The organism is Microbispora sp. CL1-1 (assembly GCF_012034195.1).
In the GTDB taxonomy this organism is placed as follows: Bacteria; Actinomycetota; Actinomycetes; order Streptosporangiales; family Streptosporangiaceae; genus Microbispora.
This window is the reverse complement of sequence record NZ_JAATEK010000005.1, coordinates 288070-332707: the sequence shown is the minus strand read 5'-3', so window position 1 is coordinate 332707 and position 44638 is coordinate 288070. Positions and strand designations below refer to the sequence as shown.

At 69.6% G+C, this 44638-nt stretch carries 51 protein-coding genes (1 of these 51 cut by a window edge); 45 read left to right on the top strand and 6 right to left on the bottom strand.

Annotated features, from left to right (window positions below; translation table 11 throughout):
• Positions 1 to 26 precede the first annotated feature (26 nt).
• The 38 genes from HCK04_RS09235 to truA all read left to right on the top strand — a co-directional run bounded on the left by HCK04_RS09235 (position 27) and on the right by truA (position 27679).
• Positions 27 to 3902, top strand: a complete 3876-nt coding sequence (locus HCK04_RS09235) for a DNA-directed RNA polymerase subunit beta' (protein ID WP_142646734.1) — start codon at positions 27 to 29, stop codon at positions 3900 to 3902.
• Positions 3903 to 4464: 562 nt separating this feature from the next.
• On the top strand, positions 4465 to 4839 hold the full coding sequence (gene rpsL / locus HCK04_RS09230) for a 30S ribosomal protein S12 (RefSeq protein WP_030508316.1): 375 nt from the start codon (positions 4465 to 4467) through the stop codon (positions 4837 to 4839).
• 1 nt (position 4840) lies between these two features.
• Positions 4841 to 5311 carry a 30S ribosomal protein S7 gene (gene rpsG, locus HCK04_RS09225; protein WP_142616379.1) on the top strand — a complete coding sequence of 157 codons (471 nt, stop codon included), beginning with the start codon at positions 4841 to 4843 and terminating at the stop codon, positions 5309 to 5311.
• 33 nt (positions 5312 to 5344) lie between these two features.
• A complete protein-coding gene (fusA, locus tag HCK04_RS09220) occupies positions 5345 to 7444 on the top strand; it encodes an elongation factor G (protein WP_142646733.1) in 2100 nt (699 codons plus the stop codon).
• A gap of 101 nt (positions 7445 to 7545) precedes the next feature.
• Positions 7546 to 8739: an elongation factor Tu gene (gene tuf / locus HCK04_RS09215; protein WP_142646732.1), complete on the top strand. Its 1194-nt coding sequence runs from the start codon at positions 7546 to 7548 to the stop codon at positions 8737 to 8739.
• A gap of 245 nt (positions 8740 to 8984) precedes the next feature.
• Positions 8985 to 9293, top strand: a complete 309-nt coding sequence (gene rpsJ / locus HCK04_RS09210) for a 30S ribosomal protein S10 (RefSeq protein ID WP_012887830.1) — start codon at positions 8985 to 8987, stop codon at positions 9291 to 9293.
• A 13-nt stretch (positions 9294 to 9306) separates the two neighbouring features.
• Complete coding sequence (gene rplC, locus HCK04_RS09205) at positions 9307 to 9963, top strand: 50S ribosomal protein L3 (RefSeq protein ID WP_142646731.1); 657 nt, start codon at positions 9307 to 9309, stop codon at positions 9961 to 9963.
• A complete protein-coding gene (gene rplD / locus HCK04_RS09200) occupies positions 9960 to 10610 on the top strand; it encodes a 50S ribosomal protein L4 (protein WP_142646730.1) in 651 nt (216 codons plus the stop codon). The genes rplC and rplD overlap by 4 nt, the downstream gene beginning before the upstream one ends.
• On the top strand, positions 10610 to 10912 hold the full coding sequence (gene rplW, locus HCK04_RS09195; RefSeq protein ID WP_142646729.1) for a 50S ribosomal protein L23: 303 nt from the start codon (positions 10610 to 10612) through the stop codon (positions 10910 to 10912). The genes rplD and rplW overlap by 1 nt, the downstream gene beginning before the upstream one ends.
• Positions 10913 to 11041: 129 nt before the next feature.
• Positions 11042 to 11878, top strand: coding sequence for a 50S ribosomal protein L2 (rplB, locus tag HCK04_RS09190; RefSeq protein WP_142646728.1), 837 nt, complete (start codon positions 11042 to 11044; stop codon positions 11876 to 11878).
• An 11-nt stretch (positions 11879 to 11889) separates the two neighbouring features.
• Complete coding sequence (gene rpsS / locus HCK04_RS09185) at positions 11890 to 12168, top strand: 30S ribosomal protein S19 (protein ID WP_079319865.1); 279 nt, start codon at positions 11890 to 11892, stop codon at positions 12166 to 12168.
• A 33-nt stretch (positions 12169 to 12201) separates the two neighbouring features.
• The gene (gene rplV / locus HCK04_RS09180; protein ID WP_079319864.1) at positions 12202 to 12555 is read left to right on the top strand and encodes a 50S ribosomal protein L22; all 354 of its coding nucleotides are present in this window, start codon (positions 12202 to 12204) and stop codon (positions 12553 to 12555) included.
• Positions 12555 to 13400 carry a 30S ribosomal protein S3 gene (gene rpsC / locus HCK04_RS09175; RefSeq protein WP_142646727.1) on the top strand — a complete coding sequence of 282 codons (846 nt, stop codon included), beginning with the start codon at positions 12555 to 12557 and terminating at the stop codon, positions 13398 to 13400. Before rplV ends, rpsC begins: the two co-directional genes overlap by 1 nt.
• 2 nt (positions 13401 to 13402) lie before the next feature.
• Positions 13403 to 13822: a 50S ribosomal protein L16 gene (rplP, locus tag HCK04_RS09170; protein ID WP_030508327.1), complete on the top strand. Its 420-nt coding sequence runs from the start codon at positions 13403 to 13405 to the stop codon at positions 13820 to 13822.
• Complete coding sequence (gene rpmC / locus HCK04_RS09165) at positions 13822 to 14058, top strand: 50S ribosomal protein L29 (RefSeq protein WP_079319874.1); 237 nt, start codon at positions 13822 to 13824, stop codon at positions 14056 to 14058. The genes rplP and rpmC overlap by 1 nt, the downstream gene beginning before the upstream one ends.
• On the top strand, positions 14051 to 14350 hold the full coding sequence (gene rpsQ, locus HCK04_RS09160; protein WP_142646726.1) for a 30S ribosomal protein S17: 300 nt from the start codon (positions 14051 to 14053) through the stop codon (positions 14348 to 14350). The genes rpmC and rpsQ overlap by 8 nt, the downstream gene beginning before the upstream one ends.
• Before the next feature lie 190 nt (positions 14351 to 14540).
• A complete protein-coding gene (rplN, locus tag HCK04_RS09155) occupies positions 14541 to 14909 on the top strand; it encodes a 50S ribosomal protein L14 (RefSeq protein ID WP_142646725.1) in 369 nt (122 codons plus the stop codon).
• 8 nt (positions 14910 to 14917) lie between these two features.
• A complete protein-coding gene (gene rplX, locus HCK04_RS09150; protein ID WP_205830048.1) occupies positions 14918 to 15217 on the top strand; it encodes a 50S ribosomal protein L24 in 300 nt (99 codons plus the stop codon).
• Complete coding sequence (rplE, locus tag HCK04_RS09145; RefSeq protein ID WP_142646723.1) at positions 15217 to 15786, top strand: 50S ribosomal protein L5; 570 nt, start codon at positions 15217 to 15219, stop codon at positions 15784 to 15786. Before rplX ends, rplE begins: the two co-directional genes overlap by 1 nt.
• A gap of 2 nt (positions 15787 to 15788) precedes the next feature.
• A complete protein-coding gene (locus tag HCK04_RS09140) occupies positions 15789 to 15974 on the top strand; it encodes a type Z 30S ribosomal protein S14 (protein ID WP_030451489.1) in 186 nt (61 codons plus the stop codon).
• Positions 15975 to 16086: 112 nt separating this feature from the next.
• Entirely contained in the window at positions 16087 to 16485 is a 399-nt protein-coding gene (gene rpsH / locus HCK04_RS09135) for a 30S ribosomal protein S8 (RefSeq protein WP_030508333.1), read from the top strand.
• Between the two features lie 18 nt (positions 16486 to 16503).
• Positions 16504 to 17046 (top strand): 50S ribosomal protein L6, encoded by a 543-nt coding sequence (rplF, locus tag HCK04_RS09130; RefSeq protein ID WP_142646722.1) that lies wholly within the window; start codon positions 16504 to 16506, stop codon positions 17044 to 17046.
• Between the two features lie 2 nt (positions 17047 to 17048).
• Positions 17049 to 17432 (top strand): 50S ribosomal protein L18, encoded by a 384-nt coding sequence (gene rplR / locus HCK04_RS09125; protein ID WP_142646721.1) that lies wholly within the window; start codon positions 17049 to 17051, stop codon positions 17430 to 17432.
• A 64-nt stretch (positions 17433 to 17496) separates the two neighbouring features.
• A complete protein-coding gene (gene rpsE / locus HCK04_RS09120) occupies positions 17497 to 18129 on the top strand; it encodes a 30S ribosomal protein S5 (RefSeq protein WP_079319859.1) in 633 nt (210 codons plus the stop codon).
• Between the two features lie 2 nt (positions 18130 to 18131).
• Positions 18132 to 18314, top strand: coding sequence for a 50S ribosomal protein L30 (gene rpmD / locus HCK04_RS09115; RefSeq protein ID WP_079319858.1), 183 nt, complete (start codon positions 18132 to 18134; stop codon positions 18312 to 18314).
• Positions 18315 to 18316: 2 nt separating this feature from the next.
• Entirely contained in the window at positions 18317 to 18772 is a 456-nt protein-coding gene (gene rplO, locus HCK04_RS09110) for a 50S ribosomal protein L15 (RefSeq protein WP_139573656.1), read from the top strand.
• Positions 18773 to 18953: 181 nt separating this feature from the next.
• Complete coding sequence (gene secY, locus HCK04_RS09105) at positions 18954 to 20261, top strand: preprotein translocase subunit SecY (protein WP_142646720.1); 1308 nt, start codon at positions 18954 to 18956, stop codon at positions 20259 to 20261.
• The gene (locus HCK04_RS09100) at positions 20261 to 20914 is read left to right on the top strand and encodes an adenylate kinase (RefSeq protein WP_142646719.1); all 654 of its coding nucleotides are present in this window, start codon (positions 20261 to 20263) and stop codon (positions 20912 to 20914) included. The genes secY and HCK04_RS09100 overlap by 1 nt, the downstream gene beginning before the upstream one ends.
• A gap of 86 nt (positions 20915 to 21000) precedes the next feature.
• Complete coding sequence (gene map, locus HCK04_RS09095) at positions 21001 to 21831, top strand: type I methionyl aminopeptidase (protein WP_142646718.1); 831 nt, start codon at positions 21001 to 21003, stop codon at positions 21829 to 21831.
• 82 nt (positions 21832 to 21913) lie between these two features.
• Positions 21914 to 22360: a DUF1707 domain-containing protein gene (locus HCK04_RS09090; protein ID WP_142646717.1), complete on the top strand. Its 447-nt coding sequence runs from the start codon at positions 21914 to 21916 to the stop codon at positions 22358 to 22360.
• A gap of 419 nt (positions 22361 to 22779) precedes the next feature.
• Positions 22780 to 23001 (top strand): translation initiation factor IF-1, encoded by a 222-nt coding sequence (gene infA / locus HCK04_RS09085; RefSeq protein ID WP_030508344.1) that lies wholly within the window; start codon positions 22780 to 22782, stop codon positions 22999 to 23001.
• Between the two features lie 46 nt (positions 23002 to 23047).
• Positions 23048 to 23161 carry a 50S ribosomal protein L36 gene (rpmJ, locus tag HCK04_RS09080; protein ID WP_003956441.1) on the top strand — a complete coding sequence of 38 codons (114 nt, stop codon included), beginning with the start codon at positions 23048 to 23050 and terminating at the stop codon, positions 23159 to 23161.
• Between the two features lie 231 nt (positions 23162 to 23392).
• Positions 23393 to 23773, top strand: coding sequence for a 30S ribosomal protein S13 (gene rpsM / locus HCK04_RS09075; RefSeq protein WP_079319852.1), 381 nt, complete (start codon positions 23393 to 23395; stop codon positions 23771 to 23773).
• Between the two features lie 36 nt (positions 23774 to 23809).
• The gene (rpsK, locus tag HCK04_RS09070) at positions 23810 to 24214 is read left to right on the top strand and encodes a 30S ribosomal protein S11 (RefSeq protein WP_020542285.1); all 405 of its coding nucleotides are present in this window, start codon (positions 23810 to 23812) and stop codon (positions 24212 to 24214) included.
• A 20-nt stretch (positions 24215 to 24234) separates the two neighbouring features.
• Positions 24235 to 24861 (top strand): 30S ribosomal protein S4, encoded by a 627-nt coding sequence (gene rpsD, locus HCK04_RS09065; protein WP_142563118.1) that lies wholly within the window; start codon positions 24235 to 24237, stop codon positions 24859 to 24861.
• 155 nt (positions 24862 to 25016) lie between these two features.
• Positions 25017 to 26033, top strand: a complete 1017-nt coding sequence (locus tag HCK04_RS09060) for a DNA-directed RNA polymerase subunit alpha (RefSeq protein ID WP_030508347.1) — start codon at positions 25017 to 25019, stop codon at positions 26031 to 26033.
• Positions 26034 to 26178: 145 nt separating this feature from the next.
• Positions 26179 to 26700 (top strand): 50S ribosomal protein L17, encoded by a 522-nt coding sequence (gene rplQ, locus HCK04_RS09055; protein WP_142646716.1) that lies wholly within the window; start codon positions 26179 to 26181, stop codon positions 26698 to 26700.
• An 88-nt stretch (positions 26701 to 26788) separates the two neighbouring features.
• Entirely contained in the window at positions 26789 to 27679 is an 891-nt protein-coding gene (truA, locus tag HCK04_RS09050; protein ID WP_260617171.1) for a tRNA pseudouridine(38-40) synthase TruA, read from the top strand.
• A gap of 63 nt (positions 27680 to 27742) precedes the next feature.
• Here the strand turns inward: truA and HCK04_RS09045 are convergent, their stop codons facing one another.
• From HCK04_RS09045 to HCK04_RS09035, 3 genes are all read right to left on the bottom strand, one after another.
• On the bottom strand, positions 27743 to 31399 hold the full coding sequence (locus tag HCK04_RS09045) for a hypothetical protein (RefSeq protein WP_168065756.1): 3657 nt from the start codon (positions 31397 to 31399) through the stop codon (positions 27743 to 27745).
• Between the two features lie 520 nt (positions 31400 to 31919).
• The gene (locus HCK04_RS09040; protein ID WP_142646713.1) at positions 31920 to 33191 is read right to left on the bottom strand and encodes a hypothetical protein; all 1272 of its coding nucleotides are present in this window, start codon (positions 33189 to 33191) and stop codon (positions 31920 to 31922) included.
• A 41-nt stretch (positions 33192 to 33232) separates the two neighbouring features.
• The gene (locus HCK04_RS09035) at positions 33233 to 33961 is read right to left on the bottom strand and encodes a CAP domain-containing protein (RefSeq protein ID WP_168065753.1); all 729 of its coding nucleotides are present in this window, start codon (positions 33959 to 33961) and stop codon (positions 33233 to 33235) included.
• Positions 33962 to 34298: 337 nt separating this feature from the next.
• Here HCK04_RS09035 and rplM point away from each other — a divergent pair, with 337 nt between their 5' ends.
• The 5 genes from rplM to HCK04_RS09010 all read left to right on the top strand — a co-directional run bounded on the left by rplM (position 34299) and on the right by HCK04_RS09010 (position 40594).
• Entirely contained in the window at positions 34299 to 34742 is a 444-nt protein-coding gene (rplM, locus tag HCK04_RS09030) for a 50S ribosomal protein L13 (protein WP_079316251.1), read from the top strand.
• Positions 34743 to 34772: 30 nt separating this feature from the next.
• A complete protein-coding gene (gene rpsI / locus HCK04_RS09025) occupies positions 34773 to 35294 on the top strand; it encodes a 30S ribosomal protein S9 (RefSeq protein ID WP_142646711.1) in 522 nt (173 codons plus the stop codon).
• Positions 35294 to 36679, top strand: coding sequence for a phosphoglucosamine mutase (gene glmM, locus HCK04_RS09020; RefSeq protein ID WP_142646710.1), 1386 nt, complete (start codon positions 35294 to 35296; stop codon positions 36677 to 36679). Before rpsI ends, glmM begins: the two co-directional genes overlap by 1 nt.
• Positions 36680 to 36781: 102 nt before the next feature.
• On the top strand, positions 36782 to 39565 hold the full coding sequence (locus HCK04_RS09015) for a LuxR family transcriptional regulator (RefSeq protein WP_142646709.1): 2784 nt from the start codon (positions 36782 to 36784) through the stop codon (positions 39563 to 39565).
• A gap of 207 nt (positions 39566 to 39772) precedes the next feature.
• Positions 39773 to 40594 carry an alpha/beta hydrolase gene (locus HCK04_RS09010; protein ID WP_260617175.1) on the top strand — a complete coding sequence of 274 codons (822 nt, stop codon included), beginning with the start codon at positions 39773 to 39775 and terminating at the stop codon, positions 40592 to 40594.
• A gap of 74 nt (positions 40595 to 40668) precedes the next feature.
• Here the strand turns inward: HCK04_RS09010 and HCK04_RS09005 are convergent, their stop codons facing one another.
• Positions 40669 to 41574, bottom strand: a complete 906-nt coding sequence (locus HCK04_RS09005; RefSeq protein WP_142646707.1) for an AraC family transcriptional regulator — start codon at positions 41572 to 41574, stop codon at positions 40669 to 40671.
• A 147-nt stretch (positions 41575 to 41721) separates the two neighbouring features.
• Between HCK04_RS09005 and HCK04_RS09000 the strand changes: the two genes are divergently transcribed.
• A complete protein-coding gene (locus HCK04_RS09000; RefSeq protein WP_142646706.1) occupies positions 41722 to 42039 on the top strand; it encodes an antibiotic biosynthesis monooxygenase in 318 nt (105 codons plus the stop codon).
• 45 nt (positions 42040 to 42084) lie between these two features.
• Positions 42085 to 43044, top strand: a complete 960-nt coding sequence (locus tag HCK04_RS08995; RefSeq protein WP_142646705.1) for an alpha/beta hydrolase — start codon at positions 42085 to 42087, stop codon at positions 43042 to 43044.
• A gap of 89 nt (positions 43045 to 43133) precedes the next feature.
• Here HCK04_RS08995 and HCK04_RS08990 read toward each other — a convergent pair whose 3' ends face one another.
• Positions 43134 to 43850: an ABC transporter permease gene (locus HCK04_RS08990; RefSeq protein ID WP_142646704.1), complete on the bottom strand. Its 717-nt coding sequence runs from the start codon at positions 43848 to 43850 to the stop codon at positions 43134 to 43136.
• Positions 43847 to 44638, bottom strand: the 3' portion of a protein-coding gene (locus HCK04_RS08985; protein WP_260617170.1) for an ABC transporter ATP-binding protein. It continues 162 nt past the right edge of the window; only the last 792 of its 954 coding nucleotides appear in the window; its start codon lies beyond the right edge, outside the window; its stop codon occupies positions 43847 to 43849. The genes HCK04_RS08990 and HCK04_RS08985 overlap by 4 nt, the downstream gene beginning before the upstream one ends.

Below are 44638 nucleotides of genomic sequence, written 5' to 3'. Positions count from 1 at the left end.
GGTCTGATTCAAAAGGGGATTATCTAGTGCTCGACGTCAACTTCTTCGACGAGCTGCGCATCGGCCTCGCGACCGCCGACGACATCAGGCAGTGGTCGCACGGCGAGGTGAAGAAGCCCGAGACCATCAACTACCGGACCCTCAAGCCGGAGAAGGACGGGCTCTTCTGCGAGAAGATCTTCGGTCCGACCCGGGACTGGGAGTGCTACTGCGGCAAGTACAAGCGCGTCCGCTTCAAGGGCATCATCTGTGAGCGCTGTGGCGTCGAGGTCACGCGCGCCAAGGTGCGCCGCGAGCGGATGGGCCACATCGAGCTCGCCGCTCCGGTCACCCACATCTGGTACTTCAAGGGCGTCCCGTCGCGCCTCGGTTACCTGCTCGACCTCGCCCCGAAGGACCTGGAGAAGGTCATCTACTTCGCGGCGTACATGATCACGCATGTCGACACCGAGATGCGTGACCGCGACCTGCCGTCGCTGGAGGCGAAGATCTCCGTCGAGCGGCAGCACATCGAGCAGCGCCGTGACGCCGACATCGAGGCCCGCCAGAAGAAGCTCGAGGCCGACCTGGCCGAGCTGGAGGCCAGCGGCGCCAAGGGCGACGCCCGCCGCAAGGTGCGTGAGGGCGCCGACCGCGAGATGCGCCAGCTCCGCGACCGCGCCCAGCGTGAGCTGGACCGGCTGGAGGAGGTCTGGAGCCGCTTCAAGAACCTCAAGGTCCAGGACCTGGAGGGCGACGAGCTGCTCTACCGCGAGATGCGCGACCGGTTCGGCCGCTACTTCCGCGGCGGCATGGGCGCCCAGGCCATCCAGGAGCGGCTCGCCAGCTTCGACCTGGAGGCCGAGGCGGAGAACCTGCGCGAGACCATCCGCAGCGGCAAGGGCCAGAAGAAGGCCCGCGCCCTCAAGCGGCTCAAGGTCGTCGCGGCGTTCCTCAACACCCGCAACTCGCCGAGCGGCATGGTCCTCGACTGCATCCCGGTGATCCCGCCGGACCTGCGGCCGATGGTCCAGCTCGACGGTGGCCGCTTCGCCACCTCGGACCTGAACGACCTGTACCGCCGGGTCATCAACCGGAACAACCGCCTCAAGCGTCTGCTCGACCTCGGCGCGCCCGAGATCATCGTGAACAACGAGAAGCGGATGCTCCAGGAGGCCGTCGACGCCCTGTTCGACAACGGCCGCCGCGGCCGCCCGGTCACGGGCCCCGGCAACCGTCCGCTGAAGTCCCTCAGCGACATGCTGAAGGGTAAGCAGGGTCGTTTCCGGCAGAACCTGCTCGGCAAGCGCGTCGACTACTCCGGCCGTTCGGTCATCGTCGTCGGCCCGCAGCTCAAGCTCCACCAGTGCGGCCTGCCCAAGCAGATGGCGCTGGAGCTGTTCAAGCCGTTCGTGATGAAGCGCCTGGTCGATCTCAACCACGCGCAGAACATCAAGTCCGCCAAGCGGATGGTCGAGCGGTCCAAGCCGGTCGTGTGGGACGTGCTGGAAGAGGTCATCACCGAGCACCCGGTGCTGCTCAACCGCGCGCCCACCCTGCACCGCCTGGGCATCCAGGCCTTCGAGCCGCAGCTCGTCGAGGGCAAGGCCATCCAGATCCACCCGCTCGTCTGCACCGCGTTCAACGCGGACTTCGACGGCGACCAGATGGCGGTGCACCTGCCGCTGTCGGCCGAGGCCCAGGCCGAGGCCCGGATCCTGATGCTGTCCACCAACAACATCCTCAAGCCGGCGGACGGCAAGCCGGTGACGATGCCCACCCAGGACATGGTCATCGGTCTCTACTGGCTGACCACCCAGAAGGAGGGCGGCGTCGGCGAGGGCCGGGTGTTCGCGACGGTGTCGGAGGCTCTCATGGCCTTCGACCGCCACGAGCTGGACATCCAGGCCAAGGTCCAGGTGCGGCTCAAGGACGTCCCGCCGCCGCGCGGCTGGGAGGCCCCCGAGGGCTGGGAGCCCGGCGACCCGATCCGGCTGGAGACCACGCTGGGCCGATGCCTGTTCAACCAGACGCTGCCGGACAACTACCCCTTCGTGAACTACCAGGTCGGCAAGAAGCAGCTCTCGGCGATCGTCAACGAGCTGGCCGAGCGGTACCCGAAGGTGGAGGTGGCCAACGCGCTCGACTCGCTGAAGGACGCCGGCTTCTACTGGGCGACCCGCGCCGGTGTCACGATCTCCATCGAGGACGTCGTGGCGCCGCCGAACAAGGCCGAGATCATGGAGTCGTACGAGCGCCGGGCCGACAAGGTCCAGCGGGAGTACGACCGCGGTCTGATCACCGACGAGGAGCGCCGTCAGGAGCTCATCGAGATCTGGACCCACGCGACGGCGGACGTCGAGACCGACATGGTCAACGCGTTCCCGGCGACCAACCCGGTCTGGATGATGGTCAACTCCGGCGCCCGTGGTAACCGCATGCAGGTCCGGCAGATCGCCGGCATCCGCGGCCTGGTGTCCAACACCAAGGGTGAGACGATCCCGCGCCCGATCAAGTCCTCCTTCCGCGAGGGCCTGTCGGTGCTGGAGTACTTCATCTCCACCCACGGTCAGCGGAAGGGTCTGGCGGACACCGCTCTGCGGACCGCCGACTCCGGTTACCTGACCCGTCGTCTGGTCGACGTCGCGCAGGACGTCATCGTGCGCGAGATCGACTGCGGCACCGACCGGGCCGTCCCGCTGCACGTCGGCGAGCGCGACTCCCAGGGCAACCTGGTCAAGGCCGAGAACGCCGAGAGCAACGTGCACGGCCGCATCCTGGCCGAGGACGTCGAGGTGGACGGCAAGCTCATCGCGTCGGCGGGCGTCGACATCAACGACGACGTCGTGACGGCGCTGGTGAACGCCGGCATCGAGACGGTCAGGACCCGCAGCACGCTCGTCTGCGAGGCCAAGATCGGTGTCTGCGCGACCTGCTACGGCCGTTCGCTGGCCACCGGCAAGCTCGTGGACGTCGGCGAGGCCGTCGGCATCATCGCGGCCCAGTCGATCGGTGAGCCCGGCACCCAGCTGACCATGCGTACCTTCCACACCGGTGGTGTGGCGGGCGCGGACATCACCCACGGTCTGCCGCGTGTCCAGGAGCTGTTCGAGGCCCGCATCCCCAAGGGTGTGGCCCCGATCAGCGAGGTCGCCGGCCGGGTGCGGATCGACGAGACCGACAAGACCCGCAAGATCGTCATCACTCCGGACGACGGCTCCGACGAGGTCGCCTACCCGGTGTCGATGCGGTCGCGGCTGCTGGTCTCGGAGGGGCAGCACGTGGACGTCGGCCAGCTCCTGGTCGCCGGTGCGCGCAACCCCAACGAGGTGCTGCGCATCCTCGGCCCGCGCGCCGTCCAGCTCCACCTCGTGGACGAGGTGCAGCAGGTCTACCGCTCGCAGGGTGTGTCGATCCACGACAAGCACATCGAGGTCATCGTCCGGCAGATGCTCAAGCGCGTGAACGTGCTGGAGTCCGGCGACACCGAGCTGCTGCCCGGTGAGCTGGTCGAGCGGCCGCGCTTCGAGGCCATCAACCGTCAGACCGTGGCGGAGGGCGGCCAGCCGGCCTCCGGCCGTCCGGTCCTGATGGGTATCACCAAGGCCTCGCTGGCGACCGAGTCGTGGCTGTCGGCGGCGTCCTTCCAGGAGACGACGCGAGTCCTCACCGACGCGGCGATCCACGCCAAGTCCGACTCGCTGCTCGGCCTCAAGGAGAACGTCATCATCGGTAAGCTCATCCCGGCCGGTACGGGCATGCCCCAGTACCGCAACATCCGGGTGGAGCCGACCGAGGAGGCCAAGGCCGCGATGTACACGGTCGGCGGCTACGACGGCTCTGCCGCGGACTACACCTTCGGCTCCGGCAGCGGCGAGGCCGTCCCGCTGGAGGAGTACGACTTCGGCCAGTACGGCCGTTGACAGGTCGCCGCGGTGAGAGATCGCCGCGGCGGGCTACATACGGAAAAGCGGTCCGGGGCATCCCCCGGGCCGCTTTTCCGTTGTCCGCGCTCCGCGTACGCGCGCGACGCCGGGCGGGGACGGCGTGGAAACCGTGAGAAGCCCCTCGTGAGGGCGGTATGATGGGGGGCCGAGTCCTTCGACGGTCCGGCTTGGGCCGTCGGCGCAGCGGCACGTCAAGACAGCGGGGCACGTCCCTCCGGGGCGTCCTCCTCTGTTTTGACGTGTTGTACGGGGGAGGGTAGGCTTTACCCTCGTGCCCGTCTGTGGGCTCGCATGCGTGCGCTCAAATGCCGCTTCTCGAAGAGAGGGGCGTGCGGGGGGCGCCGTGTGACTCCTCCAGATCGACCGGATCTGCTCGGGTGTGCTGCGACAAGAGCGCGACACGCCCGACCGCGGGGGTCGAAGGGGATGGAAAACCAGCAGGTCATGACACCGGCAGTACCTGCAAGCCTGTGAGAGGCGGCCTCGCCACCTCGACCGGGTCCTACGTATCACCGGCTAGGCACGAAACGGAGACGCGGTGCCCACCATTCAGCAGTTGGTCCGTAAGGGCCGGCAGGACAAGGTCAGCAAGACCAAGACTCCTGCCCTCAAGGGGAGCCCGCAGCGGCGCGGCGTTTGCACCCGCGTTTACACGACGACCCCCAAGAAGCCCAACTCGGCGCTGCGCAAGGTGGCCCGTGTTCGGCTCACCAACGGCATCGAGGTCACGGCTTACATCCCCGGGGTGGGCCACAACCTCCAGGAGCACTCGATGGTGCTCGTGCGTGGTGGTCGTGTGAAGGACCTGCCGGGTGTTCGCTACAAGATCATCCGTGGTTCGCTGGACACTCAGGCCGTCCGCAACCGCAAGCAGGCCCGCAGCCGCTACGGCGCGAAGAAGGAGAAGAGCTGACATGCCGCGCAAGGGTTCCCCTGGCCGCCGCCAGCTGGTCGCTGACCCGGTGCACAACTCGCCGCTGGTCACCGCTCTGATCAACAAGGTTCTCCTGGACGGCAAGCGCTCCCTCGCGCAGTCGATCGTCTACGGCGCCCTCGAGGGCTGCAGGGAGAAGACCGGCAACGACCCGGTCGTCACCCTGAAGCGCGCTCTCGACAACGTCCGCCCGACGCTCGAGGTGAAGAGCCGCCGCGTCGGTGGCGCCACCTACCAGGTGCCGGTCGAGGTCAAGGCCTCGCGCAGCACCACGCTGGCGCTGCGGTGGATCGTCCAGTACTCCCGCGCGCGCCGCGAGAAGACCATGACCGAGCGGCTCATGAACGAGCTGCTCGACGCGAGCAACGGCCTCGGCGCCAGCGTCAAGCGGCGCGAGGACACGCACAAGATGGCCGAGTCCAACAAGGCCTTCGCCCACTACCGCTGGTAGTGAGCACCGACGACGAGTTAAGGACGCGAAGAAGTGGCCACCACGACCGCTCTTGACCTGGCCAGGGTCCGCAACATCGGGATCATGGCCCATATCGACGCGGGCAAGACCACGACGACTGAGCGCATCCTGTTCTACACCGGCATCAACTACAAGATCGGTGAGGTTCATGAGGGCGCTGCCACCATGGACTGGATGGAGCAGGAGCAGGAGCGCGGCATCACCATCACCTCCGCCGCGACCACCTGCAGCTGGCTTGATCACACGATCAACATCATCGACACGCCCGGACACGTGGACTTCACCATCGAGGTCGAGCGGTCGCTGCGTGTTCTGGACGGCGCGGTCGCGGTGTTCGATGGCGTCGCCGGCGTGGAGCCGCAGTCGGAGACGGTCTGGCGCCAGGCCGACCGGTACGGCGTGCCCCGCATCTGCTTCGTGAACAAGATGGACCGGGTCGGCGCGGAGTTCCACCGCTGTGTCGACATGATGATCAACCGGCTGGGTTCCACGCCGGCGGTCATCCAGCTTCCCTGGGGCGTCGAGGCCGACTTCAAGGGCGTCATCGACCTGGTGAAGATGAAGGGCCTGCTCTGGAGCGCCGAGGCGGCCAAGGGCGAGATGTACGACACCGTCGACATCCCGGCCGACCACGCCGACGCGGCCCGTGAGTGGCGCGACAAGCTCGTCGAGACCGTCGCCGAGAACGACGACGAGCTCATGGAGCTCTTCCTGGAGGGCGTCGAGCCGTCCGAGGAGCAGCTTGTCGCGGCGATCCGCCGGGCGACCATCAGCGGCGCGATCAACCCGGTCCTGTGCGGCACCGCGTTCAAGAACAAGGGCGTGCAGCCCCTGCTCGACGCGATCGTCGCCTACCTCCCGGCTCCCACCGACATCCCGGCCTTCAAGGGCCACGCGGTGGGCAACGAGGAGGAGATCATCGAGCGCCACGCGGACCCGAACGAGCCGTTCGCGGCGCTGGCGTTCAAGATCATGAGCGACCCGCACCTGGGCAAGCTCACCTACATCCGCGTCTACTCCGGGACGCTCGAGGCCGGCACCACCGTGGTGAACTCGGTCAAGGGCAAGAAGGAGCGGATCGGCAAGATCTACCAGATGCACGCGAACAAGCGCGAGGAGCGCCCCACCGCGACCGCTGGTCAGATCGTCGCCGTCATGGGTCTGAAGGACACCACCACTGGTGACACCCTCTCCGACCCGGTCAAGCAGGTCGTCCTCGAGTCGATGACGTTCCCGGCGCCGGTCATCAACGTGGCCATCGAGCCCAAGACCAAGGGCGACCAGGAGAAGCTGTCGACCGCGATCCAGCGGCTGGCCGAGGAGGACCCGTCCTTCCAGGTCCGCCGTGACGAGGAGACCGGCCAGACCGTCATCTGGGGTATGGGCGAGCTCCACCTGGAGATCCTCGTCGACCGGATGCGCCGCGAGTTCAAGGTCGAGGCGAACGTCGGCCGCCCGCAGGTCGCCTACCGCGAGACCATCCGCCGCAAGGTGGAGAAGGTCGAGTACACGCACAAGAAGCAGACCGGTGGTTCCGGCCAGTTCGCGCGCGTGATCATCGACCTGGAGCCGCTGGGCGAGGGCAACGACGGTTACGAGTTCGAGAACAAGGTCACCGGTGGCCGCATCCCGCGGGAGTACATCCCGTCGGTGGACGCGGGCGCGCAGGAGGCGGCCGAGTTCGGCGTGCTCGCCGGCTACCCGATGGTCGGCGTCAAGGTCACGCTTCAGGACGGTGCCTTCCACGAGGTCGACTCGTCGGAAATGGCCTTCAAGATTGCCGGCTCGATGGCCTTCAAGGAGGCCGCGCGCAAGGCAGACGCCGTACTCCTCGAGCCGATGATGGCCGTCGAGGTCACCACGCCCGAGGACTACATGGGAGACGTCATCGGCGACCTCAACGGTCGTCGCGGACAGATCCAGGCAATGGACGAACGGTCCGGCGCCCGTGTGATCAGGGCGCTCGTTCCGCTCTCCGAGATGTTCGGCTACGTGGGCGACCTTCGCAGCCGCACTCAGGGGCGGGCGAGCTACAGCATGCAGTTCGACTCCTACGCGGAGGTGCCCCCGGGCATCGCCAAGGAGATCGTCGCGAAGGCTCGGGGCGAATAGTTCCGCTCGCGGTACGGCGGAGCGCCTCCAGGGGCGCCCCGCCGTGCCGAGCCTGAGGTAGAAGACGAAAGTCAAGTCAGAATCTCTAAGGAGACAGACCAGTGGCCAAGGCCAAGTTCGAGCGGAACAAGCCGCACGTGAACATCGGCACCATTGGGCACATCGACCACGGCAAGACCACTCTGACCGCGGCGATCACCAAGGTGCTTCACGACCGTTTCCCGCAGCTCAACGAGGCGACCCCGTTCGACAAGATCGACAAGGCGCCCGAGGAGAAGGCTCGCGGAATCACCATCTCCATCGCGCACGTCGAGTACCAGACCGAGAAGCGCCACTACGCCCACGTGGACTGCCCCGGTCACGCCGACTACGTGAAGAACATGATCACCGGTGCCGCCCAGATGGACGGCGCGATCCTGGTGGTCGCGGCGACCGACGGTCCGATGCCGCAGACGAAGGAGCACGTCCTCCTGGCCCGCCAGGTCGGCGTTCCCTACATCGTCGTGGCCCTCAACAAGGCCGACATGGTCGACGACGAGGAGATCCTGGAGCTCGTCGAGCTCGAGGTCCGCGAGCTGCTGTCCGCCCAGGAGTTCCCGGGCGACGACCTGCCGGTCGTGCGCGTCTCCGCGCTCAAGGCGCTCGAGGGCGACGAGAAGTGGGGCGACTCCATCATCGAGCTCATGAACGCCGTGGACGAGAACGTCCCCGAGCCCGTTCGTGACACCGACAAGCCGTTCCTCATGCCGATCGAGGACGTGTTCTCGATCACCGGTCGCGGCACCGTCGTCACCGGTCGTATCGAGCGCGGCATCATCAAGGTCAACGAGACCGTCGACATCATCGGCATCAAGGAGAAGAGCACCACGACGACCGTCACCGGCGTCGAGATGTTCCGCAAGCTCCTCGACGAGGGCCAGGCCGGTGACAACGTCGGTCTGCTCCTGCGCGGTATCAAGCGCGAGGAGGTCGAGCGTGGTCAGTGTGTCATCAAGCCGGGCACCACGACCCCGCACACCGAGTTCGAGGCGCAGGTCTACATCCTGTCCAAGGACGAGGGCGGCCGCCACACGCCGTTCTTCAACAACTACCGTCCGCAGTTCTACTTCCGTACGACGGACGTGACCGGCGTGGTGAACCTCCCCGAGGGCACCGAGATGGTCATGCCGGGCGACAACACCGAGATGCGCGTCGAGCTCATCCAGCCGGTCGCCATGGAAGAGGGCCTGAAGTTCGCGATCCGCGAGGGTGGCCGCACCGTCGGCGCCGGTCGCGTCACGAAGATCATCAAGTAGTAGCACCGCTGGGCGGCGGTCGGGTCCGCGAGGGCCTGACCGCCGCACCACGCAGGGGCCGGAGACGACCCCCCACGGACGACGAGACCGTGATCTCGCAGTGTTTTCGGCCGAGCGCCGGCCGAAGCCACTGCCAGATCACGGAGAACCGGACGGGTTCCGGGACGTCGGTCGCGTGGAAACGACCTGCGGCAACAGGCCGCGCGAAGCTTTATAGGACGACAGCGAAGGACACCGAGGCCATTATGGCGGGACAGAAGATCCGCATCCGGCTTAAGGCGTATGACCACGAGGTCATCGACAGCTCGGCCAAGAAGATCGTCGAGACGGTGACGCGGACCGGCGCCAAGGTCGCTGGCCCGGTGCCGCTGCCGACCGAGAAGAACGTGTACTGCGTCATCCGGTCGCCGCACAAGTACAAGGACAGCCGCGAGCACTTTGAGATGCGTACGCACAAGCGGCTGATTGACATCATCGACCCGACGCCGAAGACGGTCGACTCGCTCATGCGTCTCGACCTTCCCGCCGGCGTGGACATCTCGATCAAGCTCTAAGGAACGCACTGACATGGCTAAGCAGATCAAGGGCGTCCTGGGCAAGAAGCTCGGCATGACCCAGGTCTTCGATGAGGCGAACCGGGTGATCCCGGTCACCGTCGTCGAGGCCGGTCCGTGCGTGGTGACCCGGGTCCGCACTCCGGAGAAGGACGGCTACTCCGCCGTCCAGCTCGGCTACGGGCAGATCGACCCGCGCAAGGTGAACAAGCCCCTGGGCGACTACCTGCGCAAGCACGACATCACCCCGCGCCGCTACTTCGCCGAGGTTCGCACCGACGACGCCTCCGAGTACACGGTCGGCCAGGAAGTCCTCGCCGACACCTTCGAGGCCGGGCAGTACGTCGACGTCACGGGCAAGAGCAAGGGCAAGGGCTACGCCGGTGTCATGAAGCGCCACAACTTCCGTGGTCTGGGCGCTTCGCATGGTACCCAGCGCAAGCACCGCTCCCCGGGTTCCATCGGTGGCTGCGCCACCCCGGGCCGCGTCTTCAAGGGCCTGCGCATGGCCGGCCGGATGGGCAACGTCCGCACGACGGTCCAGAGCCTCAAGGTGCACGCCGTGGACGCCGAGAAGGGCCTCATCCTGATCAAGGGTGCGATCCCCGGCGCCAACGGCAGCCTGGTCCTCCTCCGCACCGCTGCCAAGAAGGGGGTTGCTGCGAAGTGACCACGACCATTGACGTCCTCGACGCCAGCGGCGCCAAGACGGGGACCGTCGACCTCCCCGAGGAGGTCTTCGGGGCCAAGGTCAACGTCCCGCTGATCCACCAGGTGGTCGTCGCCCAGCTCGCCGCTCGCCGGCAGGGCACCCACGCGACCAAGACCCGCGGTGACGTCTCCGGTGGCGGCAAGAAGCCGTACCGGCAGAAGGGCACCGGCCGCGCCCGTCAGGGCTCGACCCGCGCTCCGCAGTTCGCCGGCGGTGGCACCGTCCACGGCCCGCAGCCGCGCTCGTACGAGCAGCGGACGCCGAAGAAGATGAAGGCGGCGGCCCTGAAGGGCGCGCTGTCCGACCGCGCCGGCGGCGGCCGCGTCCACGTGGTGGACAGCCTGGTCACGGGTGAGACGCCCAAGACCAAGGCCGCCCTGGAGGCCCTGCGCAAGATCACGCAGGCCCGCAGCGTGCTCGTCGTCGTCGACGAGAACGACGAGATCACCTGGCTCAGCCTGCGTAACGCGCCCGAGGTCCACCTGCTGGACGCGGGACAGCTGAACACCTACGACGTGCTGTGCCACGACGACGTGGTCTTCACCCGTGAGGCCTACGACCAGGTCGTGGCCCGGCTGGCGAAGAGCGGGAAGGAAGAGGCCTGATGCAGAAGATCGCCGACCCGCGCGACATCATCCTCAAGCCGATCGTCTCTGAGAAGAGCTACGGCCTGATCGATGAGCACAACAAGTACACGTTCCTGGTGCGCAAGGGTGCCAACAAGACGCAGGTGAAGATCGCCGTCGAGCAGATCTTCGGCGTCAAGGTGACCGGCGTGAACACGATCAACCGCCAGGGCAAGCGCAAGCGGACCCGGCACGGCTACGGCCAGCGCCCGGACACCAAGCGCGCGATCGTGAGCCTGGCCGAGGGCGACCGTATCGACATCTTCGGTCAGATCGGCTAGCACCTGCCGCAGCGGGGAGAGGGGCCCCTCGCCTCCGAGCGAGGGACTCGCCCCATTGAGTAAGCACCGGGGGGACCGCCGTGAGGCGGACCCCGACCGGTACGAACCGACGAAGGATGAACGAAAGAGATGGGCATCCGTAAGTACAAGCCGACGACTCCGGGTCGTCGCGGCGCGAGCGTCTCGGACTTCGCCGAGATCACGCGCAGCACTCCGGAGAAGTCGCTGCTTGCCCCCCTGCACAGCAAGGGCGGCCGTAACGTCCACGGCCGGGTGACCGCCCGGCACCAGGGAGGCGGGCACAAGCGCGCCTACCGGATCATCGACTTCCGCCGCCACGACAAGGACGGGATCCCGGCCAAGGTCGCTCACATCGAGTACGACCCCAACCGCACGTCCCGCATCGCGCTGCTGCACTACGCCGACGGCGAGAAGCGTTACATCCTCGCCCCGGTCGGCCTCAAGCAGGGGGACCAGGTCGAGAACGGCCCCGCGGCCGACATCAAGCCGGGCAACTGCCTGCCGCTGCGCAACATTCCGACCGGTACCTTCATCCACGCGGTGGAGCTGCGTCCCGGTGGCGGCGCCAAGCTCGGCCGTAGCGCCGGCGCGCAGATCCAGCTGCTCGCCAAGGAGGGCATGTACGCCACGCTGCGCATGCCGTCCGGAGAAATGCGTCAGGTCGACGTGCGCTGCCGGGCCTCCGTGGGCCAGGTGGGCAACGCCGAGCAGGCCAACATCAGCATCGGTAAGGCCGGCCGCAACCGCTGGAAGGGCAAGCGCCCCACGGTCCGCGGTGTTGCCATGAACCCGGTCGACCACCCGCACGGCGGTGGTGAGGGCAAGACCTCCGGTGGTCGTCACCCGGTCAACCCGAAGGGCAAGCCGGAGGGTCGCACCCGCCAGCCGAACAAGCCCAGCGACCGGCTGATCATCCGTCGTCGGAGCAAGAGGAAGAAGCGGTAGGAGCAGCCGAAATGCCACGTAGTCTTAAGAAGGGTCCCTTCGTGGACGATCACCTTCAGAAGAAGGTGGACGCCCAGAACGAGAAGGGCACCAAGAACGTCATCAAGACGTGGTCGCGGCGCTCCATGATCGTGCCCGACATGATCGGCCACACGATCGCCGTGCACGACGGCCGCAAGCACGTCCCGGTGTTCATCACCGAGTCGATGATCGGTCACAAGCTCGGTGAGTTCGCCCCCACGCGGACGTTCCGCAGCCACGTCAAGGAAGACCGCCGCAGCCGGCGGTAAGCGCCTTCAAGCCAGCAGTTAGAGGAGAAAGCGATGGAAGCCAGGGCACAGGCGCGGTACGCGCGCCACACGCCCCGGAAGGCCCGCCGCGTGGTGGACCTCATTCGCGGGCTGCCCGCTTCGGAGGCGCAGGCCGTGCTGCAGTTCGCTCCCCAGGCGGCGAGCGAGACCGTCTACAAGGTGCTCTCGAGCGCGATCGCGAACGCTGAGCACAACTTCAAGCTCGACCGGGACACGCTCTTCGTGAGCCGGGCGTGGGTCGACGAGGGCCCGACGCTCAAGCGCTTCCGCCCGCGTGCCCAGGGTCGTGCCTATCGGATCAACAAGCGGACCAGCCACATCACTGTGATCGTGGAGTCCCGCGAGCCGAAGGGAAGGACCCGCTAGTGGGCCAGAAGGTTAACCCGCACGGGTTCCGCCTCGGCATCACGACCGACTTCAAGAGCCGGTGGTACGCCGACAAGCTGTACAAGTCGTACGTCGCCGAGGACGTGGCGATCCGTCGCATGCTGCAGAAGGGCATGGAGCGGGCCGGCATCTCCAAGGTCGAGATCGAGCGCACGACCGACCGCGTCCAGGTCGACATCCACACCGCCCGGCCGGGCATCGTCATCGGCCGTCGCGGCGCCGAGGCCGACCGCATCCGCGGCGACCTGGAGAAGCTGACCAAGAAGCAGGTCCAGCTGAACATCCTCGAGGTGAAGAACCCCGAGATCGACGCGCAGCTCGTCGCGCAGGGCGTGGCCGAGCAGCTCTCCAGCCGCGTCTCGTTCCGCCGGGCCATGCGCAAGGCCATGCAGTCCGCCATGAAGAGCGGGGCCAAGGGCATCCGTGTCCAGTGCTCCGGCCGTCTGGGCGGCGCCGAGATGTCGCGCTCGGAGTTCTACCGCGAGGGCCGCGTGCCCCTGCACACGCTCCGTGCGGACGTCGACTTCGGCTTCTACGAGGCCCGCACCACCTTCGGCCGCATCGGCGTGAAGGTGTGGATCTACAAGGGCGAGGCCCCGACCAGCCGCTCCGAGCGGGAGGCGGCCGCGGCCGGCGCCCGTGCGAGCCAGCGTCGTGAGCGCGACGACCGTCGCGGTGGCGCGGGCGACCGTCCGCGTCGTGGCGGCGACCGTCCCCGTCGTGGCGGCGCAGGCCGCGGCGACCGTGCACCCAGGACTGAGGCGGCCGCGCAGGCCGCCCCCGAGACCGGCCCGGCGGAGCAGCCGGGTGCTGAAGGGAGCTGACCATGCTGATCCCGCGCAGGGTCAAGCACCGCAAGCAGCACCGGCCCGACCGCAGCGGAGCCGCCAAGGGCGGCACCCGGGTCGTCTTCGGCGAGTTCGGCATTCAGGCGCTTGAGCACTCCTACGTGACCAACCGCCAGATCGAGGCCGCGCGTATCGCCATGACCCGGCACATCCGCCGTGGCGGCAAGGTGTGGATCAACATCTTCCCGGACCGTCCCCTGACGAAGAAGCCGGCCGAGACCCGCATGGGTTCCGGTAAGGGTTCTCCGGAGTGGTGGATCGCCAATGTCAAGCCCGGCCGTGTCATGTTCGAGCTGTCCGGTGTCGCCGAGCCCGTGGCCCGCGAGGCCATGCGGCGCGCGATGCACAAGCTCCCCATGAAGTGCCGTTTCGTCAAGCGTGAAGTGGGTGAGGCGTGATGGCTAAGGGTCTGACCGCCGCGGAGCTGCGTGTCGAGGACCAGGAGGTGCTGGTCCAGAAGCTGAAGGAAGCCAAGGAGGAGCTGTTCAACCTCCGCTTCCAGGCGGCGACGGGTCAGCTGGAGAGCCACGGGCGGCTGCGCGCCGTCCGCCGCGAGATCGCCCGCATCTACACCGTGATGCGCGAGCGCGAGCTCGGAATCGTCACGGTCGAGAAGGAGCCGAGCGATGTCTGAAGCAACCGAGACCCCTACCACTGAGACGACCGCGGAGACGGCGCGGAACTACCGCAAGACCCGCGAGGGCCTGGTCGTCAGCGACAAGATGGACAAGACCGTCGTCGTCGCCGTCGAGGACCGCGTCAAGCACCCGCTGTACGGCAAGGTCATCCGCCGTACGACGAAGTACAAGGCCCACGACGAGCAGAACGCCTGCGGCGTCGGCGACCGCGTCCTCCTGATGGAGACCCGGCCGCTCTCGGCCACCAAGCGGTGGCGGGTCGTCGAGATCCTCGAGAAGGCCAAGTAACACACCACAGACGCGCCTCGTGGGGGGTGGGAGACCGCCCCCCATGATGGCGTCCAAGGGGCGGGGCCGGGCATCGGTCCCGTCCGCCCGCGGCGGCGGTCGTACGGCTGTCGCCGAGGGAAAAAGACCACATCAGGTTCGGCCAGGCTCACCGCGAGGGTGAGAACCGGCACGACAAACAGGAGTAGACGTGATCCAGCAGGAGTCGCGGCTCAAGGTCGCCGACAACACGGGTGCCAAGGAGATTCTGTGCATCCGCGTTCTCGGCGGCTCGGGTCGGCGCTACGCGGGAATCGGCGACGTCATCGTTGGCACGGTGAAGGACGCTATTCCCGGCGGGGGCGTTAAGAAAGGCGACGTTGTCAAGGCTGTCGTGGTGCGCACCGTGAAGGAGCGCCGCCGCCCCGACGGCTCCTACATCCGCTTCGACGAGAACGCCGCGGTCATCATCAGGGACAGCGGCGACCCTCGGGGCACCCGCATCTTCGGCCCCGTCGGCCGTGAACTGCGCGACAAGAAGTTCATGCGCATCATCTCGCTCGCGCCGGAGGTGCTGTGATGCCGAAGCTGCACGTGAAGAAGGGCGACCTCGTCCAGGTCATCGCCGGCAAGGACAAGGGCGCCAAGGGCCGGATCATCGCCGCCTACCCGCGCGAGGAGCGCGTGGTGGTCGAGGGCGTCAACATGATCAAGAAGCACTCCAAGGTCACCAACCAGGGACCGCGCGGCGCCAAGGAAGGCGGCGTGCAGACCATGGAGGCTCCCATCCACGTGAGCAACGTGAAGAAGCTCAAGGATGACGAGAAGAAGCCCGAGAAGAAGGCCGCCGCGAAGGGCGACGCCGAGGCGACGGGTGAGGACAGCTGATGACCGCCACGACTGAAGAGCGCATCGTTCCGCGCCTCAAGCAGCGCTACCGCGAGGAGATCATCGCGAAGCTGCGCGAGGAGTTCGGCATCGAGAACATCATGCAGGTGCCCACGATCACCAAGATCAAGGTGAACATGGGTGTCGGCGAGGCCGCCCGCGACTCGAAGCTCATCGAGGGCGCCGTTCGCGACCTGACCGCGATCACCGGCCAGAAGCCGGCCGTCGCCCGCGCCCGCAAGTCCATCGCGCAGTTCAAGCTGCGTGAGGGCATGCCGATCGGCGCGCACGTGACGCTGCGCGGCGACCGCATGTGGGAGTTCCTCGACCGTCTGCTGTCGCTGGCGCTGCCGCGTATCCGGGACTTCCGTGGTCTGTCGCCGAAGCAGTTCGACGGCAACGGCAACTACACCTTCGGCCTCACCGAGCAGGTCATGTTCCACGAGGTGGACCAGGACAAGGTGGACCGGCAGCGGGGCATGGACATCACGGTCGTGACCACCGCGAAGAACGACGAGCAGGGCCGGGCGCTGCTGAAGCTCCTCGGTTTCCCCTTCAAGGAGGCCTGATCATGGCGAAGACGTCGCTGAAGGTCAAGGCAGCGCGCAAGCAGAAGTTCGAGGTCCGGGCGTACACTCGGTGCTCCCGCTGCGGGCGTCCCCGCGCTGTCTACCGCAAGTTCGGGCTGTGCCGCGTGTGCTTCCGCGAGATGGCGCACCGGGGCGAGCTGCCCGGCATCACCAAGTCGAGCTGGTAAGCCCTCCGCGGGCCAGCCGTAAAGAAGTCATATCAACCGGGCGCTGGTCGCAGCGCCCACGACCACACCGAAGGTCCCATCGGGGAAACCGCGGTGAGGAAGGCCACCGGCCATGACGATGACCGACCCGATCGCAGACATGTTGACTCGTCTGCGTAACGCGAACTCGGCCTATCACGACACCGTGAGCATGCCTTACTCCAAGATCAAGGCACACATCGCGGAGATCCTCCAGCAGGAGGGCTACATCCAGGGCTGGAGCGTCGAGGACGCCAAGGTTGGCAAGAACCTCGTGATGGAGCTGAAGTTCGGCCCCAGCCGCGAGCGCGCCATCGCGGGCCTGCGCCGGGTGTCGAAGCCCGGTCTGCGGGTCTATGCAAAGAAGGACAACCTGCCCCGCGTTCTGGGCGGTCTGGGCGTCGCGATCATCTCGACGTCCGGCGGTCTGATGACGGACCGGCAGGCGAGCAAGCGTGGAGTGGGCGGGGAAGTCCTCGCCTACGTCTGGTAACGAGGGGAGGCACTCAGCATGTCGCGAATCGGACGGCTGCCCATCCCCGTACCGGCGGGTGTCGACATCACGATCGACGGCCGGGAAGTCCAGGTCAAGGGGCCCAAGGGCACGCTCACTCACACGGTCGCCGAGCCCATCGAGGTCTCGCGCGGCGAGGACGGCACCATCACCGTCACGCGCCCGAACGACGAGAACAAGGTTCGTGCGCTGCACGGCCTGTCCCGCACGCTCATCGCCAACATGGTGGCGGGTGTCACGCAGGGCTACACGAAGACGCTCGAGATCGTCGGCGTCGGTTACCGCGTCCAGGCCAAGGGTCCGACGGAGCTGGAGTTCTCTCTGGGCTTCAGCCACCCGGTGATCGTCAAGGCCCCCGAGGGCGTCAGCTTCCGTGTCGAGAGGCCGACCCTGTTCCACGTGGACGGCATCGACAAGCAGCGGGTCGGCGAGGTCGCCGCCAACATCAGGAAGCTGCGCAAGCCGGACCCGTACAAGGGCAAGGGCGTGCGCTACCAGGGCGAGGTTGTCCGCCGCAAGGTCGGAAAGGCTGGTAAGTAGGCATGGCTGGAAAGACTGCGTTCGGCAAGCACACGGCCGCCCGCACGGTCTCCCGGGCTCGCCGGCACCGCCGTGTCCGCAAGAACGTCTTCGGCACGGCCGAGCGTCCGCGCCTGGTCGTCAACCGGTCGACCCGTCACCTGTTCGTGCAGATCGTCGACGACACTCAGGGCCACACGCTGGTGAGCGCGTCCACCATGGACGTCTCGCTGCGCAACGCCGAGGGTGACAAGACCGAGAAGGCGAAGAAGGTCGGCGAGCTTCTCGCTCAGCGGGCCAAGACCGCCGGGATCACCGCTGTCGTGTTCGACCGCGGTGGCAACCGCTACGCGGGGCGGATCGCCGCTCTCGCGGACAGCGCCCGTGAAGGCGGGCTGGAGTTCTGATGACTCCGGTCCGTGGGTCGCGACCGACGACCCGTCCAAAGAGCAACGAGAAGAGGAACCACTGATGGCTGCAGCTCCGCGTCGCGGTGCCGGCGGCGGTGGCGAGCGGCGTGACCGTCGTGAGGACCGCCGCGGTGGCGCCGCAGACAAGGGCGTCTCGTACATCGAGCGCGTCGTAAAGATCAACCGAGTGGCCAAGGTCGTCCAGGGCGGCCGGCGCTTCAGCTTCACCGCGCTGGTCATCGTCGGCGACGGCAACGGTCTCGTCGGGGTCGGCTACGGCAAGGCCAAGGAGGTGCCCGCGGCGATCGCCAAGGGTGTCGAGGAGGCCAAGAAGCACTTCTTCAAGGTTCCGCGCATCCAGGGCACCATCCCGCACCCGGTGCAGGGCGAGGACGCCGCCGGCGTCGTCCTCCTGCGTCCGGCCTCGCCCGGTACGGGCGTCATCGCGGGTGGCCCGGTCCGCGCGGTCCTGGAGTGCGCCGGGATCCACGACGTGCTGTCCAAGTCACTCGGCTCGGACAACCCGATCAACATCGTGCACGCCACCGTGGCGGCTCTGAAGGGCCTCAGCCGGCCCGAGGAGATCGCCGCCCGCCGTGGCCTGCCGATCGAGGACGTCGCTCCCAAGGCGATGCTGAAGGCTCGTGCCGAGGGTCTGGCCGAGGCGGCCGCGGCCGCGAAGGCGGTGAGCTAGTGATGGCTCGTCTGAAGATCACCCAGACCCGGTCCAAGATCGGTGGCCAGCAGAACCAGCGTGACTCGCTGCGTTCGCTGGGTCTGAAGCGAATCGGCGACGTCGTCGTCAAGGAGGACCGCCCGGAGATCCGGGGCATGGTCGCCAAGGTGTCGCACCTCGTCGAGGTTGAGGAGGTCGACTAGTCATGACCGAGAACGCTCCGCTCAAGATCCACGACCTCCGTCCGGCCCCCGGCGCCAACAAGGCCAAGACCCGCAAGGGCCGTGGCGAGGGCTCCAAGGGCAAGACGGCCGGCCGTGGCACCAAGGGCACCCGGGCCCGTACGGCTGTCATGCCGGGCTTCGAGGGTGGCCAGGTCCCGCTCCAGCGGCGGCTGCCGAAGCTGAAGGGCTTCTCCAACGCCCTGTTCAAGACGACCTACCAGGTCGTCAACCTGGACAGGCTCGGGGAGCTGTTCCCCCAGGGCGGCGACGTCACGCTCGACGACCTGGTGGCCAAGGGTGCGGTCCGCAAGAACCAGCCCGTCAAGGTGCTGGGCACCGGCGAGATCTCCGTGGCGCTGAACGTGCAGGCGCACGCCTTCTCCGCCAGCGCGAAGGAGAAGATCGCCGCGGCCGGCGGCTCGGTTTCCGAGCTGTAGGCATCACGTGCTGCGAGGCGCGGAGGTTCACTATGAGCCTCCGCGCCCGTAGTGCGTTAGAGTTCGCCTGGCACGGGGGTCCCCCCGTGTTCGACCAAGCACTCTGGCAGGAAGACATGTCGATGGACGCCTTGCGGGCCATCGCCGACCGTTACCGCGTCACTGGCGCGCAGGAGGGACCGTGCTGACCGCGATTACCCGGGCGTTCCGGACGCCTGACCTGCGCAAGAAGCTGCTCTTCACACTGGGCATCATCGTGCTGTTCCGGCTTGGCTCGGTGCTTCCCACTCCGGGGGTCAACGCCCAGAACGTGGCCCTGTGTCTGGAGCAGGCCCAGGCGGGAGACGCTGCCAACATCTACGGGATGGTGCAGCTCTTCAGCGGCGGCGCCCTGTTGAAACTTTCAGTGTTCGCGCTCGGCATCATGCCGTACATCACCGCGAGCATCATCCTGCAGCTGTTGACGGTGGTGATCCCGCGGCTGGAGGCCCTCAAGAAGGAGGGCCAGGCGGGCACGGCGAAGATCACGCAGTACACCCGTTACCTGACCATCGGGCTGGCGGTGCTGCAGTCCACCGCGTTCGTCGCCCTGGCCCGCAGCGGGCAGCTCTTCCAGAACTGCAACCAGGAGATCCTGCTCAGCCAGGACGTCTTCCCGCTGATCACCATGGTCATCACGATGACCGCCGGCACCGCCGTGATCATGTGGCTGGGCGAGCTGGTGACCGACCGCGGCGTGGGCAACGGCATGTCGATCCTGATCTTCACTCAGGTCATCGCGGTGTTCCCGTCGGAGCTCGTGAACATCTTCCGGCAGAGCCCGTTCAAGTTCGTCATCGTGATGATCGTCGGCATCGTGATGATCGGCGTCGTCGTGTTCATCGAGCAGGCGCAGCGCCGGATCCCGGTCCAGTACGCCAAGCGGATGGTCGGCCGTCGCATGTACGGCGGCACCTCGACCTACATCCCGCTCAAGGTGAACCAGGCCGGCATCATCCCGGTCATCTTCGCCTCGTCGCTGCTCTATCTGCCGCAGCTTCTGGTGACGCTGTTCGGCAACAGCCAGAAGCCCAACGCGGTCATCGAGTGGCTGGCCCAGAACATGATCAGGGGCGACCACCCGGTCTACATGGCCACGTTCTTCCTGCTGATCGTCTTCTTCACGTACTTCTACGTGTCCATCACTTTCAACCCCCCTGAAGTGGCTGACAACATGAAGAAGTACGGTGGGTTCATCCCGGGCATCCGTCCGGGCCGGCCGACCGCTGAGTACCTGAGCTACGTGCTCAACAGGCTCACGGCCGCAGGCGCTCCGTATCTGGGTGTGATCTCGCTCATCCCGATCATCGCGCTGGCGGTGGCCGGAGCGAGCCAGAACTTCCCGTTCGGAGGGACCAGCATTCTGATCATGGTTGGTGTTGGTCTGGACACGGTCAAGCAGATCGAGAGCCAGCTTCAGCAGCGCAACTACGAGGGCTTCCTGAGATAGTGCGCGTCGTCCTGGTTGGGCCCCCCGGAGCGGGTAAGGGGACGCAGGCCCAGTTCATCGCTTCGCACCTGTCGATCCCGAAAATCTCGACAGGCGACATCTTCCGTGCCAACGTCTCCGGCGGCACGGAGCTCGGCAAGCTCGCCAAGGAGTACATGGACCGCGGCGACCTCGTCCCCGACGAGGTGACCGTGGCCATGGTCCGCGACCGGCTGTCGGAGGACGACGCGCAGGAGGGCTTCCTCCTGGACGGCTTCCCTCGCAACGTGCCCCAGGCCGAGGTCCTCAAGAAGATGCTGGCCGAGTTCGGCACGGCGCTCGACGTGGTCCTCAACCTGGTCGTCGAGGACGACGAGGTCGTCCGGCGCCTCGCGGGCCGCCGTACGTGCCGTTCCTGCGGCAAGGTGTGGCATGTCGTGTTCGACCCGCCCGCCGTGGAGGGCGTCTGCGACGCCTGCGGCGGGGAGCTCTTCCAGCGGGACGACGACCGTGAGGAGACCATCAGGCGGCGCCTGGAGGTCTACCAGGAGCAGACGCAGCCGCTGATCGCGTTCTACGCCGACGAGGGGATCCTGCAGGGGGTCGACGCGACCGGGCCGGTCGAGGAGATCACTCAGCGGGCGATGTCGGCGCTGCGGCGGTTCGCCGACTGATTCATTACCGCGGCCGGGAACGCCACTCCAGTACATGGGGTGGCGTTCAGGCTTATATGGGACAATTTCGGGAGGGGGTGCGTCACGTGTTCAAGAAGAACCGGCACGGAATTCAAATCAAGAGCGCCGAGCAACTGGAGAAGATGCGTGCGGCCGGCCTGGTCGTCGCGCGCACGCTGGAGCTGCTCCGGAAGTCGGTCGAGCCCGGGATGACGCCGCTCGACCTCGACGCCATCGCCGAGAAGGCCATCCGGGGCGAGGGCGCGATCCCGTCGTTCAAGGGCTACCAGGGCTTTCCCGCCACGATCTGCGCCTCCGTGAACGACGAGGTCGTCCACGGCATCCCCACAGACCGGCGTCCGTTCCGCGAGGGCGACATCATCTCGATCGACTGCGGCGCGATCCTCGACGGGTGGCACGGCGACTCGGCGATCACCGTCGGCATCGGTGAGGTCGACCCCAAGCTGACCGAGCTCATGCGGGTGACCGAGGAGGCCATGTGGCGCGGCATCGCCGCCCTGCGGGTCGGCGGGCACCTGTCCGACATCGGCCACCAGATCGAGAAGTACGTGCGTTCTCAGGGCCGCTACGGCATCCCCCAGGAGTACGGCGGGCACGGCATCGGCACCGAGATGCACATGGACCCCTGGGTGGCCAACCACGGCAAGCCGGGGCGCGGCCCCCGCTTCGAGGTCGGTATGTGCTTCGCGATCGAGCCGATGGTGAACCTCGGCACCGACCGCACCAAGGTGCTGGCCGACGACTGGACGGTCGTGACGCTCGACGGCAAGGCCTCGGCGCACTTCGAGCACAGCGTCGCGGTGACGGAGAACGGCCCCCTTGTTCTCACGGCGCTCGACGGCGGGGCCTCCCGTTTCCCCGGCGTCGCCGCGGACGCGGGAGAAAGCGCCTCCTGAACCGCCTCCCGAATGGGAACGCCCATTTCGGCGTCGCTTGAACAATAATGGTCTTATCGCTCGACGGACCGGGAGATGGTAGATGGCGGCAATGCCGGAGATGCGGGCCTCCGACGGCGACCGTGACCGGGTCGCCGCGGCATTGCGTGAGCACGTGGCCGAGGGCAGGCTCACCATCGACGAGTTCAACGAGCGGCTTGAGGCGGTCTACCAGAGCCGCACGTACGGGGAACTGGCCCGGCTCACCTCCGATCTGCCGGAGATCGACCTGCACCGGATGCCCGCCGCGACCGAGCCCGCGCAACGGGCCCAGGTCGCCCAGCCCGGAAAGGCGCAGGGCAGCCTGAGGAGCGCGTGGACCGCCTGGGCGGGCGCGAGCGCCATCAGCTGGATGATCTGGCTCATCGCCACCGTCGCTTCGGGGCATTTCATCCCTCCGTGGCCGATGTGGGTCATGGGCCCGTGGGGCGTCATCCTCCTCCTCAAGACGATTTCCGACGCGGGCGGACGGTCCCGAGGCGGCGCCTGAGCGTTCTTTACCGGGGTACCGCCGTCGCGGGAGTCTGGGGCGGGTAGACGTCCGGTGTCGCGACGTACGGCCCGCTCGGGCCGTGCCCCCGCGGTGCTCGGGCCGCACCCGCGCGCGGCGGCATTTCGGCGGTGCCGGGCGGGCGGGTGCGGCGGCCTCCCCAGAAAGCCCACATCGGAATCGGCAGGCGGCGCGCTGGCCGGACACCCCCACGGGGGGTACTCTGTGATCTGGTTGTGTCGGGACCCCTGCCGTCGTTTCGCAATTCGGCCCGGGTTGTCGTACACTCCTTTGTCGGTTCACTATGACCTTTGCGCCTAGGCGGCCTGGCTGGTCGCCGCTCTCTGGAAGCGCCCGAAGGTCGCGGCTGCTTAGTGTTCCGAAGCCTCTGACGATCCGAACTGTGAAACGCGAGGGCCATGGCCAAGAAAGACGGCGCCATCGAGATTGAGGGCACTGTTATTGAGTCGCTTCCGAACGCCATGTTCCGGGTGCAGCTCGACAACGGTCACAAGGTCCTGGCCCACATCAGCGGGCGGATGCGGATGCACTACATCAGGATCCTGCCCGACGACCGGGTGGTCGTGGAGCTCAGCCCCTACGACCTGAGTCGCGGACGGATCGTCTACCGGTACAAGTAGCCCCCCCGCCAGCGGGGACGGGCCGTATGCGGAACGAATAAGGACTATGAAGGTCAAGCCGAGCGTCAAGAAGATCTGCGACAAGTGCAAGGTGATTCGCCGGCACGGTCGCGTCATGGTGATCTGCGACAACCTGCGCCACAAGCAGCGCCAGGGCTGAGCCCAGCTCTCAGTACGTCGCCACCAGGCCCCTGCTGAGTCCGCCCCCGTGGCGGTCTCGACCGCGTGCGGGCCAGGACAACGAAATCGCGTCACACACCCGCGCAGGCGGCCTCCGCGAGGAGTCCGTACCACGCGGGAGACCCCCGGTCGGAGGCCGGGGCCCTCGCCCGGGCATGGGAGGGGAAGTGTGGCGCAAGACCTCCGCCACACTGAAGGAGAATGCCCGACCATGGCCCGCCTGGTTGGCGTCGACCTCCCCCGCGACAAGCGGCTGGAGATCGCTCTCACCTACATTTTCGGAATCGGCCGCACCCGCGCCAAGGAGATCCTTGACGCGACCGGCATCAGCCCCGACCTGCGCGTCCACCAGCTCACGGACGCCGAGCTCGTCCCGATGCGTGACTACATCGAGGCGAACTACAAGATCGAGGGTGACCTCCGCCGCGAGATTCAGGCCGACATCCGACGCAAGATCGAGATCGGCTGCTACCAGGGCATCCGGCACCGCAAGGGGCTGCCTGTCCACGGTCAGCGGACGCAGACGAACGCGCGCACCCGCAAGGGTAAGAAGAAGACCGTCGCCGGCAAGAAGAAGCCGGGCAAGAAGTAGTCCTTAGCAGCCACATTTCCAGGAGTTAGCGCTTCAATGCCGCCGAAGAGCCGCCAGGGCGCACCGAAGAAGGTGCGCCGCAAGGAGAAGAAGAACGTCGCTCACGGGCACGCCCACATCAAGAGCACGTTCAACAACACGATCGTTTCGATCACCGACCCGAACGGGAACGTGATCTCCTGGGCCAGCGCCGGCCACGTCGGGTTCAAGGGCTCCCGTAAGTCCACCCCGTTCGCCGCGCAGATGGCTGCCGAGAACGCCGCCCGCCGCGCCATGGAGCACGGCATGCGCAAGGTCGACGTCTTCGTCAAGGGTCCCGGCTCCGGCCGTGAGACCGCGATCCGTTCGCTGCAGGCGACCGGTCTTGAGGTCGGGTCCATCCAGGACGTGACCCCGGTCCCGCACAACGGCTGCCGTCCGCCCAAGCGCCGTCGCGTCTGAGCTCAGGAGAGTAGAGAGAAATGGCTCGTTACACGGGTCCGGACTGCAAGCTCTGCCGCCGTGAGAAGACCAAGCTCTTCCTCAAGGGCAAGAAGTGCGAGTCCGCCAAGTGCCCCATCGAGATCCGCCCGTACCCGCCGGGTGAGCACGGCCGCGGCCGTCCGAAGGAGTCGGAGTACCAGCTCCAGCTCCGTGAGAAGCAGAAGACCCGCCGCATCTACGGCGTCCTCGAGAAGCAGTTCCACAACTACTACGAGGAAGCCAACCGCAAGGCGGGCAAGACGGGTGAGAACCTGCTCCAGATCCTGGAGAGCCGTCTCGACAACGTGGTCTACCGCGCCGGTTTCGCCGAGTCGCGTGACGCGGCCCGCCAGCAGGTGCGCCACGGCCACTTCCTCGTGAACGGCAAGAAGGTCGACATCCCGTCGTACCGCGTGCGCGAGCACGACATCATCGAGGTCCGCGAGAAGTCGCGCAACCTGCTTCCGTACGAGGTGGCCCGCGCGACCGCCGGCGACAAGACCGTCCCGGCCTGGCTGGGCGTCTCAGCCGAGAACATGCGCATCCTCGTGCACCAGCTCCCGGTCCGCCAGCAGATCGACACGCTGGTCCAGGAGCAGCTGATCGTCGAGCTCTACTCCAAGTAGTAGAGCCCCGGCACTTCATGACGCCGTACGGCCGGTACACTCCCGGCCGTACGGCATCATGGTTGTAGGCGAGCGGCGTCAAATAGCGGGCGTCGCCGTAACCCAGGGACCTCCCGTCCAGCGTGGCGGGGCCGTCCCGGATCCAGGAGATCCTGATGCTCATCGCACAGCGCCCGAGCCTCCAGGAGGAGTCGCTCGAGGAGCACCGGTCCAGGTTCATCATCGAGCCGCTCGAGCCGGGCTTCGGCTACACCATCGGCAACTCGCTGCGGCGCACGCTGCTGTCCTCCATCCCGGGGGCGGCGGTCACCAGCATCCGCATCGAGGGCGTGCTCCACGAGTTCTCGACCGTGCCCGGGGTCAAGGAAGACGTCACCGACATCATCCTGAACCTCAAGTCGCTGGTCGTCTCGTCCGAGCACGACGAGCCCGTGGTGATGTACCTGCGCAAGCAGGGCCCGGGTGAGGTCACCGCCGCCGACATCGCGCCTCCGGCCGGTGTCGAGGTGCACAACCCCGACCTGCACATCGCCACGCTGAACGGCAAGGCGAAGCTGGAGATGGAGCTGACCGTCGAGCGCGGCCGCGGCTACGTCTCCGCCGCCCAGAACAAGCAGCCTGGCCAGGAGATCGGCCGGATTCCGATCGACTCGATCTACTCTCCGGTCCTCAAGGTCACCTACAAGGTCGAGGCCACCCGTGTCGAGCAGCGCACGGACTTCGACCGCCTGATCCTCGACGTCGAGACCAAGCCGTCCATGAAGCCCCGCGACGCGGTGGCCTCGGCCGGCAAGACCCTGGTCGAGCTGTTCGGCCTGGCCCGTGAGCTCAACGTCGAGGCCGAGGGCATCGACATCGGCCCGTCGCCGACGGACGCGGCTCTCGCGGCCGACCTGGCGCTGCCGATCGAGGAGCTCAACCTCACCGTCCGTTCGTACAACTGCCTCAAGCGCGAGGGCATCCACACCGTGGGTGAGCTCGTCGCCCGCAGCGAGCAGGACCTGCTGGACATCCGCAACTTCGGCGCCAAGTCGATCGAAGAGGTCAAGCAGAAGCTGCACGAGATGGGCCTGGCTCTCAAGGACTCCCCGCCCGGGTTCGACCCCTCCGCCGTCGCCGGCGGCGGGTACGACGACGAGGACGGCGGGTTCATCGAGACCGAGCAGTACTGATCCGTCTCCGCGCAGCGGCACCACCGTCTCGTGCCGCCCGTCCAGGGCGGCATGAGACGGCGATGACAAGTCACGACCGGTACGCCGGTCGGCCCGACCCCGGTACCTGACACGGCCGGAGCGGGTTATCCATGAGGAGCATGAAATGCCCAAGCCCACCAAGGGCGCCCGTCTCGGTGGCAGCCCGTCCCACGAGCGGCTGATCCTGGCGAACCTCGCCACGGCGCTGTTCCAGAACGGCCGGATCACCACCACCGAGGCCAAGGCCAGGCGTCTCCGCCCGCTCGCGGAGAAGCTGATCACCAAGGCGAAGAAGGGCGACATCCACAACCGTCGCCAGGTGCTGACGGTCGTCCGCGACAAGGGCGTCGTCCACCACCTCTTCACCGAGATCGCCCCGACGTACGCCGAGCGTCCCGGTGGCTACACCCGGATCACCAAGCTCGGCCCGCGTAAGGGCGACGCCGCTCCGATGGCGGTCATCGAGCTGGTCACCGAGCAGCTGAACCCGGTCAGGGTCTCCCGTACGGCTCCGGCCGCCGAGGCCGCGCCGGCCGCTCCGGCCGCCGCCGAGGCCGAGGAGACGCCGGCGGCGCAGGACGAGGCCGCCGAGAGCACCACCGCCGAGGCCGCTCCGGCGGAGGGCGACAAGAAGGACGAGGCCTGATCCCAGGCTCTGTGAGCGGGCTCAGTTTCCCTTCCGGGGGATGCTGGGCCCGCTCTTCGTTTCTCCGAGGCACCGCACGAGGGATGGCGTGGAGCGAGAACTGCGGCTGAGACTGGACCTGGGCTACGACGGCACGGACTTCTCCGGCTGGGCGCGCCAGCCGGGGCGGCGGACCGTGCAGGGGGAGATCGAGGACGCGCTGGGCCGTGTCCTGCGGCTGGAGACCCCGCCGTCGCTCACCGTCGCGGGCCGCACCGACGCGGGCGTCCACGCGAGGGGGCAGGTGGCGCACGTCGACGTCCCGCTCGCGGCGCTGGCCGCTGCCTCGTCCGGGCGTGCCCCCGCCCCCGAGGATCCGGAACGGGCATGGGAGGAGCGCGGCGCTGAGTGGCTCGCTGCGCTGACGAGGCGGCTGGCCGGTGTGCTGCCCCTCGACGTGCGGGTGCACGCCGTCAGCGTGGCGCCCGAGGGCTTCGACGCCCGGTTCTCCGCGCTCTCGCGCCGGTACGGCTATCGCGTCTGCGACGCCCCGGGCGGGGTGGACCCGCTGCGGCGGCGCGAGGTGCTGTGGTACGCCCGGCCGCTCGACGTGGACCTGCTCAACGCGGCGGCCGCCCGTCTGCTGGGCGAGCACGACTTCGCCGCCTTCTGCCGCAAGCGTGAGGGCGCCACCACCATCCGCGAACTGCAGCGGCTCGACTGGGTCAGGGGCGAGGACGGGATCCTCCTCGCCACCGTGGTCGCCGACGCGTTCTGCCACTCGATGGTCCGGGCGCTGGTCGGCTCGCTGCTGACCGTGGGGGAGGGCAGGCGGCCCGTCGAGTGGCCCGCCGAGGTGCTGGCGAGAGCCGTACGGGACTCGGGCGTGCACGTCGCGCCCGCGCACGGTCTCACGCTCGAGGAGGTGCGCTATCCCGGGCCGGAGGAGCTGGCACGCCGGGCCGCCGCAACCCGCCGCGTGCGCACCCTGAGCACCTGACGCCGCGCCAGATCGGGGCTGTGGCGGCGCGCGGCCTCTCGCGGAGGCCGCGCGCCGGGATCGTCAGCGTGAGGCGCGCTTCTCGATCACCTTCGCCATGTGGTCGCGGAAGGCGCCGCTGATCGGCCCGAGGTTCTTGTCGTTCGCGTCCGGGGTGTGCCCGTCGGTGTAGGTGGCGTAGCTGAACACGATGTAGCGCCCCCACACCATGCCCGCGGCGTAGCCGCCGGAGATCGACACCTTGTCCGCCCGGCTCTTCTTGTCGCCGTCGAGGCCGCGGAACCAGACGTTCGCGTTGAGATCCTTGGCCTGGTCGACGGCGAGGGCCTCGGTCTTGCCCGGCAGCACGGCGATGCCCGTGGTCACGGCGTACTGGCGCTTGCTGTCCACGAAGGTCGCCCGGAGCACCCTGCGGCACTGCTGCTCGGCGAGGGCCTGCGCGAACGCGCCCGTCGCCGCCTTCCCGCAGTCGTCGGTCACGTTCATCGTGACCCTGCGGTACGTCCGGCCCGCCAGCGTCACCTTCTCGTCCGGGAACGCCTCCGTCGGCTTCAGGGTCTTGGGGTCGGTCTGCTCGGAGTCGAGGATCGTGGAGGAGACCGTGGAAGTCGGCGTCGGCTCCTCGGTGGCGGTCGGGGCGGCGGTGGTGGCGGCCGGCGTGGGCGCGGCCTGGCTGCCGTCAGGCTCGCCCGAGTAGGCGAAGTAGGCCGCGGTGCCGATCGCCCCCACGACGACCACTGCGCCGGCGGCCATCAGGATCCGCTTGATCTTCCCGCCGGACGGGGGAGAGCCGGCGGTGCCCAGCCGTGCCGGGAGGTTGCCCTCGGAGCCGCCGGGGGTGGAGGGGTCGGGCCCGAATCCGGGTGGAGGCGTCGGCTTGCCCGCCTTGGCCGGGGTCACCGGCGTGAACGCGAACGGGGTCTCACCGGTCGGCTGCGAGGGCGAACCGGTCGTGGGAGAGGTTGTCGCCATCTGTCCTGAACTGGGGTCGGGGGAGTCCGCCCCGTCGGTGCCATCGCTCGCGGACGGACCCGGGGGCGGCGTGTCGGATGGCGCCGCGCCCGAGGGCACGGCGGATGGCGGGACATCCGAGGGGGACGTCGCGGACGGCGACGGGGACGGTGACTGAGACGCGGTCTGACCCTGTGTCTCGTCCTGTCTCCCCAGTGGTGTCCCGTACGGTGCGCTGTCCTGCGCCTGACCAGGCGCGATCGATGTCTGTGTGGGTGCTGGGAACGGTTCCTCGGGCTGCGGTGCGGGCAGCGGCTGTGTCGTCGTGTCGTGGGCCGGGTGCTGCGGTTCGGTGATCGGAGCGGTCTGTCCGGAGGGCACGAGGGCATGGCCGGGTTCGTGCGGTGTGCCGGGCAGCGGCAACCCCTCGATGGGGGTCACCGCGGCGGCGATCTCGGCCCCGAAGGCCGCGGGCGGCCCGGCGATCGGCGCCGTGTGATCCGATGCCGCATGATTCGGTGCTGCGTGATTCGGTGCCGCGTGATTCGGTGCTGCGTGATCCGGTGCTGCGTGATCCGGTGCCGCGTGATGCTGCGCGGGGGGATACGACGCGTCCGCGGGAGCGTCCTGCCCCGAGCCGCCCCGTGCGGACTGTCCTGGTCCTTCGGCGGACGAGCCGCCGTCGGCCTGCGTGTCGGCCTGCATGTCGGCAGGGCGTGCCGGGTCCGCGGGTGATCCTGTGTGCTCTGCCGCGGCGGAGGGATCCGGCCCGGTGGTTCGGTCGGGTGCGATGGCGTGGTCGGGTGCGGTGGTGTGCTCGGGAGCGCTGTGGCGGCCGGACGGGGTGGGCAGGTCGGGCACGGTGGTCTGGTGGGATGCCGTGGTCTGGTGAGATGCCGTGGTCTGGCCGGACGCCCTGGACTGGTCGGACGCTGTGGACTGGTCGGGCGTGCCGGTGGGAGCGAGCGCGTCGCCAGGTGCGTCGCCCGGCTCGCTCGTGCCCGCACCGTCGCCGGACGCGCCCTCGGACGCCTGCACTATGGCGGGCTCCTCCTGGTAGGCGTGCGTCGGCGGCCAGGAGGTGCCCGCGGGCAGCTCGCCCTGCGGGTACGGCTCGCCCGGCAGCCGTGGCGGCCACACGGGCACGTCTCCGGGCTCCCCGGGACGGACCGCCTCCGGGGGCACGGCTCCCTGCCCGTACGCCTCCGGATACGGGGCGAACTCCGGGGCGGGCTGCGGCGCGTACTGCTGCCCGTATTGGGGCCCATACTGCGGCCCGTGCTGGGGCCCGTGCTGGGGTGCGTACTCGGGCCCGGACTGCGGCGGGGCGGCGGGCGGATACCCCTGGTGGGGAGCGGGAGCCTGATGCCAGCCGTCCCCGCCGGACGGCTGCCCCGGGGCGGGTCCCCACTCCGGGAACGTCGGCACGCCGGGCTGGGCGGCCCAGGGTCCGCCAGTGTTCTGCTGATCCGGCCCGTACGACCCCGGTGCCGGAGGAGGGCCGCCGGGCTGCTGCCAGGCGGGAGGCCCGGCCGGGCCCTGCCACGCCCCGCCGTGAGATCCCTCGTCGTACGGCGAGGGGGACGCGCCGAAGGCACCGGGACCGGCCGGTGCGCCACCCGGCGGGGCCTGCCACGGGGCGGGGCCGGTGTCACCCGTCCCGGCCGGGGCGGGGCCCTGCGGCCACTGCGACTCGTTGCCCGAGTAAGGCCAGGAGGTGACGCCGCCAGGCTGCATGCCGGGCTGGGGACCGGGTTGGGGACCAGGCTGCGTGCCGGGATCGCCGACGGGGGCGGGCCACATCTGCGGGGCTCCCGCGGAGGGCGGCTCCTGCTGCCACGACTGCGGGGCCGAACCAGGCGGAGGCGGGATCGGGCCCGGCGGGGCCGGCTGCCAGGCCGGTGTTCCGGGGCCGTGCGGAGGCCACGGCTGCGCTCCCGGATCGGCCTGCGCCTGCCACGCCGGGTTGGGCCCCTCCATGGGCGGCTGCCACGCCGCAGGGTTCGCCCCATCTGCGGGCGGCTGCCAGGAGTGCGCCCCGGGGCCGTGGGCGGGCTGCTGCGGGCCCGGAGGCGGGGGAAGCTGCGGGTACGCCGGGCCGCCCGCGCCCGGTGCGGGTTGCCAGGACGGCTGCGCGGGCTGCCAGGACGCGGCGTCCGGGCCCTGTGCGTGCTGCGGGTGCTGGTGGTCCCACTGCGCGGCGTTGGGGTCGGCCGGTGGCTGCCACGGGTTGCCCTGGTTCTCGGGTTGCCAGGAGGGTCCGCCGGGGCCGAGCGCGGGTGGCTGCGGGTTGGCGGCGTTCGGGTCGGCCGGAGGCTGCCACGGGGACGTGGCCGGAGCCGGGGGCTGCCAGGCAGGCGGGCCATACCCGGGGTGTCCCTGGGCGCCCTGGCCGGGCTGCTGCGGCTCGCCGGGACCGGGCTGCTGCCACGCGTGGATGCCCTGGCCTTCAGGCTGCTGCCAGGTGGGCGTGCCGGCGCCATAAGCGGGCTGCGGAGGAACGGCGCCATAGCCGGCACCGTCAGCGGCGCCGTAGCCGACACCCTGGTCGGCTCCCTGGCCGGCGCGGTGATCGGCTCCTTGATCGGCTCCGGAGTGCGGCTCACCGGGTGCGGGCAGGGCGAGGGCCTCGTCGCCGGGGCGGCGCGGCACGGGAAGGTTCCCGGCGTCGCCTGACACCCCGGTGTCCCCCGAAACTCCCGCGTTCCCCGGCAGGTTCTCGCTCCCGGGCGTTCCGGCGCTCCCGGAGACCCCGTAGCCACCCGGCATGCCCTCGCTCCCGGGCGTTCCGGCGTCTCCCGACACTCCGTGGCCGCCCGGCGTTCCGGCATCGCCGGGCACAGCGGCGTTTCCGGGGGCGGCGGGCGGCGGGCCGTACGCTGGGACGGCCCTGAACCTGTTCGTGCTCTCCGGGTCGTCGTCAGACGATTGCGGCGCCCCGAGACCGCCGGGTAGCCCGAACCTGGTCGGGTAGGACACTTCCGTCGTCCGGTCCGCCGCACCCACGGCGTCCGGGGCCCAGGCCGTGCCGTCGTCCGCCGCGGGCTGACCGAACCTGGGCGGCGGGGTCTGCCCGAAGCTCGGAGGTGGCGTCGGAGATGTCGCCGAGCCTTCGGCGTCCGCCTCGGGGCGGGCCCGCGCCGTTTCGTGCTCGTGCCCGGAACCGGAATCCTTGCCACGCATAGCCGGAAGCGTAACGGCGCGGGCGCGATCGGCGTGCCCCTATGGGCGTTTCGGTCCGTGCCGCCCCAGCTCGCCCACCGGCCTTCACCTCAGCGAACGCCTGGCCTCAGCTGGGGCCACCGTTCAGCGAACGAGTGTCGAGGGCAGGGAAAACAGTCGCGTCGGTGACGTCCACCGCTGCCTGGTAGAGCCGTTTCAGCTCGTTCTTGGCCGGCTTGTGGCCATCCTTGAACTGGAACCAGAGCAGCACCGCGTAGTGGCCGTGGGTCCAGCCGCCCGCGTACGCCTCGCCGGTGCCGAGGTGCTTGGTGGCCTCGTCCTTGCCCGGCAGCGGCTTGAGGTAGTCCTTGCGCTCGCCGCCGCCTCCGGCCGAGGCGACCTTCTTCGCCGTGGCGGACGTCTTGAGGTTGGCGACGCCCACGGTGCCGATGACCACGCCCTTGGAGTCGGCGAAGCTCGCCCGCAGCAGCTGCGTGCATGCGCCCGCCTTGAGCGCCTTGGTGATTTTGTCGCCCGTGACGCCGTCCGCACATTTTTTCTCCTTGCGGTACGCCGTGCGGACGTATGAACGCTTGTTCTTGACGAATTTGCCCTTCGCGAACAGTTCCCGGAGCGACAGCGGGGTTTTGTCGGTCGTCCGTGAGGCGGTGTAGCCGAACTTGCCGGGGGGTCCCTCGGAGACGAGCGGTTTCGTGGGGCGGACGGTGGGCGTCGGGGCGGCGACCGGCGGCTTCTCGTTGCGCGCGGCGTACCACAGACCGGTGAACAACGCCCCGATCATGAGCAGCAGGGCGAGGCCGAGCGCCCAGGGGCGACGCCACCATGGGCCCTTCGCGTCCGGATCCCACACCGGCTCCGGCGGCGGAGGCATCCGCGACGCCGCCCGCTGCCGCCGCGCGTCCGTGTCCGCGCCGCCCGCCTGACCGCCCGAGGAGGCCGCGTACGCGCCCGAGGGGGACGCGTACGGGTCGGTGGAAGACGCGTACGGCCCGGTCGGCGCCGCGTACGGCCCGGACGCGAGCTCCTCCGCACGCTGGGGGCCCTCCTGCTCGTAGGCCCCGGCGTACGGCGGCTGCTCGGGCTGCTGCTGGTACCCCTGTTGCTGGTACGCCTGCTGCGGATGGCCCTGCTGCGGATGGCCCTGGTAAGGCGCCTGCTCACGTGCGTACGGCGACCGCTCGCGCTCGTATGGAGACTGCTCGCGGGCATACGGCGACGGCTCGCGCTGGTATGGCGGCTGCCCCCCGCCGTAAGGGGGCGCGTCGCGACGGCCGGCGAGGGGCGCGTCGTCCCCGCCGGAGTACGGCGGCAGGTCTCGCCTGCGGGGATCCGGGGGATGATGCGGCGGAGGTGGTTGCTGGTCGCCGGGGTAACCCATGGCGCTGAGATTAGTCGGCGATCTGGACAGATGAGGAAGGGTCAGGAATACCCGAAGTCCTCGGTCCACCACGGACCGCCCTCGCCCGTGCTCACGCCGACCCCCGTCGCGACCAGGCGGCAGTCGAGCAGCGTGGAGCGGTCGCTGCGCCCGGCCATCCAGCCGCGTACGACCGCCTCGGCGGTCTGGTAGCCCCTGGCGATCGTCTCGGCCCCGCCGTCGGAGTAGCCCGCCGCGCCCATGCGCTCCCAGGGGGAGGCGCCGCCGGGAGAGCTGTGCCGGAACAGCTTGCTCGACGCCATCTCGTCCGAGTGCGCGCGGGCGGACTCCACCAGGCGCGGGTCCACGCGCAGGGGCCGGCAGCCGTGCTTGCGGCGCTCGGCGTTGACCAGGCGCACGACCTCGGCCTCCATCGAGGCGTACTGCATCGAGTCGGCGTCGTACGCGTCGCCGCCGCCGCCGTCGTTTCCGGGTGTGATGACGGTGTGCCGCGAGCCGCTGCCGTAGCCGTCGATCAGGTTGGAGGGCGGCTTCTCCTTCCGGGGGCGGCGCTGCGGCTCCTCCCGGGGGGCGGTCGGAGTCGTGGTGTGCAGCACGTGGTCGAGAGTGGGCCGCTCGCGCGGCACCGCGCCCGCCGCGTTCACGCTCAGCGACGGAGACGGCTCCGTCTCGCGCAGATAGACGTCTTCGAGCGCGCTCGATCTGGCGCTCATTCTGCCGATCACGACGCCGGTGAGCAGGATGGCCACCGCGCACGCCAGCAGACCCATCTGAGTCCCCCGCAGGGGGCCACGGAAGGTGTGTTTTTTGTAAGGGGTCTGCCACATACCGCAGTCAAATATAGAGATCCGCGCCATGGGGAAGAAGAGGCTAATGGGTATGGATTTGATGAACGTTCAAATGAGGCGTTCCAATCCCGCGTGCCCCTTGCTGTTTTGACCAGGCGGCATCGGGTCGGTAGTCTGCTAGTTCGTTGTGTGTGGATCGGTCTGTCCGCAGACCGGTGCACGGCGCGTCCGGCGTCTTCTCCCGTACATGTGGAGACGGAGGTTGTCGCCGTGCCTGCGCAACCTACCGAGAGTTCACATTCCGACAGAAGGCACTGCCGTGCGCACGTTCTCACCGAAGCCCAACGACGTCGAACGTCAGTGGTACGTCATCGACGCGACCGACGTCGTGCTCGGCCGGCTGGCCAGCCAGGTGGCGACCCTGCTCCGCGGGAAGCACAAGCCGATCTTCGCTCCGCATGTCGACACGGGTGACTTCGTCATCGTCATCAACGCCGACAAGATCGCCCTGAGCGGCAACAAGCTCGAGCAGAAGAAGGCGTACCGCCACTCGGGTTACCCCGGCGGTCTGCGCTCCGTCAGCTACGGCGAGCTCATGGAGAAGCGTCCGGACCGGGCCGTCGAGAAGGCCGTCCGTGGCATGCTTCCCAAGAACGCCCTGGGCCGGAAGATGGCCAAGAAGCTCAAGGTCTACGCCGGCGCCGAGCACCCGCACCAGGCCCAGCAGCCGGTGCCCTTCCAGATCACCCAGATCGCCCAGTAATCGCGAGCCAGGAAAGTTAAGAGGAGAACCGTGGCCGAGCCCACCGGTATCGAGACGCTCGTCGAGGGCGAGCCGGAAGACTACTCCTCGGAGGAGTTCCCCTCCGAGTACACCACCGAGTCGGCCCCTGCCGGCGAGGGCGCCGTGCGCAAGCCCGTCACCACGGGCAACTCGTACGGCACCGGCCGCCGCAAGGAGGCCATCGCCCGTGTCCGCATCGTGCCGGGCACCGGCAAGTGGACGATCAACGGCCGCTCGCTGGACAGCTACTTCCCGAACAAGGTCCACCAGCAGCTGATCAACGAGCCGTTCGTCGTGCTCGGCGCCGAGGACGCGTTCGACGTCATCGCCCGCATCGACGGCGGCGGCGTGACCGGCCAGGCCGGTGCGCTGCGCATGGGCCTGTCCCGCGCGCTCGCCGCTCTGGACGCCGAGGTCAACCGCCCGCCGCTGAAGAAGGCCGGCTTCCTCACCCGTGACGCCCGCGCCACGGAGCGGAAGAAGTACGGCCTCAAGAAGGCCCGTAAGGCTCCGCAGTACAGCAAGCGTTAATGTCGCGGAACCCCGTGGGCGCCCCCTCCCGGGGGCGCCTCTTCGGCACCGACGGGGTACGTGGGGTCGCCGGGCGCGACCTCACCGCGGAGCTGGCCATGGACCTGTCCGTGGCCGCCGCGCACGTGCTCGGCGACGCCGGGGCGTTCCACGCCAGCGTCGGGCGGCGCGGCCGCCCGATCGCCGTCGTAGGCCGGGACCCGCGGGCTTCAGGAGAGTTCCTGGAGGCCGCCGTGGTCGCCGGCCTCGCGTCGTCTGGTGTGGACGTGCTGCGGCTCGGCGTGCTGCCCACCCCCGCGGTCGCGTACCTGACCAACGCGCTGGGAGCCGACCTCGGCGTCATGCTCTCCGCGTCGCACAACCCCGCGCCGGACAACGGCATCAAGTTCTTCAGCCGGGGCGGCTACAAGCTGCCCGACGCGGTGGAGAACGAGATCGAGCAGCGGCTCGGGGAGGAGTGGGACCGCCCGGTCGGCGCGTCCGTCGGCCGGGTCCGTGAGGCGTACGGCGAGGCCGACCGATACGTCTCCCACCTGCTCACCACGCTGCCCCACCGCCTCGACGGGCTGCGGGTCGTCGTCGACTGCGCGCACGGCGCGGCGCACATGGTCGCCCCGGAGGCGCTGCTGCGCGCCGGAGCGGTCGTGGAGACCATCGGCGCCGCCCCTGACGGGCTGAACATCAACGACGGTGTGGGCTCGACCCATCTGGCCGCCCTGCGGGAGGCCGTCGTCGGAAGCGGCGCCGACCTCGGCATCGCCTACGACGGCGACGCCGACCGCTGCCTCGCGGTCACCGGTGCGGGCGAGGAGGTCGACGGCGACCAGATCATGGCGATCCTGGCGCTGTCGATGCAGGCCGACGGCCGCCTCGCCAAGGACACGGTCGTCGCGACGGTCATGTCCAACCTGGGGTTCAAGCTCGCCCTCAGAGAGGCAGGCCTGACCGTGGTGGAGACCGCGGTCGGCGACCGGTATGTCCTGGAGGCGATGCAGGACGGCGGCTACACGCTCGGCGGCGAGCAGTCCGGTCACGTGATCATGCTGGACCACGCCACGACCGGGGACGGCCTGCTGACCTCGCTCCACCTGATGGCCGAGGTGGCCCGGCAGGGCCGTTCCCTCGCCGACCTCGCGTCGGTGATGACGAAGCTGCCGCAGGTGCTCGTCAACGTCAGGGACGTGGCCAAGGCGAAGGCCTCCGACCCCGCGCTGCGGGCGGCCGTGGCCGAGGCGGAGGCCGAGCTCGGGGAGACCGGCCGCGTGCTGATCCGCCCGAGCGGCACCGAGCCGATGATCCGGGTCATGGTCGAGGCCGCGTCGCACGACCAGGCCAAGGCCGTGGCCGATCGCCTCGCGGACGTCGTCCGTACGGTCTGCGTCTGACGCGCGTCACCAGCCGACAAGGAACCCCGCCGGGTGCGTGCCCGGCGGGGTTCCTTATTGGAAGCGCTTCTCAATTGCGTAATGTGCGCGTAACACTGATTTATGTCTTATCTGACCGGTGTTCCGACGGGGGCGTTAAGGGGGCGTGACAAGGAGTCGGACGCGCTGCGCGCGCTCGTGGACCGGGCCGGGGCCGGTGCGGGCGGGTGCCTGCTCCTCCTCGGCGGCCCGGGCACGGGCAAGACCGCGCTGCTCGATCTCGCCGCCGCGTACGCGGCCGGCGAAACCCCGCACGGGTTCCTCGTGCTCCGCACCCAGGGGGTGAGAGGCGAGACCCACCTGCCGTACGCCGGGCTGCACGCCCTGCTCCACCCGATCGCGGATCGGCTGGACACGACGGCGGCCGACATGCGGATGCTCGCCGAGGCGCTGCGCGCCGGCGTCGCCCCGGGCGGCCTGGCGCTGCCCGCCGCGCTGCTGCGGCTCCTGCGGACCGCCGGGCGCCCGGTGCTGGTGTGCGCCGACGATCTCCAGTGGCTCGACGCCCCCAGCCGGGAGGCGATCTGTTTCGTGGCCCGCCGGGCCGTCGCGGCGCCCGTCGCGGTGCTGCTCGCCTCCGGGGAGCCCGGCACGGCCCCCGGCGACCTGCCGCCGCTGCCGCTCGCGCCCCTCGACGAGCGGGCGTCCTGCCAGGTGCTCGACGACCTCGTGCCCGACGGGCTCCCGGGCGACCTGCGTACGGCGCTGGTGCGGGCGGCCCGGGGCAACCCGCTCGCGCTGGCCGAGCTCGCCGGCTCGCTGACCGACGCGCACCGCACGGGCACGGCGCCGCCGCCCGAGACGCCGCCGCGCGGCGGACGGCTGTGGCGGGCGTACGCCGACCGGCTCCGCGGCCTGCCCGCCGACACGGCCGACCTCGTCCTGCTTATCGCGGCCGATCCCGGCATCGACGCCGCCACGCTGGTGCGCGCCGCGGAGTCGCGGTGCGGGCTCGCGCCCCTGGAGGCGGCGGAGACCGCGGGCGTCGTCGCCGAGACTCCGGAAGGCGGCTTCGACCTCGCCGACCCGATCCTGCGGCACGTCGCGTACGCCGAGGCGTCCCTCGCCCGGCGGCGGGCCGCACACCGCCTGCTGGCACGCCTCTACAACGGTGTTTCCGGCGGGGAGCACCAGCGGCTGCGGCGGGCCTGGCACCGCGCCGCCGCACTCGACGGGCCCGCCGACCACCTGGCGGAAGACCTCGTACGCGCGCTCGCGGCGGCGCCGAAGGCGGCGGCGAAGGCGACGGCGTTTCCCGAGCCGTTCCGCGTCCTCGAACGGGCGGCCGAGCTCACCGGGCACGGCGAGGCCAAGGCCGCACGGCTGGCCGCGGCCGCCCGGCACGCCTGGCAGGCCGGGCAGCCGCAGCGGGCGAGGTCGCTGCTGTCCCGGATCGACACGCTCGGGGCGGGGGTCGAGGTGCGCGGTCACGCCGAACTCGTCAGGGGCAGCCTGGAGCTGCGCGCCGGCACGACCGACAGCGCCTGCGACACGCTGCTCGCCGCCGCGGAGCGGCTGCTGCGCACCGACCGCGAGCAGGCCGTACGCGCGCTCGTCCGGGCGGGCGAGGCGAGCTACCTGGCGGGGGACAACCGCCGGTTCCTGGCGATCGCACGCCGGGCCGAGACCCTGCGGCGGCCCGACGACGACCACGTCACGCGCCTGGCGCTGGAGTATCTCGCGGGCATGGCCGCCACCTTCCGGGGCCGCCACCGTGAGGCGACCGCCTCGCTGCGCCGCGTCGTCACCGGCGTGACGGCGCCGCCCTCGGCCGGCAGCCCTTCGGCGCTCGTGTGGGGCGGCGTGGCGCACCTTCTGCTCGGCAACGGCGCCGACGCGCTCAGGCTGGCGTCCCGGGCGGTCGAGATGGCGCGCGCTCACGGCGCGGTCGCCAGCATGCCGCAGATGCTGGAGATCCTGATCCAGGCCCAGCTCTGGAGCGGCCGTTATGACGCGGTCGCGGCCAACGCCATGGACGGCCTGCGCCTGGCGCAGGAGACGGGCCGGGCCACCAGCGGCGCGCAGCATCTCGCCTGGCTCGCGTTCACCGCCGCCGTCGCGGGCGACGAGGAGACCTGCGTCCTGCGGGCGGCGCGGGCCGTCGAACTGGCCGCCGCCCACGGCGTCAGCGTGGCCGAGGCGCTCGGCACGCTGGCCCTGGCCCATCTGGACGTCGCGGCGAACCGCCACGCCGACGCCGTGAACCGGCTGCGCACGGTCGCCCGTACGGGTGACCCCCTCGTCGTGCGGGTGATGGCGACGCCGCTGCTCGTCGAGAGCGCCGTACGCACCGGAGACATCGCGCAGGCGAGGGACGCGCTGGTCATGCTGGACCGCTGGGCCGACAGCACCCGCGACCCCGACCGGCTGGCGCTGGCGGCCCGGTGCCACGCGCTGCTCGCGCCCCCGGCCGAGGCGGGGGAGCGCTTCTCCGAGGCGCTCGAACTGCACCGTCAGGGGGCGTGCGCGTTCGAGACCGCGCGCACGCGGCTGCTGTACGGCGGCATGCTCAGGCGGTCGCGCCGCCCCGGCGCGGCCCGCGAGCACCTGCACGGCGCCCTGGAGACGTTCGAGCGGTACGGCGCCCGCCTGTGGAGCGAGCACGCCCGCGCGGAGCTGCGCGCGGCCGGGGAGTCGGTGCGGCCGTCGGCGTCCCGCTCGGAGGCAGGCCGGCTGCTCACGGCTCAGCAGTTCCAGATCGCCACCCTGGTGGCGGAGGGCGCGACGAACCGCGAGGTGGCGGCCCGGCTGTTCATCAGCCCGCGCACCGTGGAGCACCACCTGCGCAACATCTTCGCCAGGCTCGGCGTGCGCTCCCGGGTCGAGCTGACCCGCCTCCTGTCGTGAGGCGGGCGGGTATCGGCGACCGGTGATTTCACCGATGCGCGTGCGGCGTCGGCGGCGCGACAGTGACGACGGTCAAACCGCTCGCGGGAACGGGCCCGTGTGGCCGTTCCCACTCCTCCCCCCAAGGAGTGCACCGACGTGCCGACACACTCCCCAACCCTGCTTCTGCGACGCCTGTCCTCCGCGGTCACGACGCTGGCGCTCGTCGTGCTGCTCGCACTGGCCGGCGGTCTCCTCACCGCTCCCGCCGCCCACGCCGCCGTACACGGCCCCGACCCCACCGACGCGCTGCTGGAGGCGTCGCGCGGGCCGTACACGACCGCGCAGGTCGACGTGTCGTCGCTGCTCGTGAGCGGTTTCGGCGGCGGGACCATCTACTATCCGACCACCACGTCCGAGGGGACGTTCGGCGGCGTGGCCATCGCCCCCGGTTACACGGCCGACAAGTCGAGCCTCGCGTGGCTGGCCGCCCGGCTCGCCTCGCACGGCTTCGTGGTGTTCAACATCGACACGCTGACCCGGCTCGACCAGCCCGACAGCCGGGGCAGGCAGCTGCTCGCGGCCCTCGACTACCTGACTGAGCGCAGCTCGGTCCGCGGCCGGGTGGACGCGAGCAGGCTCGGCGTGATGGGCCACTCGATGGGCGGCGGCGGCACGCTGGAGGCCGTGGACGACCGGCCGTCGCTGCGGGCCGCGGTGCCGCTGACGCCGTGGAACCTCGACAAGACCTGGCCGGGCGTGCAGACCCCGACGCTGATCATCGGCGCGGACAACGACACGGTCGCGCCGGTCTCCTCGCACGCGGTGCCCTTCTACACCAGCCTGCCGTCCTCGCTCGACAAGGCATATCTGGAACTGAACAACGCCACCCACTTCGCGCCGAACACGACCAACACCACCATCGGCAAGTACGCCGTGGCCTGGATGAAGCGGTTCGTGGACGACGACACCCGCTATGACCGGTTCCTCTGCCCGGGCCCGAGCCGTGGTCTGACCGTGGAGGAATACCGCAGCACCTGCCCGTTCTGACGTCTCCCCGGCGTCTCTCCGGCGTACGGACGGCCGCCCGTTCACGGCGGTCGTCCGTACGCCGCTGACTGCTGTCAGGGCAGGACGCCGGCGGGAGTGCGGACGCTCTGCCGCAGGCGGGCGGCGTCCTGGCTCGGCGGCGCGCCGAACTGACGGCGGTATTCCCGGCTGAACTGCGACGGGTTGTCGTAGCCCACGCGGTGGCCGACTCCGATGACGTCGCCCGGGTGGGTGGCGAGCAGCAGCCGGGCCTCCTGCAGCCGGATCTGCTTTTGGAACTGGATGGGGCTCATCGCGGTCACCGCGTGGAAGTTGCGGTAGAAGGCGGAGACGCTCATGCCGGACAGCCGTGCGAGGTCCTCGACGCGGAACGACCGGGCGTAGTGCTCGCGGATCCAGCGCACGGCCCGCGAGATGTGGCTGAGGCCGCTGTCGGCGAGGCCGAGCTGGCGCACCGTCGCGCCCTGCTCGCCGGTGATCACGCGCCACAGGATCTCGCGCTTGACCAGCGGGGCGAGCACGGCCCGGTCGCGCGGCTCGTCGAGCAGGCGCAGCAGCCGGACCACCGCGTCGAGCAGCGGAGCCGGGGCGTCGGTGACGGTGATCCCCGGCGCCGCGCCTCCGCTCGTGAGGGGAGTGTCACCGGGCGCGGCCTGCAGCAGCAGCTCGGCTACGGCGGACGGTTCCAGGACGAGACCGAAGCCCAGCGCAGGACGTTCGGGGTCCGCCTGGGTGAACTGCCCGGTCACCGGCAGATCGACCGAGGCGACCAGATACTGTCCGGCGCCGTACTCGAAGATCCGGTCGCCGAGCGCGAGGCGTTTGGCGCCCTGGGCGATGACCGCCAGCACGGTGCCGGACATCGAGGGCGCCGGCGGGTCCGACCTGTCGACCTTCGAGACGAGCACGCCGTCGATGGCGGTGGTCCCGTCGGGCCGGGCATGCCGCGCCAGCAGGGTGCGGAGCTCTTCGAGGCACATGCGGCCATTGCAGCACGATTCCGGGCCCGCGTTCCCGAACGCGAGAGGATCGTGCAAATAGCGGCGAGCATCATTCTAACGTTTCCGCAGGTCAAACCGATTTAATGGGATCAGCTCACTCCACCGATGAGAAACACGAGGGAATCAATGACCGTCACCTACGGCTTCGCCGCGACCCTGACCGCCAGGCCCGGCATGGGCGACCTGCTGGTCGACGTGCTGCTGACCGGCCTTGACGAGGGCAGCCCCGCCGCGAGCGAGCACTGCGTCGTCTATCTGGTCTCCCGCTCCGCCTCCGACCCCGAGGTCGTCCACGTCATCGAGGGCTGGACCAGCGAGGAGGACCACCACCGGGTCTTCGCCGGCGAGGCCGCCCAGGCCATCGTTGCGCGGATCGGCGAGCTGCTGGCCAAGGAGTCGGAATATGCCGACCACGTCCCGGTGCGCGGCAAGGCCGCCTTCTGACCCGGCCGGCCACCCGGCGACCCTCCCCTCTGAAAGGCAGTGACCATGACCCCCGTACGCCCCGCCCTGGACCCCCAACTGCGTGACCTGCTGGCCGAGATGCCCCTCATGTCGCAGCTCGACGCCGAAGTGCTCGCGCACCTGCGCCGGCTTCCGGCGGCCCCCGTCGACTCCCTCCTCGCAGACCGGCGGGTCGACCGGCGCGAGGTCACCGTGCCCGCCCCGGACGGCGCCCCGATCGCCCTTTCGATCTTCAGTCCGGAGAACGCCGCCGACGCGCCCTGCGTCTACTGGATGCACGGGGGCGGGATGGTCATGGGCGACCGCTTCTCGCAGATCGACATCCCGCTGGAGTGGCTCGACCGGTTCGGCGCGGTCGTGGTCTCCGTCGAATATCGGCTCGCCCCGGAGGCCACCGGCACAACCCTCGTCGACGACTGCTACCAGGGCCTGCTCTGGGTCGCCGAGCACGCCGCCGAGCTCGGCGTCGATCCCGCCAGGATCGTCGTCGCGGGCGCCAGCGCGGGCGGCGGCCTCGCCGCGGGCGTCACGCTGCTGGCCCGCGACCGCGGCACCCCGCTTATCGCCGTGCAGGTGCTGATCTGCCCCATGCTCGACCACCGCAACACCAGCACGTCGAGCCGCCAGTTCTCCGGCGTGCCCGGCGTCTGGACCCGTGAGATGAACGAGTTCGGCTGGCGGTCCGTCCTCGGCGGCCGCACCGGCGACGAGGTGCCCCCGTACGTCTCGCCCGCGCTGGCGGACGACCTGTCGGGCCTGCCGGCCACCTACATCGACACCGGCTCCGCCGAGGTCTTCCGCGACGAGGACGCCGACTACGCCACCCGCATCTGGGCGGCCGGGGGTCAGGCCGAGCTCCACGTCTGGGCGGGCGGCTTCCACGGATTCGACGCCCTCTTTCCGCAGGCGCGGATCTCGGCCACGGCCCGCCGTACGCGCACCGAGTGGCTCGCCCGCGTCCTGTCCCCCGACGCCACCGCATGACGCCGCCGAGCAGACGGTTATTCGGCCTACGCGGCCCAGAACATCGACGTGTCGGGCGGGCTTCGACCTCTGGAAACCTCTGGACCCGATCAGTCGTCGCCGGTCAGGGAGAGGGAGCGCAGGCGCTGACCGGTCCAGACGACCGCGCCGATCGTGACGATGACCATCGCCGGTACGGCGAAGCCGAGCGTCACCTCGGTGGAGAAGAAGGGCGAGGAGGAGACCTGGTCGGCGAGCGACTGGGCCCACTGCTGGATGGAGAACTTCCGGGCGCCTGGCACGTAGCCGCCGACCACGCCCTCCCACACGAGGGCGTAGATGACGCCGACCGTGACCGCGTGGCGGGTGAGCACGCCCAGCAGCAGGAACACCGCGGCGTACGCGATGCCGCCGAACAGCGCTCCGAGGGCGAAGCCGCTCGCGACGCCCGACTCCGAGCCGACCAGGAGATACGCGGAGGCGTAGGTCGAGACGGCCGCGAGCACCGCGATGAGGGAGGCCGCGACCACGAACTTCGTCACCGCGATCACCGGGCGGGAGATCGGCTTGGCCAGCAGGTGGATGATCGTGCCGTCCTCGATCTCCGGTGCGATCACGCCCGTCCCGGCGATCAGCCCGAGCAGCGGCAGCATCGTGCCGATCGCGAAGCTTTTCATCAGCAGCACGGCCGTCTGCTCGTCCTGGCCGTTCACCACCCTGAGCAGCGCGGCGAGCGCGACCAGCGCCACCGGCAGCAGGATCAGCAGCCAGATCCGCTTGCGCCCGAGCATGGCCCGGTAGGTGATGTCCGCCACCACCGTGTTCATCGAGAGCTCCCGGAGATGAGGTAGGAGAAGACGCTTTCCAGGTCCTCGTCGGTGGGGGAGACCTGCCACAGGTGTACGGCGAGATCGCGCGCCATCCGCGGCAGCAGCGCGGTGAAGCGCGCGTAGTCGGTCACCTGGACCTCGACGCCCTGCTCGGTCAGCGAGACCGCGCTGGAGGAGGGGTCGGCGATGAGCGCGGCGGCCAGGCGCCGGTCGTCGCTCGACCTGACCCGGAACAGGTGCGGCCGGTCGGCCATGCGGCGCCGGATCTCGCGGTAGTCGCCCGACGCGGCGTGTCGCCCGGCGACCAGGACCTCGATGTGGTGGGCCACCCGCTCGACCTCTTCGAGGATGTGCGAGCTGAACAGGATCGTCCGGCCCTCCTCGCCCATGCGGCGTACGAGGTCCATGAGGTGGAGCCGCTGCCGGGGGTCCATGCCGTTGAACGGCTCGTCCAGCAGCAGCACCTGGGGGTCGTGGACGAGGGCGGCGGCGACCTTGACGCGCTGCCGCATGCCCTTCGAGTAGGTCTCGATGCGGCGGCCGGCGGCGTCCGTCATCTCCACCAGGTCGAGGGCCCGTTCGGCCGCGTCGGCGGGCGAGGGCAGGCCGTGCAGCCGGGCCGACGACAGCACGAACTGCCACCCGGTGAGGAAGCCGTAGACGGCCTCCTTCTCGGGCACCAGGCCGATCCGCCGGTAGATCTCGTGGTTGTGCCAGATGCGCCCGCCGTCGAGGGTCGCCGTGCCGCTGGACGGCGCGAGGAACCCGGCCATCATGTGCAGCAG

Bases quoted from the DNA above. Each gene is read 5' to 3' on its own strand.
- rpsG (WP_142616379.1), top strand. From the start codon at position 4,841: ATGCCGCGCAAGGGTTCCCCTGGCCGCCGCCAGCTGGTCGCTGACCCG.
- rpsJ (WP_012887830.1), top strand. From the start codon at position 8,985: ATGGCGGGACAGAAGATCCGCATCCGGCTTAAGGCGTATGACCACGAG.
- rplC (WP_142646731.1), top strand. From the start codon at position 9,307: ATGGCTAAGCAGATCAAGGGCGTCCTGGGCAAGAAGCTCGGCATGACC.
- rplW (WP_142646729.1), top strand. From the start codon at position 10,610: ATGCAGAAGATCGCCGACCCGCGCGACATCATCCTCAAGCCGATCGTC.
- rplB (WP_142646728.1), top strand. From the start codon at position 11,042: ATGGGCATCCGTAAGTACAAGCCGACGACTCCGGGTCGTCGCGGCGCG.
- rpsS (WP_079319865.1), top strand. From the start codon at position 11,890: ATGCCACGTAGTCTTAAGAAGGGTCCCTTCGTGGACGATCACCTTCAG.
- rplV (WP_079319864.1), top strand. From the start codon at position 12,202: ATGGAAGCCAGGGCACAGGCGCGGTACGCGCGCCACACGCCCCGGAAG.
- rplP (WP_030508327.1), top strand. From the start codon at position 13,403: ATGCTGATCCCGCGCAGGGTCAAGCACCGCAAGCAGCACCGGCCCGAC.
- rpmC (WP_079319874.1), top strand. From the start codon at position 13,822: ATGGCTAAGGGTCTGACCGCCGCGGAGCTGCGTGTCGAGGACCAGGAG.
- rpsQ (WP_142646726.1), top strand. From the start codon at position 14,051: ATGTCTGAAGCAACCGAGACCCCTACCACTGAGACGACCGCGGAGACG.
- rplE (WP_142646723.1), top strand. From the start codon at position 15,217: ATGACCGCCACGACTGAAGAGCGCATCGTTCCGCGCCTCAAGCAGCGC.
- HCK04_RS09140 (WP_030451489.1), top strand. From the start codon at position 15,789: ATGGCGAAGACGTCGCTGAAGGTCAAGGCAGCGCGCAAGCAGAAGTTC.
- rpsH (WP_030508333.1), top strand. From the start codon at position 16,087: ATGACGATGACCGACCCGATCGCAGACATGTTGACTCGTCTGCGTAAC.
- rplF (WP_142646722.1), top strand. From the start codon at position 16,504: ATGTCGCGAATCGGACGGCTGCCCATCCCCGTACCGGCGGGTGTCGAC.
- rplR (WP_142646721.1), top strand. From the start codon at position 17,049: ATGGCTGGAAAGACTGCGTTCGGCAAGCACACGGCCGCCCGCACGGTC.
- rpsE (WP_079319859.1), top strand. From the start codon at position 17,497: ATGGCTGCAGCTCCGCGTCGCGGTGCCGGCGGCGGTGGCGAGCGGCGT.
- rpmD (WP_079319858.1), top strand. From the start codon at position 18,132: ATGGCTCGTCTGAAGATCACCCAGACCCGGTCCAAGATCGGTGGCCAG.
- rplO (WP_139573656.1), top strand. From the start codon at position 18,317: ATGACCGAGAACGCTCCGCTCAAGATCCACGACCTCCGTCCGGCCCCC.
- HCK04_RS09090 (WP_142646717.1), top strand. From the start codon at position 21,914: ATGGCGGCAATGCCGGAGATGCGGGCCTCCGACGGCGACCGTGACCGG.
- infA (WP_030508344.1), top strand. From the start codon at position 22,780: ATGGCCAAGAAAGACGGCGCCATCGAGATTGAGGGCACTGTTATTGAG.
- rpmJ (WP_003956441.1), top strand. From the start codon at position 23,048: ATGAAGGTCAAGCCGAGCGTCAAGAAGATCTGCGACAAGTGCAAGGTG.
- rpsM (WP_079319852.1), top strand. From the start codon at position 23,393: ATGGCCCGCCTGGTTGGCGTCGACCTCCCCCGCGACAAGCGGCTGGAG.
- rpsK (WP_020542285.1), top strand. From the start codon at position 23,810: ATGCCGCCGAAGAGCCGCCAGGGCGCACCGAAGAAGGTGCGCCGCAAG.
- rpsD (WP_142563118.1), top strand. From the start codon at position 24,235: ATGGCTCGTTACACGGGTCCGGACTGCAAGCTCTGCCGCCGTGAGAAG.
- HCK04_RS09060 (WP_030508347.1), top strand. From the start codon at position 25,017: ATGCTCATCGCACAGCGCCCGAGCCTCCAGGAGGAGTCGCTCGAGGAG.
- rplQ (WP_142646716.1), top strand. From the start codon at position 26,179: ATGCCCAAGCCCACCAAGGGCGCCCGTCTCGGTGGCAGCCCGTCCCAC.
- HCK04_RS09045 (WP_168065756.1), bottom strand. From the start codon at position 31,399: ATGCCGGGTGGCTACGGGGTCTCCGGGAGCGCCGGAACGCCCGGGAGC.
- HCK04_RS09040 (WP_142646713.1), bottom strand. From the start codon at position 33,191: ATGGGTTACCCCGGCGACCAGCAACCACCTCCGCCGCATCATCCCCCG.
- HCK04_RS09035 (WP_168065753.1), bottom strand. From the start codon at position 33,961: ATGGGTCTGCTGGCGTGCGCGGTGGCCATCCTGCTCACCGGCGTCGTG.
- glmM (WP_142646710.1), top strand. From the start codon at position 35,294: ATGTCGCGGAACCCCGTGGGCGCCCCCTCCCGGGGGCGCCTCTTCGGC.
- HCK04_RS09015 (WP_142646709.1), top strand. From the start codon at position 36,782: ATGTCTTATCTGACCGGTGTTCCGACGGGGGCGTTAAGGGGGCGTGAC.
- HCK04_RS09005 (WP_142646707.1), bottom strand. From the start codon at position 41,574: ATGTGCCTCGAAGAGCTCCGCACCCTGCTGGCGCGGCATGCCCGGCCC.
- HCK04_RS09000 (WP_142646706.1), top strand. From the start codon at position 41,722: ATGACCGTCACCTACGGCTTCGCCGCGACCCTGACCGCCAGGCCCGGC.
- HCK04_RS08995 (WP_142646705.1), top strand. From the start codon at position 42,085: ATGACCCCCGTACGCCCCGCCCTGGACCCCCAACTGCGTGACCTGCTG.
- HCK04_RS08990 (WP_142646704.1), bottom strand. From the start codon at position 43,850: ATGAACACGGTGGTGGCGGACATCACCTACCGGGCCATGCTCGGGCGC.